Origin of the sequence: Collinsella sp. TM06-3 (assembly GCF_003436395.1) — a bacterium.
Lineage (GTDB): Bacteria > Actinomycetota > Coriobacteriia > Coriobacteriales > Coriobacteriaceae > Collinsella.
The window spans coordinates 1-57,671 of record NZ_QSPG01000011.1; the positions used below are offsets into that span (position 1 = coordinate 1).

The window sequence follows — 57,671 nt, forward strand, 5'->3', positions numbered from 1 at the left end:
CGCGCCCTCGAAATTGAACGTCAGATTGGCGTGAATGCGGCTCGCGCAGCGTCAAGTGGTCCGCCGTTCGGTAGAACGGCGGAACTATATAACGATGCCGTTGCAGTGGTCGATTTCGTGTTGGATGATCTCGGCGGTGTAGCCCGAGAAGTTTTTGATGCGGTGGACAAAGCTCCCGTCCAGATATTCCACCTTAATGCGGCGATAACGAGTGCAGGAACGCTCGCCGACGAGTGAAAGACATCCTTCGCTCGTCTGATAGGTGTTGACCTGCTCAAGAATTTGCGGGTTGTACATGAGCAGCGACTTGCTGCCGTCCTTTACGCAGATGATGCGTTTGCGCACGCCAATCATATTGGCGGCGAGGCCCACGCACTCGTGCTCATGCTCATGGAGCGTATCCAGGAGGTCCTGCCCGGTCACGGCGTCATCGGGGCCCGCGTCTTCGGAAGGCAGGCGCAAAAAGAACTCGGATTTCATGATGGGCTTAATCATGGAGGGCTCCTCATGTCTCATGCTTTCGTGGACTTTCAATAATAGCGCGGAAGGAAAGCTGCGCGTTCGCGTTACAATCTTTCGACGTTGGACCATGTTGCCAGACTCGTCGCGTGTGGCGTCTGGCGTAAGTCTAGGGCTCATCCTCGCCCTGGACTGTTCCTCTGGGGCGATACGACTGTCGTTCCAAGAGGAAGGAAATGCATGGGGAGCAAATCTCAGCAACAAGTTCAAGTAGCGCCATCGGCCACTTCGGCGTTTCTCGCCGTAATGTATATCGCGGCCTTTGTTGCCGCGTTTAACGAGAACATCATTAACGTGGCGTTGCACGACATCATGGCGGCCTTTTCGGTGAGTGCCATCACGGCGCAGTGGCTTGTTTCGGGCTACATGATCGTGACGTCGATCTTTACGGCCATCATGGCCTTTCTTTCCGGTCGCTTCTCGACGCGCAAGCTGCTGTTTTTCGCATGTGGATGGCTGGTCGCCGGAGAAGTCCTGTGCCTGGTCGCCCCAACGTTTACCGTCTTGCTGCCAAGTCGCATTTTGCAGGCTGCGGGATCGGGCATCTTGTTTCCGCTCATGATGAATGTGGTGCTATCTTGCGCTCCGCGCGAGAAGCTCGGTCTGTATCTGAGTCTGGGCGGTGCCTGCATTACGCTGGGGCCGGCGTTTGGACCTGTGGTCAGTGGTCTTATGTGCACGTTGTTTGGCTGGAGGGCGGTGTTCGTAGTGCCGCTGGTGGGCGGTGTCGTGGTCGCCGCGGCGGCAGCAAAGCTCGTTCGAAATGTTGGAGAGCGCTCGAACACTACGCTTGATATTCTGTCGGTTGCTTTGCTTGCGGCCGGCATTACGGCGTTTGTGTATTCCGTAGGCGAGTTCTCGACCAATGTGATGACCGGTATCGTGACGCTTTTCGCCGCTGTGGTGCTGCTTGGCCTGTTTGCGGTCCGCCAGCTCAAGCTCGAACATCCGGTGCTCAACGTGCGCCCCATGGCGAGCGTTCGTTTTTGGCCTGCGTGCCTGCTTGTGGTGGTGTCGATGATGACGACGTTCTCGATGAGCGTTTTGCTGCCGCTCTATTTTGAGGGCGCATACGGCATGACCGCTCTTGTTGCGGGCCTGCTCATTTTGCCGGCGATTGCCTGCAACGCCGTGACCTCGATTGTGGGCGGACGCGTGATGGACGCCCGTGGCGCATGGCCGCTGCTGCCGGTCGGCTTTGCCCTGATTGCCGTGGGGCAGACTGCCATTTCGATGACGGCGGCAAGCATGAACATCGGTGTCGTCGTGGCACTGACCATTGTGGTGTATGCTGGCGTCGGTTTAGTGCTGAGCCCCTCGCAGACGGCCGGCTTGGAGACGCTGCCTGCCGCTGAGCATCCTCACGGAACGGCATTGCTCAACACGTGGAACATGATTGCCGCGTCGTTTGGTCCATCGCTGTTTATCGGTCTGCTTTCGAGTTCTGCGGCGGTTGCCGGCGCCACTGGCGTTGCGGCAGACGTTGCCCAGGCGATCGGATTTGCGGCTGCCGTGCGCGTGGCGGCCGTGATTGCCGTGGCTGGGTTCGCGGTGTCGCTGGTGTACGCCCGCCGCGAGTCGCACATGTCGCATTAATGTGTGCACATAGATTCTGCAGCTAGATTGGATGGCGACACCATAAACTAATGGACGTTTTGCCGAGAGGCATGAATGTTTAAAGCGCAAAGAGTGCGCGACGGGCCCCGCGAATGGGGCGATGATGCCCGAGAGGGCCAAGAAGGAGTCTCATGTCTGAGAACGAAGAGATCATGAACGAGACCGAGAACGAGACCATGGCTGCCGAGGTTGAGGCAGTCGAGACCGTGGAGACCGAAGCTGCCGAGGTTGAGGCTGCTGACGAGGTTTCCGCCGAGGAGGAGGCCGAGGTTGTCGAGGCCGCCGTTGATTACGATGACGAAGAGCTGATGGACAAGATGCAGAAGGCCGCCCGTCTGCTGCGTAGCCGTCGCTTTGCTATTTCCAAGGAGGAGGAGGCCAAGGCCGAGCGCATGGCGAACATCGAGCGCGCCATCAAGCTTCTTGACCTCAAGCCCAAGATGGAGCAGAAGGAAATGTCCGACCTGCTCGGCATGCGCCTCCGCGAGCTCGATGGTCTGATGGCCGAGGCCGAGGCTGCCGATCTGGTCGGCCGCATCGACGACGCCGAGGGCGATATGCGCAAGATCGTCGTCTTCGCTGCCGAGGATGCCGCCGAGGGCCTGGTCGAGCTTGCCAACAAGAAGGAGAAGCTCCTGCCCGAGCTTTCTTACGAGGAGGCCACCGAGCTGATGGCCGCTCTCGATAAGGTTATTGCTCCGCTCGTCGCCATGGGCCTGGACGAGGACCGCGGTCCTCGCGGCGGTCGTGACGATCGCGGTGGCCGTGGCGGCGACCGTGGCGGTCGCGGCGGCTTTGGCGATCGCGGTGGTCGTGGCGGTGACCGCGGCGGTCGCGGTGGCGATCGCGGTGGCCGTGGCGGCTTTGGTGACCGTGGCGGCGACCGCGGCGGTCGCGGCGGCTTTGGCGGCAACCGTGGTGGCTATGGCGATCGCGGTGGCAACCGTGGCGGCTTCGGCGGCAACCGCGGTAACGACCGCGGCGGTCGCGGTGGCGATCGTGGCGGCCGCAACGGCGGCGGCTTCCGCGGCAACCGTTTCTAATTAGTTACGGCGTTTTACCAAACGCCGTAACCACTTGACGCTGCAAACCCGCCAGAGCGGCAATCTGCCTTTCAACTTCGGCGGCATGACCAGAAGGTCAATGCCGCCTTGTTTCAAGGCACCTTGCTCGCTCTGGCGGGTTTTCGCTGTCGGTACCAAGACATCGGCGTTGCCTTAATCCAAGCCTGCCAAAAAGTAGTCATTGGGGACGTTCTTAAACGACTACATAGCATGAGAGTGGATAATCTCCCGGTTTGGGCCTGTGTTCGAGCTCAAAGTGGGAGATTATCCACTCTCATTTGTTGTGTGTGCGAAAATCCACGCTCGTTTCTATTCCGCCTACATTTGTAGGAACAGTTCGTGGAGGCGGGTGTCTTTATCGAGTTCGGGGTGGAAGGTTACGCCGAGCTGGTTGCCCTCGCGGGCGGCGACGATGCGGCCATCGACCTCTGCCAAGGCCTTGGCGTCGCCGTGGACCTCGACGATGCGGGGCGCGCGGATAAACGTCAGCGGCACTTCACCGTCGATGCCGTCTACCTGGCCCTTGGTGCGAAAACTGCCGAGCTGTCTGCCATAAGCGTTGCGCTCAACGAGTACGTTCATGGTTGCTAGGCGCGGCGTTCCCTTATCGTCGTGTGCGGCAAGATCGCGCGCCAATAGAATCAAGCCGGCGCAGGTGCCAAGGACGGGCATGCCTTCAACAATGTGGGTGCGAAGCTCCTCGAGCATGCCAAGCTCATCAAGCAGCTTCCCTTGAACGGTAGACTCGCCGCCGGGAAGTACCAGACGGTCAAAGTCCTGCTTCAAATCAGCCGCCTGCCTTAGCTCAATACAGCGTGCGCCCAGCTCGGATAGCCTTGCCTCGTGCTCGGCAAAAGCGCCTTGGACCGCCAGCACGGCGACCGTCTGGTCTGCGTAATCGCTCATGTGCGATCCCTTCTGCTGGACTAGCGCCCGCGTTCCTCCATGATGATCTCGATTTCGTCGGCGTTGATGCCCACCATGGCCTCGCCCAGGTCTTCCGAAAGCTCGGCGATGAGTTTGGCATCGGTGAAGTTTGCCACGGCCTTGACGATGGCGGCTGCGCGCTTGGCGGGGTCGCCGCTTTTAAAGATGCCCGAGCCGACAAAGACGCCTTCGGCGCCCAGCTGCATCATCAGCGCGGCGTCGGCGGGGGTCGCTACGCCGCCGGCGGCAAAGTTCACGACGGGAAGCTTTCCCGTGGCATGGACCTCACGCACCAGCTCGACCGGAACCTGCAGTTGCTTGGCTGCCTCAAAGAGCTCGTCGTCGCGCAGGGCAACAACGTCACGGATCTGCTTTTGGATCTTGCGCATGTGACGCACGGCCTGAACGACGTCGCCCGTACCCGGCTCACCCTTGGTGCGAATCATCGTGGCGCCTTCGGCAACACGGCGCAGCGCCTCGCCCAGATCACGGGCGCCGCAGACAAACGGCACGTCAAACTGGGTCTTGTCGATATGATAGACGTCGTCGGCAGGGGAGAGAACCTCGGACTCATCGATGTAGTCGATCTCGACGGCCTGCAGGATCTGCGCCTCGACGATGTGACCGATGCGGCACTTGGCCATGACGGGGATGGAGACGGCCTCCTGGATGCCCTTGATCATCTTGGGGTCGCTCATGCGCGACACGCCGCCTGCGGCGCGGATGTCGGCCGGGATGCGCTCGAGCGCCATGACGGCGCAGGCGCCCGCCTCCTCGGCGATGCGTGCCTGCTCGGGCGTGGTGACGTCCATGATGACGCCGCCCTTGAGCATCTGCGCGAGCTCGCGATTGAGTTTGACGCGATCGGCCTTGTTGGTCTGTTCTGCCATGGTTGCTCCCTTGGTTGGCATGTGCATTGCTTGACGGAACATCCTATCGGGGAGCTGGGTATGGCGAAATACTCAGTTTTCGAGATAATTACAAAGTCAGACTAATACCAGAATGAATGACTTAATAAGGTCAGGTGACAAACTCATGCTTGACTACAATTTGGAAAAACGCGGCGAGGCATCGCTTTATGAGTATGTTTACCAGCAAATTCGCGATGATATTGTTGCTGGCCGTATTGCGGCGGGGGAGCATCTTCCGTCTAAGCGCGCCTTTGCCAGTCATCTGGGAATCAGTGTCATTACTATCGAGAATGCATATAGCCAGTTGCTTGCCGAGGGCTATATTTGCTCAATGCCGCGTCGTGGCTACTACGCTTGCGAACTTCCGGATGCACCGGTTTTGGCTTCGGCTGCGGAGGACATCGACCGAGATGCTGTCCCTGTTGGTCCCAGCGCGCATGATGCCATGGGGCAGGCAGAGCGATTCGACGCACTTTCTCCTTCCGCTTTGGAGGCGGCGCGGCTTTGGCAAAGTGCGCTACGGGCGACGCTGACGTCCGAAGACGAACGTGAAATCTTTTCGCCCGCACCGGCGCAGGGCACCGCTCGACTGCGACGTGCGATTGCGCACCATCTGCGCGGGACAAGGGGCATGAATGTCAATCCCGACAATATCGTTATCGGTGCGGGCGCCCAGCTGCTCGATACCATGTTGGTTCAGTTGCTTGGCGCGGACAAGGTGTATGCCGTCGAGGATCCAGGCTATTTGCGCTTGACGCGCATCTATCAGGCCATGGGTTGCGAAGTGCGGCATGTCCCGTTGGATGCTGAGGGCGTGGACTTGAGCGCGCTGCAGAAAACCGGGACCGATGTCCTTCACCTGATGCCGTCTCATCAGTATCCGACCGGTCTTGTGACGAGCATTGCACGTCGCTATGCGTTGCTGAGCTGGGCCGCCGAGCGGCCAGGTCGGTATCTCATCGAAGACGACTTTGATTGTGAGTTTCGCCTTGCCGGCAAGCCGATTCCCGCGCTCGCGTCGATCGATGCCGCCCAGTCGGTTATCTACACCAACACGTTTTCGAAGAGCCTTTCATCGGCGTTACGTTTGGCGTACATGGTGCTGCCCGATGAACTAATGGAGAGGTTTAAACGCAACCTTGGTTTCTACGCCTCGTCGGTAAGTTCTGTTGATCAGGTTGCCTTGGCGCGTTTGCTGGAATCGGGTGATTACGAGCGACATGTGAACCGCGTGCGCGTTCGTGCTCGTGGGGCGCGTGATGGCCTGGCGGCGCTTGTACGGAAAACGTTTCCGGCAGGGGAGGTTTCGATCGATCATGCAGACGCGGGCCTTTACTGTATCGTGGTTGCGGAGCGTGGAACGGGCGGAAGCACTTTTGCACGGGCCCTCACGCGCTCGAGCATCCCTTTTATCGATATCGGTGACTGTTTTTGGTGTGCCGATGGCGCATCTGTCCCTGAAAACTCAACTCAAATTCTTGTTCAGTATGACGATCTGAGTCCAAAAGTACTAACTACCTTGGAATTGCAGCTAATGGGGGGCACTCTGCAACCTAAGTGAGTAGACTTTTAGCACTTTGGCGACCAGGCAGTTTTGTAACAAGCTATCTACCTGCGGTTTTGAAAAGCAGGATGACCGGCCTGCTCGGGATGTTCAAAAAAGTCTACTCACTTGCCGCGCAAAGCTCCTGCATGAGAAAAAAATGGGGTTTTCAACAGGGCTTCGTCCAGCTCTCGGCAAGCTTTTGGCCAGTTGGGGAGGGCTGTTGAAAACTTGGCAGTCCGTTCGGCGCCATTTTTGGTGCGTTCGCGCCAATGCGTGACTGACTGGGTTGAAATTCGTGTTTTCCTGTGCCTATGAAGGATCTACTTTGTGACATATCAGCTTTTAGGTACTGGCGTTTGCCTCCTCAAGTCCGCGCTTTGTGTCCGCCGCTTCCACGACCGGAAGAAGACCGGCAGCGATATGATCTCGCCCGCAACCCGACGGCTGCGGTCGCGCTCGGTTATCCGTTGTATACATTGGTTCGGACGAGAAACAAACGGACTTGTCCTGCCAGCATTAGGCAGCGGCTGTTTCTTGGTGAGCTTCCCAGGGAATCCGTGCTGGAAACGGAGCATGGGTTTTTGATTACGTCTCCTCTACTGACGGCATTCATCATGTTGCGGCATCTGACGGATCTTCAGCTTCTTTTGTATTGGCGGAGATGTGCGGCTTGTTTGCGGTGTGTGCCCTGCCGGCGGCACTTGAGGCGGAGCTTTCGCGTGCAATTGATTCGGGCGCGATTTCGACAACGTTCGGTTGGGTGCGCTGCCCGTCCGAGGACGGCGCCGCCTCAAATTTATGGCGTCGAGACGCTTTGGTTTTGGGCGGAGACCTTGACCGTTTTTGTTCAGATGTTTGCGGGATGCGTTACGGCAATAGATTTATAGCGGTATCGCAACTCGTTCCATTGGGCGCCGCGTCGCCTTTTGAGGTCGAGGCGTATTTGCTACTTGCACTGCCGCGATCCCTGGGAGGCGAAGGTTTTTGCAGCATAGAGCTCAATGTCGAAGTGATGCTAAGCACAAGCGCTCGGGCGATTGTGGGAAAGTCCCGCGTATATATCGATCTGCTTCTGTCTTCGCCGGACGGGAGGCGACAGGTGGCCATTGAATGTCAGGGAAAGGCCTCGCACGGATGCGCAGGGGATGGCTTGCGTGACGCTGACCGCATGACGGCCCTTCAGGCCATGGGCTACGATGTACTTCTCCTGACACACAGACAGATATCCGATGAGGGTAGATTCCACGCGATCGTTAAGGCCGTATGCAGGATGCTCGATGCTGAATATCGTGATAAAAGCTCAGATGAGCAAAGGGCTGAGACATTACTCCGGTCTGAACTATTCGTTGACTGGACAAAATTGGGAGTAATTGACGGAAAGATGCCCGTTAGACACAAAACAGCTCGATCGTGGACGGCTGCGGTTCTAAGTGAGTAGGCTTTTGGCACTTTGGCGACCAGGCCGTTTTGAAACAAGTCATTTACCTGCGACTTTATAAAGCAATACGGATGGTCTGCTCGGCAAGTTTCGAAAAGTCTACTCACTTAGTTTTTGACGAGAGACCGATGCCGAAGATAGCTCTATTTCAGGGCGTTAACGAGTCCTCGAGACACAAAAAGGCCCGAACCAATACGGTCCGGGCCTTCTTCTTCGAGCTAGAGGTTATGTCTCAGGCGGTTGGCTTAGCCAAAGTAACGCTTGAGCAGGCCGGCGAAAGCCTTGCCGTGGCGAGCCTCGTCGCGGGCCATCTCGTGCACGGTGTCGTGGATAGCATCGAGACCGGCGGCCTTGGCGCGCTTGGCAAGATCGGTCTTGCCGGCGGTGGCGCCATTCTCGGCCTCAACGCGCATCTCGAGGTTCTTCTTGGTGGAATCGGTCACGACCTCGCCCAGGAGCTCGGCGAACTTGGCGGCATGCTCGGCCTCCTCGTGGGCAGCCTTCTCCCAGTACAGGCCGATCTCGGGATAACCCTCGCGATGAGCAACGCGAGCCATGGCCAGGTACATACCGACCTCGGAGCACTCGCCCTCAAAGTTGGCGCGCAGATCGGCAACGATGTCCTCGGAGACGCCCTCCATCTTGGCGACGCCCACGACGTGCTCGGCAGCCCACTCGAGCTGGCCCTCCTCCTGCTTCAGGAAGCGAGAGCCGGGAACGCCGCACTGGGGGCACTTGAAATCCTCGGGCAGCTGGTCGCCGTCGAACTCTTCCACATAACCGCAAACGGGGCAAACAAACTTCATGATTCGATCCTTTCGATCGATGGCGATGGTGCGCTCGTCCGGTCCCGTAAGGGCCCTCTCCGGACGTGCGTCTTGACGAGTTCTATTATCCATAAATGAGACCGAATGTGAAGCCTATTAGGAATGATTTTTAATAAAACAATTTAAGCATGTGTAGATGTTGATTGATTAACGATTGCTAGACCTCGTGCGACCTCCGATGAGTACAATCGGTCGAGCAAATGTTGACCAATCAACAAATGAAGGAGCTTCCTTTATGCATCTAGCCCGCCGCGCCTGGTGCCGAACGTATCAAACGGTTTTTCGCATCGCATTGCCGGTGCTGCCCTATACCGAGCCACGCATTTTAGAGCACGCTGAGGAAGTGCCCGCAGCGCTTCAAAAGCGTTCAATACACCATGTTCTTATCGTGACAGATCCCGGCATTGCCCGTCTGGGGCTCACGGCACCGCTCGAGACAGCGCTCGCGTCCAAGGGAATTAGCGCTGCGGTCTATGCCGAAACACGTGCGAACCCCACGGTCTCAAACGTGGAGGAAGCGGCGTCCCTGTATCGCGAGAGCGCCTGCCAGGCCATTATCGGCTTTGGCGGCGGTTCGGCCATGGACTGCGCCAAGGGCGTGGGCGCGCGCATCGCGCAGCCAAAGAAGCCCATCAACAAGATGCGCGGCCTGTTGCGTATCCATCGTCACCTGCCGCTGCTCATCGCCGTTCCCACCACGGCGGGCACGGGAAGCGAGGTCACGCTTGCAGCGGTAATTACCGACGACGAGACGCACTACAAGTATCCCATCAACGACTTTGTGCTGATCCCGCGCTTTGCGGTGCACGACCCCGAGTTTACGCGCGGCCTGCCCGCCTCCATTACGGGGCAAACGGGCATGGACGCCCTGACACATGCCGTCGAGGCCTTTATCGGGCGCAGCACCACGCCCTATACGCGCAGGATGGCGCGCCAGGCGGTGCAGCTCATCCACGACAATTTGCTCGAGGCCTATGAGTGCGGTGGCAACATGCGTGCGCGCCGCAATATGCTTTCGGCGGCGTATAAAGCGGGCGTTGCCTTTACGCGCTCTTATGTTGGATACGTCCATGCCATCGCGCACAGCCTGGGCGGGCGTTACGGGATTCCCCACGGCTTGGCCAACGCCATCATCCTGCCGCACATGCTTCGTGCCTATGGCGAAGCTGCTGCTCCCAAGCTCGCCGATCTCGCCCGCATGGCCGGCATTGCGCCGGCTAATGCGCTGGACAGCCTGGCGGCCGAGGCCTTTATCGATTGGGTCGACCGCATGAACGCCGCCTTGGGCATACCCAAATATGTGACGGGCATTCGCCGCTCCGACATTCCTGAGATGGCGGCGCATGCCGATGCCGAGGCCAATCCCCTGTACCCCGTTCCGCTTTTAATGGACCGTTTGGAGCTCGAGCATATGTACGAGGTCGTTGCGGGTGGTATGTTTGAAGACGAGAACTAGGAGGGCCCATGAACACCGAGGAAATCGCGCGCATCGTTGCCGATCAGCGCGCCTATTTTAAGACGCACGCCACGTTTGATGTCAACGCTCGCCGTCGCGCGCTCGTGAGCTTGCGCGACGCAGTGCGGGCGCACGAAGCCGATATTGCCCATGCGCTCAAGACCGATCTGGGTAAGTCACATGACGAAGCCTATATGTGCGAGATCGGCACCTCGCTTTCCGAGATCCGTCATCAGATTGCGCACGTGGCTCGATGGAGTCGTCCGCGCCTGCGCCCGTGCGACCTCGCCAACGCCGTGAGTGTGTGCAAGACGCAAGCCGTGCCCTATGGCGTCGCGCTCATCATGGCCCCCTGGAACTACCCGTTTTTGCTAACGCTCGAGCCGCTCGCTGGCGCTCTTGCCGCAGGCAACACCGTGGTCATCAAGCCGAGTGCCTATGCTCCGGCATCGAGTGCGGTGCTCAAGCAGATCTGTGAAGAGGCATTTGATCCGTGCCTGGTGACGGTTGTCGAGGGCGGGCGCGCCGAGAACGAAGCGCTGCTCGACGAGTGCTGGGACAAGATCTTCTTTACCGGTAGCGTTCCGGTCGGCAAGCTCGTCATGGAGCGCGCAAGTAAAAACCTGACGCCCGTGACGCTTGAGCTGGGCGGAAAGAGCCCCTGCATTGTGGATGCCACGGCAAACTTAAAAGTCGCGGCACGGCGCATCGCCTTTGGTAAATGGCTCAACGTGGGGCAGACCTGCGTGGCGCCCGACTACCTGCTGGTCGATACGCGCGTACACGATGAGCTGTTGGGCCTCATCAGGGAGGAGACCCGTCGCATGTTTGGCGAGCATCCGCTCGACAACGAGGATTACGGTCATATCGTCAATGCCAAGCATTTTGCGCGCGTGCGCGGGCTGATCGATCCCTATAAGGTTGTGCTTGGAGGTACCGCGCGCGAGTCGTCGCTCAAGATTGAGCCGACGATTCTAGACGGCGTGACCCCCGATGACGCCGTAATGCAGGAGGAGATTTTCGGCCCCATCTTGCCGGTGCTGACGTTTGAGAGCCTAGACGAGGTAGAGACGTTTATTGCGGATCGTCCGACGCCGCTAGCTCTGTATATCTTTAGCCAGGACCATGCGGCTCAGCAACGCTTTGTGCGTTACGTGCCCTTTGGCGGCGGCTGCGTCAACGACACGATCATGCATCTGGCTACGAGCCATATGGGCTTTGGCGGCATGGGCGCGAGCGGTATGGGGCAGTACCATGGCCGCGAGAGCTTCGATACGTTTAGCCACAAGAAGAGCATCGTGAACAAGGCAACATGGCTGGACGTGCCATTCCGCTACGCCCCTTATGCAAGCTGGAAGCACAGGTTCGTGCGCATGTTTGTGCATTAGAATCAGATAAGGATGAATTTATGTCCGCACGGGCCCGTAGACTTCTCGATAAGGTCAAACGCTGGTTTATCCGGCCGTTAGAGGAGTTGCCATGTACGAGCCTTCACGTGTTCTTCTGTCGTTTCATATCGCAGGATTTCAATATGCCGACGGCGCTTTGGTCCTAGGCGATCTTAAAGCGGGCGATAAACTGACGCTGTGTGCCGAGCGCGATAATCCTCATGACCCCGAGGCAGTTGCGATCTACTATGGCAAGACCAAACTTGGCTACGTTCCAGGAAACGAGGTCGGCCCACTGTCCTTGATGATGTATTACGGCCACGAGGACGTATTTGAGGCCCGTGTGCAACAGGTTGCCCCCGAGCGCAGCCCGTGGCATCAGGTGCGCGTTGGGCTCTATGTGGTGGATGCTCGCTAGTCGGCAATGGAGGCTGCCATGTTTGACGACGACCTGTTCGATTTGACGGACGATCCGTTTGAGTGGGATATGCTGCTCGATGACGATGAGCTGGAGCAGGATCGCAAAAAGCAAAAGGATAAGAACACCCAGGATAAAGGTTCGAATAAAAAGGACAAGCGCCGCCGAGGTCTGTTCGGCGGGCTCTTTGGGTAACTGTCGCATCGCTGCGTCTGTATACTAGGCACGTGTTAGACGCGTTGCGAAATGAGGGCATAGACGATGATGTGGTTTACCGCCGACCTGCACCTGGGCGATACGAATATCTTGCACGACATGGATCGACCTTTTGACTCGGTCGAGGAGATGAATCGCAAGGTCATCGATGTCATCAACGAGTGCGTGGCTGCGAACGACCTCCTCTATATCCTGGGGGACTTTACGTATCGATTGCCCATGGCGGAAGCGGTGCGCCTGCGTAAACGAATCGAATGCCAGAACATAACGCTCATCCGTGGTAACCATGACAGCGACTGGGAAGATCCCGACGTACCGCAGATTTGGGAAGACGTGCGCGATTACCTGGAGATTGCTCCTGGTTATGCCAAGGGCCATCGCCTGGTTTTGAGCCATTACCCCATGCTCAGCTGGAACGGCAAGGCGCGTGGCGCCATCATGCTACACGGGCATATCCACAGCAGGGGAGACCGCACCAACGTGCGCAACCGCGATCGCGAACGCCCTATCTTTCGCTACGATGTCGGTCTCGATGCCAACGAGTACAAGCCCGTAAGCCGCGATCAGATTCTTAGCTTCTTTGGGTTATAGGGCGCCAGAGCCACCACAAAGGGGACAGGCACCTTTGTGGTGGCTCTGGCGCCGTTGCCATTATGACAGCGGCGCCTTTTTTGTCCGCGCGGCGCGGTAGAGTGTAGACGGTTTAAATTTGCGTCCATCGAGGAGCTGCCATGAACGAGATCAAGTGCCCGCATTGCGGCGAAGTGTTTAAGGTCGATGCGTCCGGCTATGCAGATATCGTCAAACAGGTGCGCGATGCCGAGTTCTCGCGCGATCTTGATGAGCGTGTGAAGGCGGTCCAGCGCGAGGGCGAGCAGGCACTGGAGCTTGAGCGCTCGCGCTCGACGGCTGCTTTGCAAAAGGCAGAGTCTCAGCGCGACGCTCAGCTTGTCGAGCAGAAGAACGCTGCAGCTCAGCAGCTGGCACAAGAGGTTGCCAAGCGCGACGCTGAGCTTGCCGAGCTGCGCGCCAAGCTCGAAGGCGCTGCCGCAGAGCGCGAGAGTGCAAGTCAGCGCGCGGCGGTTGAGGCCCGTTCCGATGCTCAAAAGGAGAATGCCGAGCTTCAGCGCGAGATCGACAATTTACGTGCGCAGTTGGAGCGCAAAGATGATGAAGCCAGGCTTGCCGAGGCGGCGGCACGCAATGCTGCTCAAAACGACCTGTCCGCGCGCGACGCTCAGATTGCCGAGCTGCAGGCCAGGATCGCCGCGGCGGACAAGGCCCAGGAGATGGCGCTTGCCGCTGCCGCGGCAGAGTCGCAGCGTGAGCTCGATGCCGCTCGCAGCGAGGCCGAGCGCGCGCTTACTGACTATCGCGCGAAGGTGCAAGAGAAGTTTTCCGCCGCAAAGGCTCAGTCCGAGCAAGAGGCCGAGGGCCTGCGTGCCCAGCTGCGCGAGCAGGAACTGATGGCAAAAATGAACCTGTCAGAGGCGGTCGCCGCGGCGGAGCGAGAGCGCGATGAGGCACGTGCCAAACTGACGAGCGAGCTGGCGGTGCGCGATTCTCGCGAGGAGCAAGCCAAGGCGGCACACGAGCTCGAGCTTGCGCAGGCCAAGCGCGCGAGCGATGACCTGATTCGCTACAAGGATGAAGAGATTGAGCGCCTTAAGGACATGAAGGTTCGCCTGTCCACCAAGATGGTGGGCGAGTCGCTCGAGCAGCACTGCGAGACCGAGTTTAACCGTCTGCGCATGACGGCGTTTCCCAATGCGTACTTCGAGAAAGATAACGATGCATCCGAGGGCACCAAGGGAGACTTCATTTTCCGTGAGTGCGACGCGAGCGGCAACGAGGTCATTTCGATTATGTTCGAGATGAAAAACGAGAACGACGAGACCGCGACCAAGCATAAAAACGAGGACTTCTTTAAGAAACTCGATCACGATCGTCGCCAGAAAGGCTGTGAGTACGCGGTGCTCTGCACACTGCTCGAACCCGAGAGCGAGCTCTATAACGCAGGAATCGTGGACGTGAGCTACCGCTACGAGAAGATGTACGTGATCCGTCCGCAGTTTTTTATTCCCATGATTACGCTGCTGCGCAACGCCGCCATGGGTTCATTGCGCTATAAACAGGAGCTAGCGGAGTACAAGCAGCAGAACATTGACGTCACGAACTTCGAGGCCAAGATGGAGAAGTTCAAGAATGATTTCGGTCGCAACTACGAGATCGCGAGCCGCAAGTTCCAAACGGCGATTGATGAGATCGACAAGACGATTAGCCATCTGCAGAAAACCAAGGAGGCGTTGCTGTCCTCCGAGAACAATCTGCGCCTAGCCAACAAGAAAGCCGACGATCTTACCATTCGTAAGCTCACGTGGGGCAACAAGACCATGAAGGCGGCGTTTGACGAGGCGCGCGGGGCTGCGTCAGAGACAAACGATAAGCCGGCCGAGGCGGATTCGTATGAGGTCGAGGATGCCGAGTAAGGCATAGCGTATAGTGCAAAAGCGGGGCCGCTGGCGATATTGCCAACGGCCCCGCTTCGTTTCGTTCCAGTATGTTCGGCTAGTCCTCGAGCAGGTCCTCGATAAAGCCGACACGGTAGATCTTGAAGATGACCTCGCCGCCGTCCTGCGTGGCGTCCAGATCGACATCGCCCATGATGCCAAAGTCGTGGTCGCCATCCTCGTCGGCAAAGATCTGGTGCACGTGCCATACGTGCGTGGTCTTCTCGTCGGACTCGTCGATGGAAAACATCGCGGCGCTGCGGGCATCTCCGTCGGTGAGGATCTCCTCATGCTGCTCGTGGTAAGCGTCGAGCGCTTTTTGCCAGCGGATCTCGCTCATGCCCCAGTCGTCGTCGAGCTCGCCCAGGTCGCGAACGTGCTCGCGGGCGGCAAGGGTCACGCGGCGGAAGAGCGCGTTGCGCACCAGCAGCGTGCAGCCGCGGCGGTCCGCCACGACCTCGTCGATGCCCCGCGGCGGCGCAGCATCGAGGGCTGCCGGGTTGCCGGCGTTCTCCCACTCGTCCACCAGGCTCGAGTCCACCGAGCGCACCACAAAGCCCAGCCACGAGATAATGTCGCGCAGGCGCTCGTCGCGCTTCTCGATGGGCACGGTGCGGTCGAGTGAACGGTAAGCCTCTGCCAGGTAGCGCAGCAAAATGCCCTCGGAGCGGGCGATGCCGAGCTTTTGAATGTAGCCCTTAAAATCGCTCGCGCTTTCCAGCATATCGCGCAGAACGCTCTTGGGAGAGAGCTGATAGTCGTTTGCCCAGGGCACTTCCTGGCAGTACTTGTCGAAGGCGGCATCGAGCAAGTCCTCGAGCGGTTTTTCGTAGGTGACATCCTGGATGCGCTCCAGGCGTTCCTCATATTCGACGCCGTCAGCCTTCATTTCGGCCATCGCGCGGTCCCGCGCTGCGCGCTCCTGAGCGCGCAGCACCTGCTTGGGATCCTCGAGCGTTGCCTCGACCATCGAGATGAGGTCCATGGTATAGGTCTCGCTCTCGGGATCGAGCAACTCCAGCGCGGCAAGCAAAAACGGCGAGAGCGGCTGGTCGAGCGCGAAGTCCTCGGGCAGATCGACCGTCAGCGCATAGTCAATATCTGGTGCGGTGTCAGTCGGGGCATCGGGTGCGGGTGGCACCTCGGTGCGAACGACGACGCCGGAATCGATGAGCGTGGCGAAGATTTCGTCGGCGCGAACCTCGAGCTTGGCTTTTTCTTCGGGGGTCTGCAGGCTTGTCTCGATGAGGTCGTGCACGCGGGCGCGAGCGTCACCGCCCTGCTCGACCACGCTAATCACCATGGAGTGTGTGATGCGAAGGCGCGGCTTGAGCGTTTCGGGCTGCGTCTCGATCAGGCGCTCAAAGGTCTGCTTGTTCCAGGTGACAAAGCCCTCGGGGGCCTTCTTCTTTTTAATCTTGCGGAGTTTTTTGGGGTCGTCGCCCGCCTTGGCCATGAGCTTGGCGTTCTCGATCTCGTGCTCGGGTGCCTCGGCAATCACCATGCCCTCGGTATCGAAGCCCGAGCGGCCGGCGCGACCGGCAATCTGATGGAACTCGCGGGCGCGCAGGCGACGCATCTTGTAGCCGTCGAACTTTGTGAGCGCGGTGAGGACCACGGTGTGGATGGGCACGTTGATGCCGACGCCGAGTGTGTCGGTGCCGCAGATGACGGGCAGTAGGCCCTGCTGCGCCAGGCGCTCGACCAGCAGACGATAGCGCGGCAGCATACCGGCGTGGTGCACGCCGACGCCGCAGCCGAGCAAACGCTTGAGGATCTTGCCGAAGGCCGTCGAGAAGCTCGTTCCCTTTGCCGCTTCTTTGATGGCTTCGCGCTGCTCCTTGCTGGCGATGCCAAAATTGGCGAGCGACTGTGCCGTCGCAAGGGCGGCATCCTGGCTAAAGTGCACGATGTAGAGCGGGGCCTCGCCGCGGCGCATCGCGAGCTCGACGGTGCCCTCGAGGGAGGTCGTCACATAGTCGTAGCTCAGCGGCACAGGGCGTGGGGCATCGACGACCAAGTCGCAGGTAGCGCCGGTGTGTTCCTCGAGCGAGGCGGCAATCGCGGTGACATCGCCGAGCGTGGCGCTCATGAGCATGAATTGCGTGTGAGGCAGGGTGAGCAGCGGCACCTGCCAGGCCCAACCGCGATCAGGGTCGGCAAAGTAGTGGAACTCGTCCATGGCGACGCAGCCAACATCGGCATCTTCGCCCTCGCGCAGTGCGTCGTTGGCAAGGATCTCTGCCGTGCAGCAGATGACGGGCGCCTTGGTGTTGATATGCGTGTCGCCGGTGATCATACCGACGTTATCGCGGCCGAGCACCTGCACCAAGTCGAAAAACTTCTCGCTGACCAGAGCCTTGATAGGAGCTGTGTAGTAGCAGCGCTTGCCTTGCGCCATGCCCATAAAGAGCATACCTAGCGCGACAAGCGACTTGCCCGAGCCGGTCGGCGTGCCCAGAATGACGTGATCGCCGGCGGCTAGATCCATGAGGGCCTCTTCTTGGTGGTCCCACAGCTCAATACCGCGATTGCTCGTCCATTCAAAGAAGCGCTCGAAGGCCTGGTCGGGCGTGAGCCACGGTTCGGGCTCGCTGCCGTCCTCGGGCTCCCACCAGGTGGGGGAGAGCGCACCGAGTGAGCCGAATTCGGCTTCGGTTCCCGTGCCGCCCGAGAATGAGCTGGCGGCGCCGGCGCCAGAGACGGTGCTGGCGGCGGTATCTATCGTGGTCTGTGCCATGTGGGGGTACTTTCTCTCGCCGTTTGTCCGCCATCCATTATGGCGTAGCGGCGGTGCGGGGCGCCAGCGCGAAAGAAAATGCAGGAAATGGGCGTTCTGCTCAGCCGTTTGGTGCAGTTGTCAGCTAAGTGAGTAGACTTTTTGCAATATCGCGAGCACATGACTTTTGCGCAAGGGCTCTACCTGCGGTTTTATTTCTTCCTATGCGGGTTGTGCTTGGCTATTGCAAAAAAGTCTACTCACTTAGGTTTGAGGGTCGTTCATCGGTGCCTATTTGTGCTTGCTCGCTGGCGTAGCGACCGCCAAAAGCCCCTAGGACTCTTGCGGCAGGCGCTTCTTGCCTTTACGGGCGCGGTTTCTAAAGTTCTCGACGGCCTCTTCCATGCCGAGGGGCACGTAGGTGAGCTCATCGAGGTTATCGGGCAGGTAGCAAGCAAGACTTTGCTCCTGCATGCGACCCGCTGTGAGCTGTTCGTCGGTGGGCTGCGCGCCGGGTGTGGCGCAAATGCCATAGACGACGGCACCCATCTCGCGCGTGCGGCATTCGTATTCGGTCTCGGGATGCTCGGGATGGTCGCGGCGGACGTCGTCGCTTACCCAAAGCGTGTCGTAGCCGGCCGCGGCAATCTGCCCCAGGGCGTAGTCGCGCAGCGGTTTGCTGTCGGTGCGCAGCGTGACGGTGGCGCCGGCTGCAAAGAGCGGGCGGTAGAGCATCAGATGGTCGACATGGACGAGCCGTTTTTTGGCGTACTTGGCCTTGGGCTGCGGCGTGGGAAAGTTGATGGTTATGGCGTCGAGCTCGCCTGCGGCAAACAGCTGCGGCAACGTTGCGGCGCCTCGGGGCAGGACGAGTGCGTTGGATAGCTCCTGCTCGCAGATTTTCTGTGCGGCATAGGCGATGCAGATGGGCTCCTGGTCCATGCCGATAAAGAACGTGTTTGGCTCGCGGGCCGCGCGCTCTACAAGGTACGTTCCCTTGCCACAACCAAGATCCAGATGAAGGTATTCGAAAGGCTTGCTGCCTGCGGGCGCACAGGCCTCGCGCCAATCTCCGGCATAGGCCTCGGGGTTCGTCTCAATCGCATCGGCGTAGCGCTCCAAGCGCTCTTCGAGCACAAAGTTCTTAGGCGTGCGGACGTGGACGGCTCCCATGAGGCTCCTTGGTCATAAGTATGGAACGCATAGCTGCGCGTTCCGTCAATGGGTTGAAAAAAGGGTGGGCATGGTTTGCCCGAAAGACGCGGTGCGGCTCGACGGCGAGTCGCCGATGCCTACAGACGCTTGAGAATCACATAGCGGTTGAGCTCGCCGCTGCGACCGTCGGCATGGAAGCGCTCAAGCTCGCGCACGGGGACCTCGCCGCTCTTGTAGAACGTACGGACGCCGCGCACCAGGTCGGTGATCTGCTGATCGTCAAAGTGATGGCAATAGCGGTAGGCGTGGCGGTCGTTTTGCCAGCCAATGAGATGGTCGCCGGCTTCAAACTGCGCGGAATCGTAACCCTCAAACGGCGGGGTGAGCTCGGCGCGGGCCTCGGCACGAACGGCCTTGCACGCCATGCGCTCGTCGTTCATAAACTCCCAAAAGCTGATGGCGATGATGCCGCCTGGGCGCGTCTGGCGCACCAGGGCGTCGAGCACGCGTACGCGGTACTCGCACGACGGCACGTGGTGCATAAATCCAAAGCAGACCGAGATGTCGGCGAGCGGGGCGTCGAAAAGCACGTCGGGTGTCTTGGCGGGGTTGAGCTTCATGAGGGCGTCGAGCACATCGAGTTCCTGGAAGTGCAGGTTGGGAATGCGCAGGGCGTGGCCACGTGCATCGATGGCCAGGTCCTGGCATGAGTCGACGCCATAGAACTCAAACGGGCAGCTGGCGTCTGCCGAGGGGTTTGCGCCATCGACGCCCTTGGCGGCAAGTGCGCCGCCGGCGGCAAAGTTCTCGAATCGCATGTTTCCACAGGCAAGATCGAAGACGCGGACGGGATGCTCGATCGTGGCGACGTCGAGCTGCTCGAGCGCTATGTCCATAGTGCGCACCCAGCCGGGCCACGGTGCCTGGCGCGTATCGGAGAAGGAGGCGGAGTGCTCGCGATAGAACGTATTGTTGAGCTGAATGAGCGATGAGGCGAAATCGCGGTTCACGGCGCGGAACTCCCTCCGTTGGCGGTGCGGAATAAACAGTACGACCATACTACCGTTAACGCCGCAACGGGGACAACCGAGCTGCGGGTCATTGCTTTGTTTGGACACATTTCCGCAGCTCATATATGCCCGCAACCGCCGGTTGTCAAAAATCTCACTAGAATAGGTGGCATGCTTTTGGCGGTGGCGGATAGATTTTTAACTGTGCAAGGCGCCTTAAGAACAAAAACGGTCCGGCGGCACGGCTGGCATCGCATAGGAGGAACCATGAATGTAGAAACTGCGCAGCGGCTCGCCGACCTTCGTCGCAGCAAGGGTTTTAGCCAAGAAGGGCTGGCGCGAAAGCTGGGGCTGTCGCGCCAGGCGGTCAGTAAATGGGAGCGTGCGGAGAGCTCGCCCGATACCGAGAACCTGATCTCGCTCGCAAAACTCTATGGCGTGAGTTTGGACGAGCTCCTTAATCCGAGCGATGAGATCGAGGACGATATCGAGTTTGAGAACGAGGACCGCGCCCGTCAGCGCGAGGCCGAGGCAGCGGAGCGCGCCCGTACCCATGAGGCAGCGGCACGTGCTACCGAGGCGGCAACGCAGGCGAGTGATGCCGCCGCCAAGGCGGCGCAAGCGGCAAGCTGGAGCGCGCAGGCCGCCAATGCCGCTACGGCGCAGGTGACGAGTGGCGGCGCAGCTGGCTCGACTCCGGTGAAAGGTCCGTTCCAGTCGTTTCCGTATTGGGCCGTGTGCTGGCTGCTGTTCTTTTTGCTGATGTTCCTGTTTGGTGGCTCCTTTGCCGCGCTGATCTTCTTTACAATCCCCATCTATCACTGGGTGGCGCGTGCGCTCGATGGCGATTGGGCACGCGGGGATATTCAGGTTGGTCCGGCGCCGGAAGCGGCTAAGGCTCAGGATGTTTCCGCTGCGGTTGATACTGACGTGGCTTCCTCGACCGCCGCTGAGCCGAGCGCCAAAGAAGGTGATGAATGATGAAGCTCTCGCATGAGTCCAAGGTCCGCCTGGGCGTCGGTATCGGAGCGTTCGTGCTCATCATCGGGCTTATCTTTGGCACTTCGCGGATATTGTTTCATTTTGATGGCCCGTGGGATCTCGGCGATATTGCATCCGGTTTGTCCGGTATGGACGATGTGGTTGACGGGGACGATTCTTTGGATGGCGGTAACTATTCCGCTCAGTCTCGGCAGCTTTCGAGCGAAACGTTTGATGCCGACTCATTCCAGTCCCTTGACCTGGATGTGACATCGGGTGAGGTTGAGATCAAGTGCGTTTCCGGCGGGCAGGTGCGTGTCATCGAGAGCGGTCGTGTTGCAAAGGGGGTAGCTACCTACGATGCTGCCACTCAGAATCTGGCCGAGGTCAAGGGTTCTACACTCACGATTAGCCAGTTCGACTGCGATGACGAGCGCGCTATCGATCGTTCGGTCACCATCGAGCTGCCGCGGGATGTTGCGGATAACCTGGTCGGCATTACGGCGAGGGTGGGGTCGGGAGACCTGACGGTCGCGGACATTGCATGTCACGACTTCGAATTGACGTTGGACTCGGGAGACGTTGAGTTTGCGGGCACCGTAACCGACACCTTGGATGCCGAGGTCGGTTCGGGCGATGTGGCGTTCGAGCTCTACCAGGCCCCCGCGAAGTCGATGGACGTAAGCGTGGGCTCGGGCGATGTGGAGATATCGGTTCCGAACTCTACGGGCTTTAAGGCGAGCCTCACCGTGGGCAGCGGTGACTTTGAGAGCGATTTCCTTCCGCTTGGCTACGATGGCGAGACCATATTGAATGCTGAATTCGACAACGGTGACAAGTCTGCAACGTATCGTTTTAAGGTCGGTTCGGGCGACATGTCGTTCGAATCGGTGTGACATGCGGTTTTCGGAGATCGGTGCATATAGGCATGCTCTTTGATGGAGGCGCCGGGGCCGTGACTGGCTCCGGCGCCTTTGCCTTTACAATGGGGGCATGGAACAGATTATTTTGAACATACTCGAGGCTCTGCGTCGCGGTGAGACCGTGGACGACAAGGCGCTCGTCAAACTGATACATGCCGAGGCGCGCCGTGAGGGTGCCGACAAACGAGATCTGGCCAAGCGCCGTCTGCTGCCGTTCTACCAGCGGGTTAAACGTGAGAAGCCGGCTCGTTGGGCTGGATGGAATGTCGATGCCGAGCTGGAGCGTCAGCTGCTGCAGGTGCTGCGCATGAAGCCGCGCCGCACGGCTTCGGGCGTGGCGACCATTACCGTCATCACCAAGCCGTGGCCCTGTTCGGGCGATTGCCTGTTTTGCCCCAACGATCTGCGCATGCCCAAAAGCTATCTGCATGCCGAGCCGGCATGCGCCCGTGCGGAGCAAAACTGCTTTGACCCGTATTTGCAGGTGAGCGCTCGCCTGACCGCACTTTCGCAGATGGGGCATGCGACCGACAAGATCGAGCTTATCGTGCTCGGTGGCACCTGGAGCGACTATCCGCAAGGGTATCAGACGTGGTTTATGTCCGAGCTTTTCCGTGCGCTCAATGACGATGCCGTCGCCGGCGTGGCGGCAAACCCCATGTTGGCGCGTCCGGGCATCAGCCGTGCCGAGGCGGGGCGCCTGCTCGATGACGCTCCCGCCGATGCCCTGCCGCCGGTGGTAACAGAGCGCCGCGAGTGCTATCGGGCTGCCGGCATTGCGACAGACGAGGCCAAGCTCGCTGCCGGCGTTGCCGACGAGCAGGAGCGTGTGGATGCTGCCGTGGGCGGCTATAACCGCGCGGTGCGTCGTCTGTACGGCCCCGGTACGCCGTGGGGCGAGGTCACCGAGTGGCAGACGGCAACGATGGAGGAGCTCGAGCGCCAGCAGCGCATCAACGAGACGGCGAAGCATCGCGTGGTGGGGCTCGTTATCGAGACGCGCCCCGATGCTGTAACGCCGCAGGCCCTCATGCTCATCCGCCGCCTGGGCTGCACCAAGATACAGATGGGCATCCAAAGCCTTGACCAGCATCTACTCGATGTCAACGAGCGTCGCATTTCGGTGGCGCAGATTGAGCGGGCGTTTTCGCTTGCGCGCCTGTTTGGCTTTAAGATCCATGCGCATTTTATGCTCAACTTGCTGGGCGCCACACCCGAGGGGGACAAGCGCGACTACGAGCGCTTTATGACCGAGGGGGCCTTTATGCCCGACGAGGTCAAAGTCTACCCGTGTGCGCTCATCGAGGGCTCGCGTCTGGTGGGCTGTTACGAGCGTGGCGAGTGGCGCCCCTATACCGAGGACGAGCTGCTCGATGTGCTGGCCGACGACATCGTGGTGACGCCGGCGTTCTGCCGCATCAGTCGCATGATCCGCGACTTTAGTTCCGACGACATCATGGTGGGCAACAAGAAACCCAACCTGCGTCAGCTCGTCGAAAATCGCTTGGCCGCTCGGGGTGACGGTGCGACGGTGCGCGAGATTCGCTATCGCGAGATCAGCACGGCGGGTGCCGACTTGGATGAGCTATCTCTTGATGAGGAAGTAGCGTACGAGACGCCGGTGACTTACGAGCGCTTTTTGCAGTGGGTGACGCCGCGGGGCAAGATCGCGGGCTTTTTGCGGTTGTCGCTGCCCGATCGCGCTTTTGTTGCCGCACATGCGGACGAGCTGCCGACGATGCCGGACGAGGCGATGATTCGTGAGGTGCACGTGTATGGCATGGCGGCGCGCGTGGGCGATCAGGGCCAGGCAGCGCAGCACCATGGATTGGGACGTTTGCTCGTGGAGCGTGCGTGCCAGATAGCTCGGGACGCTGGCTATACGTACATCAACGTGATCAGCGCGATCGGTACGCGCGAGTACTATCGCCATCTTGGATTTTATGACCATGGCCTTTATCTGCAAAAGGAGCTCTAGATGAACAAGCCGAGTGTTTCTGCCGGCGTCGTTGCCGGCGTTGCTCTGGGAGCCGCGGCGCTTGGTGCGGCCGCTGTCGCTGTTCGTGCTGCCTGTCTGCAGGTCGCGAGGACCCGCAATGGGCTGGCACGTGTGAAGCGCGTGCACGATGAGGGCGGCGACGAAGTTCGCGTATTGGTTCAAGGAGGCGTCTACCAAAGCGCGAGTTACGTTGGCGAGCGCTGGGCGGAGCCCGTCTTTGCGTACTATCGCGCGTTTGACGACGTGTTTGAGGCCGAGGATGCGATGCGCGACGCTTATGGTCACGGTATCAGCCGTATGCTTATGCTGGGTGGCGGCGGGTTTGCCTATCCCAAATATGCGCTGGTGTCGCACGAGGGCTTGCGTATGGACGTTATCGAGTATGACGGAGAGATAACGCGCTTGGCGCGCCGTTGGTTCTACCTGGACGAGCTGGAGCGCGCGGTGGGTGACCGCCTGCGGGTGATTACCGCCGAGGCTCGCTCGTATCTGGGTGTGACGAGCGTGGGCCATCGTCGCTACGACGTGGTCGTGAGCGATTGCTTTGGCGGTGCCGAGCCCGTGCGCGAGCTGGCGACCGTTGAGGCGCTGCGCCTGGTGCGGGGCAGCCTGAACCCCGGGGGTATCTACGTTGCCAATATCGTGAGCGCAAACGAGGGGAGCGATGTGACGTTCCTGCGCGATTGCGTTGCCACGGCACTTGAGGTGTTCAACCGCGCTTGGGTGGCGCCTTGTGGCGATACGGAGTTCGGCGGCGAGGAGAACTGCCTGCTCATCGCCAGCGACGGCGACTACGCCTTTGCCGAAGCCGTGCCCTTCGACACCGACTTCCTCGGCACCGTCCTTCACGACAAGTAAGTCTCCCCGTCCCAAAAAAGACTGGTCTTAGGCGTGGTCGCGCCAGCCGAGAACGCGCTGCTTCATACCCTCGATGTCGAGCACGCCTTCGGCGAAGCCTTTGCGCACGAGCTCCTCGGGAACGTACTCGTCGTAGCGATCAAAATAAGGCACCTCGCCGGGATAGACGAGCTCGATGGGATCAAAGTCCTTCTCGGCCTCGGCGGCGAGCACCTCAAAGAACGTCTCCTCATCGGCCTTCATCTTAAACTGCATAAAGTATGGACGCGACGGATCGAGCCCGTGAAGGCCCAGCTCCGCGGCGCATTTAATCTTGAGCATGCGCTCGAGCGCCAAAAAGGCGTAGCTTCCCAACCAGGGGAAGAGCACCCAGGTGTCGCCGCCCAGGTTAATGAGCGGTTTAGTTCCCGCGCCCGAAATCTCGGCGGTATGACGAGCCTGTGCAAGGCGTGCCCGTGCGTTGCCCATGAGGTACGGATATGCCGCGTGCTCGTTGAGCGCCTTGCGCATGCGCTCGAGTACGTGTGTATTGATGTCGCCGGGGCAGTCGCCAAAGTAGGCCGGCACACGGCCCTTGACCTGCGTGGCAAAGACGGTATGACGCTTCCAGTCCACTTCCTCGACAATCCAGCAGTGTCCGGCGATGGCGATGCGCTCACCGGGCGGTGGGGGATTGACGATCGTGCCCAGCTCGGCCGATTCGCTGCGAACGGTAAACTCCTCGTTTTCCTGGAACACGGCGTAGAACTTAAAGTTGTTGATGATGCGCTCGCCCGCGAGGCCCACGATGAGCCCACCGCCCTCGGTGACCTGGATGTGGTCGATCTTGATGAGGTGGCGCAGCAGTACGCGATAGTCATCGGCCGAGACGCGGTGGAAATAGCTGAGCGTGAGCACACGCTGAGCAAGCTCGGCCGGTGTGAGCTCGCCGGTGCTGGCGAGCGTCGACATGGTCTGGTGATAGAGCAGGCTGTAGGGGAGTCGATCAAGCTCGGGCGGCTCGACCCACTTTTCCTCTCGATAGAGTTGTACGAGCGCGATGCCCTGCAGGAGCTTCCACGGAATGGTCTCGGGCATCATCGTGCGCGGCTCGGGCTCTTCCTCGCGCATGACAAACCACATCTCGGGTGGAAGATCGCGGCGTCCTGTGCGGCCCATTCGCTGCAAAAAGGAGCTAACGGTAAACGGCGCATCGATCTGGAACGCGCGCTCCAGACGACCGATATCGATGCCGAGCTCCAGTGTGGAGGTGGTGATGGTTGTCTGCGCCTGTTCCTCGTCGCGCATCAGCTCCTCGGCGGTCTCGCGTAGCGATGCCGAAAGATTGCCGTGGTGGATGAGAAAGCGGTCGGGCTCGTGTCGGCTCTCGCAGTAACTGCGCAGCATGGAGCACACGGCCTCTGCCTCCTCGCGCGAGTTGGCAAAGACCAGGCACTTGCGTCCGCGCGTATGTTCAAAGATGTAGCCCATTCCGGGATCGGCGTTGTCGGGCGCGGTGTCGGTGGAGTTGAGAAGTGCCTGCTCGGTTGCCCGCGGGATATCGACTTCGCCCTCGGGGGCCGAGGAAGCGCGACTGTCCTTGGGGGCAGCCTTGCCCCGTGCCCGTTCACGACGTTGACGGCGCTCCTCTTGTGTGAGCTGTCCGCCATGGCGCATGTCTTGGGTGCTGACGGGCAGTGCCGCGGGTGGTGCCGCCTCAATGCGCTCGCATGCGAGCACCTCAGCTTCCTGCGGGCCTGTGCTCGTGAATCTTCGCTGCTGCGCCTGGGGACCCGAGTTATAGAAGTGCTCCATGGAGATGCGCCACACGCGGCGCGGTTCCTCAAAACGGGGGATAACGCAGTCGCGGCCCGTTCCCTGTGAGAGAAAGGCACCCGTGCGCTCGGGGTCGCCGATGGTGGCCGAAAGGCCAATACGGCGGGGCTGCACGCCCGCCATGCGCGAAAGGCGCTCAATAAGGCAGAGCGTCTGCCCGCCGCGGTCACCGCGCATGAGTGAGTGGACCTCGTCGATGACCACATAGCGCAGGTCGCAGAACATACGCGGGATTGCCGTGTGCTTGTGGATCAGGAGTGCCTCGAGTGATTCGGGCGTAATCTGTAGGATACCGCTCGGTTTTTTGATGAGCTTAGCCTTGTGCGATTGCGAGACGTCGCCATGCCAGTGCCAGACGGGGATGTCGGCTTCTTCGCAGAGGTCATTGAGGCGGACGAACTGATCATTGATGAGTGCCTTGAGGGGGCCGATGTAGAGGGCGCCCGCGCTTGCGGGCGGTTTTTCCCAAAACTCGGTCAGGATGGGAAAGAAGGCCGCCTCAGTTTTGCCAGATGCCGTGGATGCCGTCAGGAGCACATTGTCTTGCGTGTTAAAGATGGCGTCTGCCGCCGCAACCTGGATAGAGCGCAGACTCTCCCAATCGTGGGAGTAGATGAAGTCTTGGATAAACGGGGCGTAGCGGTCAAAGGCGTTCACGGGGCCTCCTCTCAAATACGAATCTCTTAACGCGGTGAGCAGTGGCTCGCTACATTACTGTCTCGACGTTTGCCCAGATAAAACCTGCCAAAATAAACCTGTCCCTTTTTGGCAGGTTAGATGGTGAACTCGGCGAAGTTGCGCGCGTCGGATGACGCGGGCGATTCGCCGGCTGGTGCGAGAGTATCGCCGCCGACGCTTTGCAGTAACTCTGCCACGTTAGCATCGGGGTTTTGACACAGGATATCGAGCAACTCGATAAAGTCGCGAATGACCTCGCGCGGTGTCAGATGCGTATCGGCCCCCACGCGGCCGAACTCAATCTTGAGGAAGTCCACCAAGTCGTTCTCGGTAAGCGTGGGCGTCCAGCCAAAGTAGCCGGCGTGAATTTGCATGAGTTTTTCGATGAGCACCAGTAGCTCCTCGTAGGTGAGCGGCTGCAGGCGGATGATGGGTGCGAGCATGTCCTTAAGGTCCTCACGCGCAAAGCGACCCTGAGCGAGTCGGCTGCGCAGAGCCTCGTAGGAGAACACGCCGCGGCGGCGGTCTTCGATGGAGGTTGGCGTGCCGCCCATGATCATGCCCAGGTACTGCGCCTTGCCCTGAAGTGTGTCGTTGTACATGGTCAGGATCTTCTCGTAGTTGTACTGGCGCGTGATGGCATTGGGAATCTTATACAGATTCACGAGTTCGTCGATGAGCACCAGCATGCCCTTGTAGCCGCTGCAAACCAAAAAACGCGCGATGAGTTTGACGTAGTCGTACCAATCGTCGTCGCTGATGATGGTCGAGGAGCCCAGCTCGGCGCGCGCCTCGCTCTTGGTGCGGTATTCGCCGCGGATCCATTTGGTCACGCGGCTCATGGCCTCTTCGTCGCCCTCGGATACGGCCATGCGGTAGCGGCGGAGCATACGGGTGAAGTCGAAGCCGTGGACCATCTCCTCGAGCGGGGCCAGTTGGGCATTGACGACCGACTCGTCGACGTCGGCACATGAGGCGACCCAGCGATCCAGAATAAGGTTGAGCGCACCGCCCTCGGGGCGCGTCTTGGTCGATATATTGCGGATGAGCTCGCGGTAGGTGGCAAGGCCCTGTCCCTGACCGCCCTGCAGGCGGCGCTCGGGCGACAGGTCGGCATCAGCGACGACGAATCCCTCGCCCATGGCGTGCGTGCGGATGGTCTGGAGCAAAAAGCTCTTGCCGGCGCCGTAACGACCGACCAGAAAGCGGAAGCTCGCGCCACCGTCGGCGATGAGGCTCAGATCGGTGAGCAGGGCGCGGATCTCGACCTCGCGGCCTACGGTGATGTAAGGAAGGCCGATGCGCGGGACCACGCCGCCCTTGAGCGAGTTGAGAATGACGGCAGCGACGCGCTTGGGCACGCGAGGTGCTGCGGATGCGGTATCACTCATGGTCTAGGTATCCTCTCACGTCTGCTTCGTAGTCCTCGATAATCTGCGGTCCTGCCGCGCTAAATTCAATTACGGTGTCGCCCACCAGGTCAAAGAGCGCCTCGTTGATGGTATCGACGAGCATGTCCTCGCTCTGCTCCGATTGCACTACCGCCGATTCCGCCTGTACTGCGTTGTGCTCGAGCAGCGCGCGGAGATAGGCGTCTGCGGCGGGCACGAGTTCGTTTGTGGCGTCAGCGGGCGTAGCAGCTGCGAACGCGGGCGTCGGCGCGAGAAGCGGTGCCACGACACCAAACTGTTCGGTGGATATGGTCGGCTCGTCGGACTCGTCCTGCCCTGCAGCCGCCGCGACCGCCTCGACCATCGCGTCGGCTACGGGCTCGGCTTCCGGTTGCCCTGAGTCCGCTGCCTCGGCTTCTGCGGACGCGCCGTCCTCGCGTTCCTCGTCAATCAAAAGCGCCTCGCGCGTTTGTGCGGCGGCGCTCCGAATATGCCCCAGCTGACTCAGATCGATATCGATTTTGACGGGCTGGTGTGCGGCGTCCCACGAAAGCCATGCCACAATCTCGTCATCGATAATCTTGGCCAGATATTTGGGGACCTTTTCTTCCTTAAGGGGGTGGGCAGGGTCCAGCGCCAGGCGCAGGCGTTGGTCGCAGGCGCGCATCATTTCACCGAGCTTGCTGCTCTTTTGCCTACTACCGTGGATACGCATGCATTCCCAAAAGCCGTTTTGGCAACGGTAGATATGGATGGGGTCCAGACGGTATTCGCAGTCCTCGTGGCGCTCGGGCGCAAAGAATACGGCCGAGGCAAACATGGTGTAGGGCATGGCCGTCTCCTCCCCAAATAAACTTGCCACGATGCCGGTCTTTCGGTGCGTGTCATAGTAGCGCACCATGCGGACATACACGGCGCACGCCACGTGGCGCAGATCGCGGTGGTGGCTGCGGTCGAGCCGCGAGCTACTTAGGTTGTACGTGGAGAGGGCGTTGATGGCGGCCATGAGTCGCTCCTCGCGCACCTCATCGGGCGGAAGGGGGAGCGTGGGCTCGGAGGTTTTGCGACGCTTAGGGGTCTGGCTGGACGGTGCCGGTACAAGGTCTCGTGCCGCGCGCCGCAGTTCGATAAGGGCGTTATCGAACATGACGGTTTTAGAGTCGCGAAGCAGCTTGGGGTCGAGCCCGTGGAACACGGCGTAATCTTGCAGCCACACGCGCGCAAACCGGTCGATGCCGGGCTCGAAGGCGCGATAGACATCCCAAAAAGCCTTGATCTTGTTAAAACCATCGAGTGGATTATCTACGCCAATGCCGCAGATCAGCTCATAGAGATACAGAAAGGCAAAGGACGTAGACGTTTCCTCGACGGTTCCGCGGCGCACTTGGGCACGCCAGGTAAAGTAGCCGCGCAGTTGCCGGTCGCTCATGGCGTTGTAGGTGGGAAAGTACGACTTAAAGGTGCCGTTGTAGGGACAGTCGTCCTCAAAGTCGGCCATCAGCAGGCCCTGGCGGTAAAAAAGCTCGGCTTCCGAAAGCCAGCGGCCCGCACCGCCCTTGGGGTCATCCTGCCAGCGCGATATCTCGCGCATTTTACGGTACTGGTCGGGGAGGAAATTCTGCATCTGTCGGCCGGTTTTGAGAATCGGCTCGTCTGCGTAGGTTTCGTTTGAGAAGCGGGCGGACTGATGGGTCCGGGCCTCGGCCATAATGCGCTCGATGAGCATCTTGATGTCCTGGTCGGCCACCGCTCCTCCTCTCGAACGCAGCTACGGTGACCTCATATCATAGCACAGCATCAAACAGATGTTCGAGATACCGATGCGTTGATAGATTTAGAACAGGAGGGCGTAGATGACGGCGATGACGACGGAGGGAAGCATATTGGCCGTGCGGAAGGTCTGAGGACGGATGAGGTTGACGCCGACACAGAAGATGAGCATGGAACCTACGAGCGAAAGGCTGTTGAGGGCAGCTGTGGTCATGATGGGGGAGAGCGCGCCGGCAAACAACGTGATCGTCCCCTGGAACACGGCGACGGGCAGGGCGGAGAAGATGCAGCCGCGGCCAAGCGAGGCCGTCATGGTGCAGACGATGATGCAGTCCAGTGCGCCCTTGAGGGCAAGCGTTGACCAGTCGCCGAGCAGGCCGTCCTGGATCGATCCCACAATGGCCATGGCGCCGATGCACACGGTGAGTGAAGTCGAGACGAAAGCGTTGGTGAACTTGTTATCGCCCTCACTGCCAGTCTTGCGCTTGAGCCATTCGCCAAGGTTCTCGATGGCGGCCTCCAAGTTGATGGCCTCGCCGATGAGCGAACCGAGCGCAAATGAGACGATGAGCATGGTGGTACCGGTGGTCGCTAGCGCCTTTCCATCGATGATGAGCATCTTTTGCATGGTGCCGCCCAGGCCGATAAACAGGACGCACAGCCCCGATGCTTTCATGAGCGTGTCTTGGATGTGCGGTGTAATGAAGCGGCCGCCCGCTAATCCCAAAAGACCGCCCGCAACTAAAAGCGCAACGTTGATGATTGTTCCCAAGCCCGGCATGAGCCCTCCTGTATTGATGCCAACGTGGCAATCGTAGCAGAACGAAATGCGAGGCACATCGCGACTCATCTAATACGTTATATAAGTGGTATTAGGAATGATGCGCAGCATTTAAGCCTCAGGTGGTTGTCGGGACATAGGGGTAGTAGTCAAAGCGCAGTGTCATAAGCCGCTGCGAGGATTCAATAGCCGCGGCGATGATATTGGCATCGCGGGCACGATCAAACCCTTCGAGTTCGATCTGATACGAGACGTCTTGCATAATGTCCAGACGTCGCCAGGCTAGAAGTGTGTCGCCATCGAATTCCAAGGTCTTGCCTCCGTCTGGGGCAACGGCGTATAGACGCAGTTTAGCGGTGGTTGCAGGGTCGACAACCGTGACCTTTTTAATTTCGTTTCGAGTATTCTTGGCGCCCAACAAGGTGAGCAGCGTTGGGGCCACGACCTCGCCCGATGGCAAATAGACGACTTCGATGGATTCGGGAAATGCGATGATGGCCGACTTGCGGACGGGCTGATTGGCGGCGGCAACTTCGATGTTTGCAGCATCGATGACCTCTGTGTGGTCGAGGGCGGCAAGCACGCAGCAGTTACCTTCATCGATCTCCTGAGGATCAGCAAGCCCCAGACTGTCCGCGAGCTCGGGATCGTTTGGACCGGTAGCGGGCTCATTTGGTGCTTCGAAAGAAGCTGGGACGCTGTTTGTCGGCGACGGCGTGTCGCCCGCACCTGCTTCTTTGTCCGTGCTCTCTTCTTGTATGGTTGCGTTGATGGGTTCGTCGTTTGAGGGGAGCGTCTTGGCGTCAAGCGCGGAGGGGACAATCCCGACGGCTCCGGATCCGTTCCACTCCATCTCGAGAAGCGCCGGGTCGGCAAGAATGCGTTGCCTGCCTAGCGTGTGGGTATCGATCGCAATAGGGCCTGCCTCCGTCCCGCGCGTAAGGCTGAGCGATCCGGCCGGCTTCTCGAAATGAATGTCTGTGTCTTCGGTACTGGCGGCGTAGAACAGCAGGGATGCTTCTCCCGCCGCGATGGCATCGGTGCCCGCCTTGGTCAGCCGCAGCGATGCCGTGAATGAGAGGGTGGGCTGCACATCGTCTGCATTCGCGGCGGCGCAGCCCAGACATATACCGCCTCCTTTCTCGAAAAACGCACCGTCGAAGGCGACCTTCGCTCCGTTCGCCGAGTCATCGACCGAAGCGATATCGATGCGCAACCCCAAATCGCACGGATCGCCATCTGCATCGAGCACAATCGAGCGCCACGTGCAGACGGCGCACCCCGCCTGGGAGCTGTTTGCCTCGTTCGAACGATTGATATCCACGACTATCGAGCCGTCCGTATTACGACGAAGGCATCCCGAGGTTGAGATTGCGGCCTGTGCGAACGAAAAACGCTTGCACGCAATGGCGCTCGACGGATTTGGTGCGGAGCTTAGGGCTGCTGGTAAGGAGTCTGCCATGACGGGAGTCGCCCAAGCGGCGACAGGCGTTCCGGTTGCGAGCGCGCCGCAGAGTGCGACGACGGGCAAAAGGTTCTTCGATGCCATGGGGTCTCCTTAGCTAATTTAGTGCGGCCTGTCCGTGTTTCGTTTCTGGCTGCGTTTGATGTGCAGACCGAGGCCGGCAGTTCCCGCGCCTGCTGCCGTGGCGCCTGCTGCCAAGAGCCATCGTCTGTCGTCTGTCTGTGCCAACGGTTCCTTGCAGTTGCCGCGGTCGAGCTCCGAGAGGTCGACCGTCACCTGCGTGGCGGCCTGCGCCTGTTCTTGCTGGGCAAAGGCCATGGCTGGCCCAAACGCTAGGATACTGACGGCGGCGGCCAGGGCGACGGCCTTATGCCGTGTGCGCACCGGGCTCGACCGTCCAGGTGATCGTTGCAACCTGATCGCCTTCGCCGGTTACGTGGAAGATGTCGCGCGTGACGCGGGCGACGTTTCCGCTTGTCTTGAGCTTAATTTTGTCCGTGCCGCCGGCAATGCCCTGGTAGCCCATGTCGAAGGCTGCATTCTTGGAAAGATCGAGGCCCGTCTCCTGCATTGCGGCGCTGGCGTTCTGGAGTGCGCCGTCGGGGCCGACCTTAAAGTCGATGGAATTCTGCGCGGTTCCGGCCTTGGCGTCGGCGGCAATGGTCCAGGTGTTCATGGCGTCGATCTTCATGTTGGTGACATGGATGCCGTAGGCCGAATGATTGTCGATGGTGGTCGCGTCTTCTGAGGGGCCCTGAAGCGTGCCGTCGGCCTTGGCGACGAAGGGAATAACCGTCGGAACTTTGAACTCTACGTTGTCGATCTCGGTCCTGACCATTACTTTCGTGGTTCCAACGCGCCCGGCTGCCAGAGCTGGCGTCGGGGCGGCGCCCATTGCGAGCGCGAGCGCGAGCCCTGCGCCCACGACGAGCGCTCTGGCTCCGTTCATGTTCCTGGTGATGTCCATGGTCGTTCCTTTCTATTCGCCGCGGGCCGTCCCCGCGATGATTGGACGAATGCTGGTGAATTGCGTGCGGTGCCGCGTCGGCCGAAAAAGCTAGTTCTCGGCTTGCTCAACCCGTACCTTGACACGTGTCGGATTGCCGTGGCTGTCGAGGGTCTTGGCATCGAGTGCCTGGATCTCGATGTATGCCTCGCCTTCTTTGATGTCGCCGGCGGGGCACGTCTCGATTGTCTTGCCGGTCTCGACCACACCGGATTCGTACATGGTCTCGTCGTTTTGGATGACGCGGAATCGCTGGGGAAATTTATTGTCTTGGACGTTTTGCACGTTGACGCGCAGCTTGCCGTCCTCCTGTAGCTGAGCGACCGGCGCGACCGAAATCGTCATCATGTTGTCGCGGACGATGGCATCGAGCTCATCTTGGATTTCTTGTCGCGATTTACCCTCTGCCGTCGTGACTGAGGCACCCGCTTCGGGCACGGGCTGCGACTGCCAGGCGTATAGCCCTACGGCGATGAGGGCGCAGACGATAGCCAGACAGACAACGACGAGTTTCTTGCGACGCCCCAGTCCTGCGAGGCGGGGCGGCTTCTTCGCACTCATGCGGCGTCCTTGGTGGTGTAGACACGTGCGAACGTGGACGGGTCCGCTCCAAAGAGCATGTGAAGCATCAGGCGGCGCGAGTAGATGAGCTCGTCAAAGTCGTGAGGGAGCTCGATGTCGTGGATACGCGCGATGTGGTGGGCGAGCGCCGAGAACGACTCGGGGTCGCAGATAACATCGGTGGTGACGTGGTAGACCGCCGTATCGGGGAACGCCTCTTCGTCGAAAGGCAGGAGATAGGGATCGTCGTCGACCTCGATGGCGACGCCGTACTGGGGCCAGTAATATGCCATGGGAACCTCCCTGCTTCTGGGGCCAAACTTCTATCGGTTTTGGCTGTCGATGCCGACCGTATCAGCCGCTACTTGACCAATTTCTGACCAAATGCTTGACGGATTGACATCTCCGCAGGTAAAAGGTGGAAAAAATTACTTCAACTTTTTTCGAGCGACAATCGAGCGGTCGGCGACGGCGGGGCGATATGTGTCAAAAGCATCGTCTGCCGAGGAAGCCTTGCCGTTCGCCGAATTGCACGAACGTAAAAACGCCAATTATGGAGACGGTCTCGAACACGTCGACGAAACGATGCGGTAACATCTCCCTGAAAACACTGTAGTTAGCTAAAGGGGGAGTTCGCGTGTCTGCAACCATTAAACCCTTCACCGACGAGTTCGAGGAGTATGGCCGCGATGAATCTCGCGCATCGGGCGAAGCATCGAGCATCTCGTTTCCGACAACGGAAGACGAGGTCCGTGCCATTTTGGAAACGCTCCATGCCGAGCGTGTCCCGGTAACGGTTCAGGGCGCCCGAACCGGCCTTGCCGCCGGTGCCGTGCCCCACGGTGGGCATATCCTCAATACTTCCCGTATGAATCGCTACTTGGGCCTTCGCCGCGATGAACAAGGCCAATTTCTGCTGCGCGTGGAGCCGGGCGTTGTGCTCTCGGAGCTGCGTAAGCAGCTGAGCAAGAAGGTACTGCCGACCGCTGGTTGGGACCAGGCATCGCTTGAGGCCTACGAGGAGTTCCAAGAGTCCCCCGAGCAGTTCTTTCCCACCGATCCCACCGAGGCATCTGCCTGTCTGGGCGGCATGGCGGCATGCAATGCCTCCGGCGCCCGCAGCTACGCTTACGGTCCCATGCGCCCGCATATCACGGGACTCCACGTCGCGCTGGCTGATGGCGATTTGCTTGAGCTTCAGCGCGGCGAGGCTTTTGCCCAGGGCCGCCACCTGTCGCTCGTGACGGCAGAGGGCCGTACGCTCGAGCTCGATCTTCCCAGCTATACCATGCCCGAGACAAAAAATGCCTCAGGCTATTTCGTTGCGGACGATATGGACGCCATCGATCTTTTTATCGGTGCGTGCGGCACGCTCGGCGTCATTACCGAGCTCGAGATCGCCCTGCAGGCGGCACCTTCGGTCGTATGGGGTGTGAGTTGCTTTTTCGATAGCGAAGACAAGGCCGTGTCCTTTACCGATTCCGTGCGTCCCGTGCTGTCCCATGCCGCCGCTATTGAGTATTTCGATGCTGGCGCCCTGGATATCCTGCGTCGCCAGCGCGAGCAGTCGACAGCGTTTGCCTCGCTGCCGGCGCTCGACGACGAGGCAAAGGTCTGTGTCTACGTGGAGCTCGACTGCGATGACGAGGCGCAGGCGACCGAGGGGCTGTGCCACCTGGGATGGGTGCTGGAGCTTGCGGGCGGCCGCGACGATGCGACATGGGTCGCCCGCACCGAAGTCGATCGCGAGTGCCAGCGGTTCTTCCGCCACGCGGTCCCCGAGAGCGTCAATATGCTCATTGACGAGCGTCGCCGCATCGACCCCACCATTACCAAGCTGGGATCGGATATGTCGGTGCCCAATGCACGCCTTGCCGATGTCATGGCCCTCTATCGCCGCACGCTGGCCGAAAGCGGGCTTGAGTCTGCTGCCTGGGGACACATCGGGAATAACCATCTGCATGTGAACATCCTGCCGCGCGATGCGCAAGACTACCGTCGCGGTGGCGAGCTGTTTGCCCAGTGGGCTGCGGAGGTAACGGCTATGGGCGGTGCCGTTTCTGCCGAGCACGGCGTCGGCAAGATCAAGGCGGGCTTCTTAGAGACGATGTACGGTCACGAGGCCATGGTCGAGTCGGCGCGGCTCAAGCTCCAGCTCGATCCCGACGGGCAGCTGGGTCGCGGCAACCTGTTTTCGGAGAAGCTCTTGGATGAGCTCGTCCAGAAAGGGGGCGCGTGAAGATGAGCGATTTCCATATGGTGGTGTGCGTCAAGGCCGTGCCGGGCAGCACCGAGGTCAAGATGGACCCCAAGACCAATACCATCGTGCGCGATGGCAAGCAGGCGGTCATTAATCCCTTTGATGCGAGCGCTTTGGAATGCGCGCTGGCGCTGAAGGACGACTTTATCGGCTTTGGCATGGATGTGCGCGTGACGGTGGTGTCGATGGGCATCCCCGCGACCGAGTCGCTGCTGCGCGACTGCATCGCTCGAGGCGCCGACGACGCGCTGCTGCTGACCGATCGCGCCTTTGCAGGTGCCGATACCCTGGCGACCACCTATGCTCTCAAATGCGGCATCGAGGCACTCGACGAGGACTTCGACCTGCTCATCTGCGGCAAGATGGCGGTGGATGGCGATACGGCCCAGATTGGTCCCGAGCTTGCCGGTGCCTTTGAGATTCCCTGCGTGACCGACGTGAGTTGCGTGCAAAGCGCGGGCTTTACGACGTGTGGCTCGCTGGCGCTCGTTCACGGATGCGATGCCGGCGAGGAGACGGTGTGTCTTGAGATGCCGTGCGCGATGACGACTGCCAAGGAGATTGGCCAGTTGCGTATGCCGAGTATTGCCGGTATTCGCGCGGCGGAGGAGGCGGACGTGCGCGTGGTCAGTACCGCCGACGTGAACGCCGACCCCGCGCGTTGCGGTCTTGCCGGATCACCGACGCAGGTCGTGCGCTCGTTTGTGCCCGACCGTGACCAAACGTGCGAGGCCGTTGAGGGAACGGCGTCCGAGCAGGCGGTAAAACTTGCCAAGATTATTGAGGGGATGGCATAGATGAGCGGGCTGATTATCGATAGCGAAGCCTGTATCGGCTGCGGTCGCTGCGTTCGCGCCTGCGCCTCGGGCGGCATTGTGGTGGAGGGTGAGCGCCCCAATCGCTGTGCCCGCGTAACCGACGGCTGTATCCTGTGCGGTGGGTGCGTCGACGCCTGCCCCGTCAACGCCATCTCGATTGAGCGCGACGAGGCCGCCGGCGCGGCAGACCTTGACGCATATCGAGACATCTGGATCTTCGTGCAGACTGACGAGCACGATGCCGTTGCATCCGTGGCCTTCGAGCTCATGGGCAAGGGGCGCGAGCTTGCCGATGCCCGCGGCTGCCGTCTGGTGGCACTGGTCGGCATGAGCCCCGAGGGCTCACTCGGGGACCTGGAGCATCTGATTTGCGCCGGTGCGGACGAAGTTCTGGTCTGTCGTGACGAGCGCCTGCGTCAGAACGACGCAGAGGTCTACGCCCGCTTGATCTGCGATTTGGTAGCCGAGCGCAAGCCCGAGGCCATTCTGTACGGTGCGACCGCCTTTGGTCGCGAGCTGGCGCCTGGTGTGGCCGTGCGCTTGCAGACGGGCCTTACGGCCGATTGCACGGTGCTTTCGATGGATACGGAGACGGGTCTGCTGCAGCAGACGCGCCCGGCGTTTGGCGGCAACCTGATGGCCACCATTATCTGCCCCAACCACCGTCCTCAGATGGCAACGGTGCGCCCCGGCATCTTTAAGGCGCCCGAGTTTGACTATAGCCGCTCCGGCACGATTGCCCAGGTAGTGCTTGCGGATGACGTTAAGGCCCGCGTCGAGATCTCGATTCCCGCCGAGGAGTGGGGACAGCAGGCCTCAATTGCCGATGCCGAGCGTCTGGTCGTGGTGGGCCGCGGCATCGGCTCCAAGAAGAATCTGCCCCTGATGCGAAAGCTCGCCGATGCCCTGGGTGCCGAGCTTGGTTGCACGCGTCCCATTGTGGAGGCAGGCTGGTTGGAGTATCGCCACCAAATTGGCCAGACGGGTGTATCGGTCTCGCCCAAGCTCCTCGTGAGCATCGGTGTCTCGGGCGCTATCCAGCATCTCGCCGGCATCGGTGGGGCGGAGTGCATTGTCGCCATCAATGAGGACCCGGATGCCCCCATCTTTGGTGCCGCCCAGTACAAGGTCGTCGGCGATGCCGTTGAGATCGTTGAGGAGCTGCTGGCTCAGCTTGAGCGCTAAGCGCGCGTCAGCCAGTCGCGCATCTCGTCCTTTAGGCGGCTCCAGGTTGCCTGCGTGGCGGGGTCGGTAAAGGGCCGCGTAATGCCAAAGGGCGCGTCGAGCAGGCGGTGGATATCGCCCTGTTTGCGCGCCAGCGCGCGGCTCGCTGGATAGACGAGCTCAAACATAAAGCAGATGAGTCCCACCAGGTAGTCTGCGGGCTCATCGCGCTCATCGCGTGCGACGCAGCGGTGCTCGTCAAAGGCGGTAAGCGCCGGTGTCGAGAAGTGGCTGGCGAGAAACGTGTCCTCATCCACCTTGAGGATGGTGTCGACGGTGCTGTCGGCGATGGTGCGCATAATGTCGATCTTGTCGCCATCGCGCACGATCTCGCAGAAGCTCCGTGTACGGGTGTCGAGTTCCGTGGGCAGGCGAAAATCACTGTGGTGGGCGATGCTCGCGCGGATCAGTTCGTCCTCTGCCGGGTCATCGATAAAGTCGCGGATGCTCGTTACGGCGGGTGCATCGGCGGGATTCTCGCCAAAGAGGACCTCGATGCCCAGCGCTGCATGGCTCATGCTCTCGGCGTCCTTAAAGGTGTCCCAGCGCCGCAACTGCTCAAAGCGGCCCATATCGTGTAGCAGGCCGCAAAGCCATGCCAGGTCAATATCTTCTGACGACCAGCCCTGCTCGCGCGCTACGGCATCGCATGCCTCGGCCACGTGGTACGTATGCTCGATTTTGAGCGCGATGCGTGGGTTGGTGGCGTCGTAGGCATCGGTGTAGCTTTTGAAGGCCGCGCGCGCCCGGTCTCGATCGATAGCTGTCATAATGACTTCCTAAAAAGTTGTGTCTTTCGATCCGGTGGCAATTGTAGGTGAACTTTATTGCCACCGGTTGATATTTCTGCTGCGTTGCAAGGCGCGCTGCAGACGACTTACCAGAATGGGAGTGGCATGGTCCTTAGGATCTTTAAAATCGTCTGGCCAGTGATGCTTACCTATATTGCAATAGGCGCGCCGTGCGGAATGATCATGGGGCAGACGGGAATGGAGCCCTGGATGGTCTTTGCTCTGAGCAGCACGTTTGTGACGGGCAGCGGCCAGTTTATGATCTGCAATCTTTGGCTGGCGGGCGTGCCTGCAGCATCGATCGTCGCGAGCGTTGCTGCCATCTCCTCGCGCTTTGCGCTTTACTCGGCATCGATCGCGCCGCATCTGACGGGTGCCTCGAAGCGTCAGACGCTGGCTGTTGCCGCGACACTTACCGAGGAGGCATATGGCATCTCGCTTGCCAAGTTGGTTGAAGGGGAGGATTGGGGCCCGCGCGAGTCCTTCGTGCTCAACGTGATTCTCATCGCAACATGGGGCGTTTCGTGTACGATGGGCGCCATCGTCGGCGCCGTTGTCGATGTTCCCACCGCCATTGCAGCCTTTGTCTGCACCTCGCTCTTTATCTGCCTGCTCTTTTCGCAGCGACTGTCGCACGGCAATGTCGTTGCCGCGGTGGCTTGCTCCACCATCGCCGGCACGGCTATGACCACGCCGGTTGCTCTTGCCGAGGTCGCGCCGCGCTATGCCGAGCTTGCGCCCACCGCGTACGCCCAGATCGCCACCGCCGTTATCATCATGGCAATCATGGCTCCGATTCTGACTGGCTGGGTCGACAAGAAGTTTTGCCAGGGCAAGGAAGATCTGTCGCCCGCCGGTGTCGAGGCCATCGAGGAAGCCGTCGCGATCGACATCGATGGCGAGTAACAATCGACACCCATCAATAGTGCCGGCGCGCAATTCGCGCCGTTTGAGCGCCCGAACGAAAGCTGTCTTGCAGTGACGTTCGGGCGCTCTGCTATGATTCCCTTTACCCCTGCGGAGTAGGGGTGTTTATTGCCCAGACACGAATCGGGCGATTCTGACCACTTGGATATTGAAGGGATGGCGTCTAGTGGTTAAGGCACTCAAGATTGAGATATTCCTGCTATGCATGATTGTTCTTATCGGGCTTGCCGCGCGAAGTCGCCACTCCTTGTTCTCGAGCACCCAGCAGCTCTTGTTTAGCATGCTTGGCTACACCTCTGCCGCGTACATATTATTCGATATGATCTGGACGCTTTCGGACGGTGTGGACGGCACGTTGGGCATTGCTGTCAACTGGATTTCCAACGCGGTTTCGTTTTCGCTCTTTGCTATCGCGTGTCTCATTTGGTTTATCTATTCCGAGACGGTGCAGGGCTCTCGCCTTTTGACCGCGCGCTATAGGATGGCGTTTGTAATGCTACCTACGGCTCTGGTGGTCGTGCTGGTGTTTACCAGTTACTGGACGCACGCCCTGTTCTATATCGATTCGCAGGGTGTGTATCGTCGCGGCTTTGCCTATATGATCCAGCCCATCGTCAGCTACTGTTACGTTATACATACGTCCCTGCATGCGTTTGTGCAATCTCGCAGGGTCGAAAGCCTGCAGACGAAGGCCATCTATCGAACCTTGGCATTTTTCGCCATTCCGGCCCTGGTGGGCGGTACCTTTCAGGTCGTATACTCGGTGCCCGGCCTTTGTGTCGGCATAATGATTAGCATGTTGCTGCTCTATATCATCTACCAGGAGCAGCTCATCTCGACCGACCCGTTGACTGGCCTCAACAATCGCAACCGTTTTGAGACCTATATGCTGTCGCTCTTCTCAAATGTGGATCAGGCCGAAGACGTGTATCTGCTTATGATGGACGCCGACGGCTTTAAGCAGATTAACGATCGCTATGGACATGTGGAGGGCGACCATGCTCTTCAGGTCATATCCGCTGCGCTCAAAGAGGTCTGCTCGGCGTCAGGTGGCTTTATCGCGCGTTATGGCGGCGATGAGTTCGTGGCGCTTCAAAAGGCGACGGCGGAGCAGGATATCGTGCGTCTGTGCGTGACAATCAACGACGAGCTCGCGCGCGCCGAGGTTCCGTATCTGTTGCGGATGTCCATCGGCTACGCACGGGTTGGTGATGGCGTTGATACCTGGCAAGACTTGCTTCGCGCTGCCGACGCGGAGCTCTACCGCGTCAAGGCCGAGAAAAAGAAAGCCGGCGTCCAGATACGCTAGAAAAGGGGCGTACGACCGTTGCGATGGTCGTGCGCCCCTATTGCGTTTGTGGGGGCCAACGGCCATAATGCCCAGGCGCGGTGCGGCAAGACGGGCGTCTGCCGCCGCGACTCGGTACGAAATCAACGAGAACCAGTGTGCTCCATTAAGCTAAAGTGTGCGAACGCCCTCCCTAAAAAGGTGAGCTCGCTAGGCTTTTTTGGGTTTGTTGACGATGATGATGCCGCCGCAGACCAAGAGCAGGGCAACAAGTACGGTAACGGGGCTCGTGCCAGCGCCCTCGCCGAGCAGCAGTGCGCTCAACAGCACGCCAAAGACCGGGTTCATAAAGCCAAAGACCGACACGCGGCTGACGGGGTTGACGGTGAGCAGGCGGGACCACAGCGAGTACGCGACGGCGGAAATGAGTGCCATATAAATGATGAGCGCGATGGCGGGGGCGATTTCGGCGGGGGACAACGTACCGCCCATCAAAAAGCCGATGGCGGTGAGGACCAGGCCGCCGACCAAGAACTGCCACCCGGCAAGCAAGACGCCGTCGTGCTCGCGCGAGAAGATGCCGATCAGGCAGGTCGAAAGGGCACCCGCAACGGTGGAGGCCAGGATAAAGCCCTCGCCGTCGAGCGCAAAGCCAAAGGTGCCGCCCGCGCCCGAAAGGTTGACGAGCGCGACACCGGCAAAGCCCAGTACGCAGCCGAGCACCTTGGGCGTATTGAGCCTCTCGGTGTGAAATGCCAGGGCGGCAAAGAGGATTGCGAGAAAGTTGGCGCTGGCCTCGATGATGGAGCTCGACATGGCGCTGGCGCGCGAAAGTCCCAGGTAGAAAAAGAAGTACTGCCCGATAGTCTGGAAGAGCGACAGGATGCAGATGGACTTAATGTCGCGTACCTGTGGGACGAGCGGGCGATGCTGGGCTGCACTCATACCGGCGATAACCAGGATACCGGCAAGCGTGAAGCGCAAACCTGCAAAGAGTAGCTGCGAGGCGCTATCGTGCGCCGGGATACCAAAGAGTGCGTAACCGATCTTGATGCAGGGAAAGGCCGACCCCCAGAGTGCACAGCAAACAAGACAGCCCAGGATGAGTCCGGGCAGGGTGGCGAGATACGGCCTGCGGCTTTCCATGATGTCCTTCTCCTATACGCGCAAAGCAAAAAAGAACCCGCCACCGGGCGTGCCGGTGGCGGGTGTTGTTACCCGAGGGGATTGTACCCGATGGGACGCATTAAGCGAAGTAGGCTACGCCGCTCTCAAAGATCGGCATGAACTTATCGCCGGGGACATGCTCGGGCACGTTGCGGTACAGGTTGTCGCCGCGGCGCTCGGCATGGCCCATCTTGCCCAGGACGCGGCCGTCGGGGCTTGTGATGCCCTCGATGGCGAGTGCGGAGCCATTGGGGTTGACGGAGAGATCCATGCTGGGCTTGCCGTCCTCGCCCACGTACTGCGTGGCGACCTGGCCGTTGGCGATCAGCTGGGCGAGTACCTCGTCGTTGGCGACAAAGCGGCCCTCGCCGTGGCTGATAGCGACGGTGTAGGGGTCATCCAGACTGCATTGCGACAGCCACGGGGACAGGTTGGACGAGATACGGGTGCGCACCAGGCGGCTCTGGTGGCGACCGATGGTGTTGAACGTCAGCGTGGGCGCATCGGGCGTGGCATCGACGATGTCGCCGTAGGGCACTAGACCAAGCTTGATCAGGGCCTGGAAGCCGTTGCAAATGCCCAGCATCAGGCCGTCGCGGGCCTTGAGCAGGTCGCGGACTGCCTCGGTAACCTCGGGAGCGCGGAAGAACGCCGTGATGAACTTGGCGGAGCCATCGGGCTCGTCGCCGCCCGAGAAGCCGCCAGGGATCATGACAATCTGGCTTGCACGGATGCGGCGGGCAAGTTCGTGGGTGCTCTCGGCGACGGCCTCGGGCGTGAGGTTGTTGATCACGAAGGTGTCGGCCTCGGCGCCGGCGGCGCGGAAGGCACGGGCACTATCGTACTCGCAGTTGTTGCCGGGGAACACGGGGATGATCACGCGCGGGCGGGCGATCTTGGCGCCGCCGTACACGTGGATATCCTTGGCACGGAAGTCGATGGCCTCGACCTCGGGGGTCTCGCCGGCGCTGCGGTAGGCAAAGACGCCCTCGATGCCGCTCTCCCAGGCCTCCTGGAGCTTGGAGAGCTCGATGACCTCGGAGCCGGTGTCGATGACATAGCCCTCAACGGTGGTGCCCAGAGGCTCGACGACAACGCCGTCGGCGACCTCGGGGAGCTCGGCATCCTCGGCGAGCTCGACGATAAAGCTGCCATAGAGCGGGGTGAAGAGGCTCTCCACGTCCACATCCTCGGCAAGCTCGATACCGATCTGGTTGCCGACGCACATCTTAAAGAGGCTCTCGGCGCCGCAGCCGTAGCCGGGCGTGGAGACGGCCAGGGCGTCGCCGGCGGCGGTGAGCGCTTCGACAGCGTCAAATGCGGCGAGCAGCTGCTGGGCATCGGGACGGTAGTCTTCGCCATAGGTGGCGGGGGCGATACGGACGACGCGGTGCGTCAGGCCCTTGAACTCGGGCGAGACGGCACGGGCGGCGCGGCCCACGGCCACGGCGAAGCTGATGAGGGTCGGCGGAACGTTGAGCTCACCGGCCTCGTCCTCAAACGAGCCGCTCATGGAATCCTTACCGCCGATGGCGCCGGCACCCAGGTCGACCTGGGCCATAAGGGCGCCCAGGACGGCTGCCATGGGCTTGCCCCAACGCTCGGCCTCGGTGCGCAGGCGCTCGAAGTACTCCTGGAAGGAGAGGTAGGCGCGCTTGTGCTCAAAGCCGGCAGCCACGAGCTTGGCGATGGACTCGACCACAGACAGGTAGGCGCCCGCAAACTGGTCGGCCTCCATCAGGTAGGGGTTGAAGCCCCATGCCATGGCGCTTGCCGTGGTGGTCTCGCCGTCCACGGGGAACTTGGCGACCATGGCCGAGCTCGGGGTGAGTTGCGTCTTGCCACCAAAGGGCATGAGCACGGTCGCGGCACCGATGGTGGAGTCGAAGCGCTCGGAAAGGCCCTTGTTGGAGGCGACGTTAAGATCGGTGGCGAGCGAGGTCATGCGCTCGGCAAGCGTGGTGCCGGCCCAGCTGGGCTGCCACACGCTGCGGGCGCACACGTGGGCGACCTGGTGCTTGGGCGCGCCATTGGAGTTGAGGAACTCGCGGGATAGGTCGACGATGGCGACGCCGTTCCAGGCCATGCGCATGCGCGGCTCGGCGGTAACCTCGGCGATGACGGTTGCTTCCAGGTTCTCCTCGGCGGCGTAGCCCATGAACTCCTCGATATCACCGTCGGCGACGGCGCAGGCCATGCGCTCCTGGGACTCGGAAATGGCGAGCTCGGTGCCGTCCAGGCCGTCGTACTTCTTGGTCACGGTATCAAGGTCGACATACAGGCCGTCGGCAAGCTCGCCCACGGCGACCGAGACGCCGCCGGCGCCAAAGTCGTTGCAGCGCTTGATCAGACGGCAGGCATCGCCGCGGCGGAACAGACGCTGCAGCTTGCGCTCGACCGGGGCGTTGCCCTTCTGGACCTCGGCGCCCGAGGTCTCGATGGACTCGGTGTTCTGGGTCTTGGAGGAGCCGGTGGCGCCACCGATGCCGTCACGGCCGGTGCGGCCGCCCAGCAGGATGATCTTGTCGGTGGGAGCGGGACACTCGCGACGAACGTGGTTTGCCGGGGTGGCGCCCACGACGGCGCCAACCTCCATGCGCTTGGCCACGTAACCGGGGTGATAGAGTTCATTGACCTGACCGGTGGCAAGGCCGATCTGGTTGCCGTAGCTGGAGTAGCCGGCGGCGGCAGTGGTCACGAGCTTGCGCTGCGGCAGCTTGCCTTCGAGCGTCTCGGAAACCGGGACGGTGGGGTCGCCGGCGCCGGTGACGCGCATGGCCTGGTACACGTAGCTGCGGCCCGAGAGCGGGTCGCGGATGGCGCCGCCCACGCAGGTGGCGGCACCGCCGAAGGGCTCGATCTCGGTCGGGTGGTTGTGGGTCTCGTTCTTAAACAGGAACAGCCAGTCCTGGTCCTCGCCGTCGACATCGACCTTCACCTTGACGGTGCAGGCGTTGATCTCCTCGGACTCGTCGACATCGGTCATGACGCCGGTCTTCTTAAGGTACTTGGCGCCGATGGTGCCCATGTCCATGAGGCAGACGGGCTTGGCGTCGCGACCGAGCTCGTGGCGCATCTCCATGTAGCGGTCGAAGGCCTGCTGCACCACGGCGTCATCGATCGTCACATCATCCAGGACGGTGCCGAAGGTGGTGTGGCGGCAGTGGTCGGACCAATAGGTGTCGATTACGCGGATCTCGGTGATGGTGGGGTCGCGATCTTCATCGCGGAAGTACTGCTGGCAGAAGGCGATGTCCGCCTCGTCCATGGCAAGACCGCGATCGGAGATAAAGGCGGCAAGGCCGGCCTCGTCGAGCTCGCGGAAGCCGTCAAGCACCTCGACAGGCGCAGGCTCGGGGGTCTCCATGTGCAGCGTCTCGGGTAGGTCGAGCGAGGCGATGCGGGCCTCGACGGGGTTCACCACGTAGTGCTTGATGGCCTCGATGGCGGCCTCGTCCAGGGCGCCCGAGATCATATAGACCTTGGCGGAGCGTACGGCGGGGCGCTCGCCCTGGCTGATGAGCTGCACGCACTCGCTGGCGGAGTCGGCGCGCTGGTCAAACTGGCCAGGCAGGAATTCGACGGCAAAGACGGCGCCATCGCTTGCGGGGAGCTCGTCGTAGGTCACATCGACCTGGGGCTCGCTAAAGACGGTCGGCACGCAGGAGCGGAACAGCTCCTCATCGATGCCCTCGACGTCGTAGCGGTTGATGATCCTCAGGGCCTCGATGCCCTTGATGCCGAGAATCTCGGTCAGCTCGCCCTTGAGCTGCTGAGCCTCGACGTCGAACCCGGGTTTCTTCTCCACGTAGATACGAGAGACCATTGGTTCCTGCCTTCCTGATCGGTTGGGCGTACGGTGCGGTATGCGGCAGCGGTCGGTTTGCGGGGCAAGCCTCGCGGTCGCCTTGAGCCGCATACTTTTAAACCTCACTATGATACGACAGCTCGTGGCGCGTTGAGGACGGCGAGGGTGCTACAGTGGAGCGCAAACAAGAGAAAGGCATCACATGGCATTTGTTTCGCTCGCCATCATCGCACTCGTGGCCTTTGCAAGCCCCTTCATCGCCTCGGCGATTCCCGGAAAACCCGTTCCCGAGACGGTCTTTTTGCTCGTGTTTGGCGCGGTGCTGGGACCTCATATGCTCGGCATTATCCATGTGGATGCCGAGGTCTCGCTCGTGTCCGAGCTCGGCCTGGCCTTTTTGTTCCTGCTTGCCGGCTTTGAGATCGATCCCAAGAACATCACGGGCATCGAGGGGCGTTACGGCATGGCGACGTGGGTCGTCACGTTTGGCATCGCCTGGCTTGCCGTGCGCTTTACCCCGTGGTTTTCGGTCAGTCATTTTGATGGCATCGCCGTGACGCTGGCGTTGACCTCGACGGCGCTTGGGGCGCTCATGCCCATCTTGCGCGAGCGGTCGCTTGCCGGGACGCGCGTCGGCGATTCGATTCTTGCCTACGGTACGTGGGGTGAGCTTGGCCCCGTGCTCGCCATGTCGGTACTGCTGTCTGCCCGTACGGGTATCGAGACGTTGCTGATCTTGGGCCTGTTCGCCGTGGTGTGCGTGCTGCTTGCCGTGGTCCCCAGCCGCTCCAAGCGTATCGGCAGCCGCTTCTTTGCCTTTATTCAGGAGCGCGCCGATACGACTTCTCAGACGTTCGTGCGCCTTACGGTGCTCATCCTGGTCACGCTCGTGGCGTTTTCCGCCATTTTTAGCCTCGATATCGTGTTGGGCGCTTTTGCCGCGGGCTTTGTCCTGCGCTATATCATCCCCGAGGGCAACCATACGCTCGAGCTTAAACTCGATGGCCTTGCCTATGGCTTTTTAATCCCGGTGTTCTTTACCGTGTCGGGTGCCAAGATCGACCTGACGGCTGTAGCATCGCGCCCTGGCCTGCTCGTGGGCTTTATCGTGGCGTTGCTGGTTATCCGCGCCGTGCCCATTGTCGTCTCCATGAGCATCTGCCCTAAGACGCGCGATGTTTCTGCCCACGGCCGCATTACCGTAGCGCTCTACTGCACCACGGCGCTGCCGATTATCGTCGCCGTGACGAGCGTCGCTGTCAACGCCGGCGCATTATCGCAGGGCGTCGCTTCGGTTATGGTGGCAGCCGGCGCCATCACGGTGTTCCTGATGCCACTGCTCGCGCAGCTCTTCTACCGCGTGGTCGATGCCGCGCCGGTCGCCGCCGTGGCGGAGGTTGCCGAGCATCCTTCCGATGCGCTCAATATCCTGCGCGCCCATCACGACCTGGCAAGTCTTCTCGCCCGCGAGCACGAGCTGTTGACGTCGCATGGACATGGTCGCTCGCTCGACGGTATGCCCACGATTGATTCCATTGCTGACCGCCTTTCGGCCGAAGCGGCGAGCGAACGCATCGATGCCCGTATTGTCGATGCCGCCCATTTGCTGGCCGAGAAAACCTATGGCGATGAGATCGACCCGTCCAAGCTGACTGCGCGCGAGCGTCGCCGCCTAGAGCGCGCCAAGCTCGCCGTGCATGAGTACCGCCGTCGCATGCTGGAGCTCTACGCCCGCGATGAAGCCCAGGACGACGACGGCAAGTAGCCAACGTCGCCGCGGAAAATGCATCCCGGAATTGGCGCCCAGAGTGGGATGCGGTTTCCGTGAGGGGACCGTTTCGGAAAGCGTGTCCCAGAATCCGCGCCCAGAATGGGACGTAGTTTCCGAAAGATGGGCCTGAGGGAAACTGCGCCCCGTTCTGAGCTGAAATACCGGGACGCAGTTTCCCCTATAAACAGAGCAAGGCGCGCTGCCTGCGGTTGATGCAGGCAGTGCGCCTTTTGCGTTGAGCAATGTTGAGGCTAGGAGTCGTGACTTGCGACCTTTAGGAGCGGGCGGCTCCGTCGACGGGGAGCACGGCGCCCGTGACGTAGGCGGACATGTCGCTCGCCAGGAAGACGAAGGCGTTGGCGACATCCTCGGGCTCGCCCATGCGGCCCAGCGGAATGGTGGCGATGATGGGTTTGATGACCTCTTCGGGCAGGTTGGCGACCATATCGGTCTTGGTTACGCCTGGGGCGACGGCGTTGACGCGAATACCCATGGGGGCGAGCTCGCGCGAGAGCGACTGGACCATGCCGTTGACGGCAAACTTGGACGTGGGGTAGCCGACGCCGGAGGGCTGACCGTACTTGGCGACCATCGAGCTCGTAGTGGTGATGGTGCCGCCGTGGCCGGCCTCGGTCATGATCTTGGCGGCAGCCTGGTGGCCATTAAAGACGGCGATGACGTTGAGGTCCATGACCTTTGCAAACTCTTTGGCCGTGTAGTCCAAAAGGGGAGAACGCTGGGAGATGCCGGCATTGTTGACGACCGTGTCCAGGCCGCCCATATCGGCGGCAGCCTGGGTAAAGGCCTCGGTTACGGCCTCGAGCGAGGTGAGGTCACAGGAGCGGCCCCAAACCTTGGCCTCGGGATAGGCGGTCGTCAGTTTCTCAACGGCAGCGTCGGCAGTCTCCTGGCGCGAGCCAAAGACGGTGACGGCAGCACCTTCCTCGATAAAACGGCAGGCGATGGCATAGCCGATACCGCGCGTGCCGCCGGTGATGATTGCTTTCTTGCCCTCGAGCAACATGGTGCTTCCTCTCTTTGCGGGCGGATATACGCAGCACAGCATAACGGCAGCCAAAATCGGCTCCGGCTGCATGTCGGCGAACGGTACCCTCGGCTGTCAGGAGCGGCCAAGTCGTTCAAATCCGGATTGCGCCAATACGCCCCATGCGCGCAAGCAAAGGGGCTCCCGTCCACTGCTGAACGGGAGCCCCTCACACATATAGGTTGTAGAGCGAAAATCGAATTAGTTGGCCATAACGCCTTCGGACCAGGCCTCGACGTCCTCGATGCGCAGGACGTTGGCGACCTCGGCCACGCAGTCGATGCCGGCGAGTTCGGCGGCGGCAGCCTGGATGTCCTTCTCGAGCGCGCGATGCGTCAAGAAGATGACCGAGCAGGCATCGCTGACGCCCGACTTGCCGTCCTCGACCTGGTTAATGAGCGAGATCGAGATGTTGTGCTTGGCAAAGATATCGACCGTCTCGGACAGGGCGCCCACGCGGTCGGCGACCTTCAGGCGCACATAGTACTTGGTCTGGAGCTCGTCCATGGGCTTAAAGGCGAGGTTGTGGCCATAGGGCTCAATCTCGGGCAGCGGAGACACGCCGCGGCTGATCTGCTCGGAGAGCGACAGGATATCGCCCACGACGGCGCTCGCGGTGGGGAAGGAGCCTGCGCCGGCACCGTAGAACATGGTCTCGCCCACGGCGTCGCCTACCACGTAGACAGCGTTCATGGCGCCGTTGACCTTGGCAAGCATGTGGTCGGCGGGGATCAGCGTGGGATGCACACGGACGTCGACGCCGGCGTCGGTGTTGCGGGCGATGCCGAGCAGCTTAATGGTGTAGCCGAGCTCGCGGGCCTGGGCGATGTCCTCGGCGCCGATGGTACGGATACCCTGCTGGTACACATCGTCGGTGGTAACGCGGGTGCCAAAGCCGATGGAGGCGAGGATGGCCGTCTTGCTGGCGGCATCGAAGCCGTCGACGTCGGCGGACGGGTTGGCCTCGGCATAGCCCTTGGCCTGTGCATCGGCGAGCACGTCGGCGTAATCGGCGCCCTCGGCGTCCATGCGCGACAGGATGTAGTTGGTGGTGCCGTTGAGGATGCCGGCGATGGTCAGGATCTTGTTGCCCACCAGGTCGTGCTCGAGCGTGCTGACGATGGGGATGCCGCCGCCGCAGCTGGCCTCGCACTTAATCTGCACGCCGCACGCGCGCGCCTTCTCGGCAAGCGTCTCGACGTGACGGCCCAGCAGAGCCTTGTTGGCAGAGACGACATGCTTGCCGTGCTCAAAGGCGGTGGTGAAGATCTCGGTTGCGGGATGCTCGCCGCCGATCAGCTCGACGACGATGTCGATGGCGGGGTCGGTGACGACATCGTGCCAGTCGCTTGTAAAGGCCTCGCGCTCAATGCCGGCTGCCTCGGCCTGCTCCCAAGCAAGCGCGCAGGCGCGGGTCAGCTTAAGGTCGATGCCGTAGGCTGCCAGGTACTCATCGTGGTGGCTCTTGATCAGACGGGCCACGCCGCCGCCGACGGTTCCCAGGCCGATCAGACCGACGTTCACGGTGCGCAGGGGTTCGCTCATAGATAGCTCCTTCGTGCATCTTATGGATGGATTAACCGCTTAAAGGTTGAGTGCATTCTAGCGTGAACCGAGGGCGCATGCTCGCCAGGCAACAGGAGTCGCACAAAACGGCACCCCCGAAACGCTGCGGAAACATTGGAAACATGCTCGCTACAAATGAACTTCCGTAACAAACTGTCAACGTTTGCGCCATAAGGTTTGCCCCGTACCGCAAAACAGCCGCACCGCGGCCAGCGAAAAGGGGGACACCATGTTTAGTATCAACAACGCACTGAGCCGTAGGAGTTTCTTGGCAGGAGCCGCGGCGCTCGGCAGCACCGCCGCGCTCGCTGGCTGCTCTTCGAGTGGCTCTGACGGCGGCTCCGCCGATGACGGCAAGACCTTCAAGATCGGTGTTATCGGCCCTCTGACCGGCGCCGCGGCAACCTATGGCGTTTCGGCCGAGAAGGGTGCCAAGCTCGCCGCCGAGGATTTCTCGACCAAGGACCTCAAACTCTCGCTTAAGTCCGAGGACGACGTCGCCGACGGCGAGAAGGCCATCAACGCCTTCAATACCTTGTGCGACTGGGGCATGCAGGCGCTTGTCGGCCCCGTTACCACCGGCGCCGCCGTCGCCGTCTCGGGCGAGATCGCCGACGATATGCTCATGGTCACGCCTTCGGCCTCGTCGCTCGATGTCACCAAGGGAAAGACCACGGTCTTTCAGGTTTGCTTCACCGACCCCACCATGGGCGCCAGCGCCGCGAAGTTCTTGGCCGAGAAGTACGCGGACGCCAAGATCGCCCTGTTCTACAACTCCGGCGATACGTACAGCTCGGGCGTTGCCGACGCCTTTGCCGAGCAGGCCAAGGCATCCAAGCTCGATGTCGTCGATACCGAGACCTTTAAGGACGACTCTTCCACGAGCTTTACCAACCAGCTCACCAAGGCCAAGGAGGCCGGCGCCACGCTTATCTTTGCTCCGATCTATTACACGCCGGCGTCCGTCCTGCTCAAGAACGCCAAGGACATGGGATACGACATGACGCTTATGGGCACCGACGGCATGGACGGCCTGCTCTCCGTTGAGGGCTTCGATACCTCTCTTGCCGAGGGCGTGCTGCTCATGACCCCGTTCTCTGCTGACGATGAGAAGAACGCCGACTTCGTCAAGGCCTATAAGGACGCCTACGACGAGACGCCCAATCAGTTTGCCGCCGATGCCTATGACTGCGTCCATGCGATTGCCGAGGCTATCGATAAAGCGGGCATCGACATTACGGCTGACGGTGCCGACATTGCCGACGACCTTGCCCGCGCCATGCGCAAGATCAAGATCGAGGGCCTGACGGGCGAGCTGACGTGGAATGACGAGGGCCAGGTCGAAAAGCCCGCTACGGCCTATGTGATCCAGGACGGCAAGTACATCGCCGCCTAAGTGCGCATAAAACGCTACCGGTGAGGCTGTTTTATTCAGGGCGGGGACGCCTGTAACAGAATGGAAACATTACTTTTACACAATAAAGTGGCATTACTGCATAAAATAATAGAAATACGCAGAAATATGGATAAATGAACAAATCCAAAGAAAAGTTGAAATAATCGCCACTTTTCCTAACTAAAGCGTCTACTATTTTGCGAACGCCGAACATGGCGAAGGATGGCCTGTCGGGCAACCAAAACCCGACGAGATTTGAGAGGAGAGCCGCATGTCGAGCCTCACCGGTAAGTCATTGAACCCTGTTATGAATCGCAGGAGCGTTATCGCGAGCGCAGCAGGTCTGGGGGCGATGTCCATTCTAGCTGGCTGCTCCTCCAACGGCGGCGACAGCGGTTCCGCGTCGGGCGACGCTTCGTTTAAGATCGGCACCATCGGCCCGCTGACCGGCGCCAACGCGTCCTACGGCAAGTCCGTTACACAGGCTGTCGAGCTTGGCTGCAAGGATTTCTCGACCAAGGAGCTGCCGCTTGTCAGCAAGGCCGAGGACGACCAGGCTGACGGCGAGAAGGCCGTCAACGCCTTCAACACCCTGCTCGACTGGGGCATGCAGGCCCTCGTCGGTCCGACCACCACGGGTGCGTCGGTCGCCGTTGCCGCCGAGTGCGGCAACGACCCCGAGACGTTCATGATCACCCCGTCCGCGTCCTCCGAGGACGTTACCAAGGGCAAGGATTGCGTCTTCCAGGTTTGCTTTACCGACCCCAACCAAGGTGTCAACGCTGCCAAGTTCCTGGCAGAGAAGTATGCGAACGAGAAGTTCGTGCTGTTCTATAACTCCGGCGATGCCTATTCTTCGGGCATCGCAGATTCCTTTAAGGCCCAGGCCGCTAAGTCTAAGCTTGAGATTGTCGACGAGGAGACCTTTAAGGACGACTCCGCCACGAGCTTTACCAACCAGCTGACCAAGGCCAAGCAGGCAGGCGCCACCATGATCTTTGCGCCGATCTACTACACGCCGGCGTCCGTCCTGCTCAAGAACGCCAAGGACATGGGCTACGACGTCAAGATGATGGGCTGCGACGGCATGGACGGCATCCTGGGCGTTGAGGGCTTCGACACCTCTCTTGCCGAGGGTCTGCTGCTCATGACCCCGTTCTCCGCCGACGACGAGAAGAACGCCGACTTCGTCAACGCTTACAAGGATAAGTACGGCGATACCCCCGACCAGTTTGCCGCCGACGCCTACGACGGCGTGCATGCTGTGGTCGAGGCTCTCAAGGAGGCCGGCCTGGGCGTCGACGCCGACCCCACCGAGGTTGCCGAGAAGCTTCCCGAGGCTATGCTCAAGATTACTGTTGACGGCCTGACTGGCAAGCTCTCCTGGAACGACAAGGGTCAGGTCCAGAAGGACCCGACGGCGTACGTCATTACCGACGGCAAGTACGTACAGGCCTAATAGGCCGCCTTACATAGAGCGGTTTTGATCCCAAGCAGGGGAGGTTTTGGCCTTCCCTGCTTGCTTGGTATCTAGGGACAACGTAACGTCCCTGTTTCATACATCAACTGGAAACCTATTCGAAAGGGGGATGTGGAACATGACGGTCTTTATCCAATACCTGGTCAACGGCCTGTCCATGGGCAGCGTCTACGCCATCATCGCGTTGGGCTACACCATGGTCTACGGTATCGCCAAGATGCTCAACTTCGCTCACGGCGACGTCATCATGGTCGGTGCCTATGTCTCGTTCTGCGCCACATCGTATCTCGGCCTCCCGGGCTGGGCATCTGTAGTTCTCTCTTGTGTGGTCTGCACGGTTCTCGGTGTTCTCATCGAGGGTCTGGCATACAAGCCGCTGCGCCAGGCGGGCCCTCTGGCCGTTCTGATCACGGCCATCGGCGTGTCTTACTTCCTGCAGAACGCCGCGCAGCTTCTGTGGGGCGCCACGCCCAAGAACTTCACTTCGCTCGTCACCTTCCAGGTGCCGGAGTTCTTGGCCAAGTTCAACGTAAGCGCCGTCTCGCTCGTCACCATCGTCGCCTGCCTGGTTATCATGGCCGGTCTGATGTTCTTTACAGGTAAGACCAAGATGGGCAAAGCCATGCGCGCCGTGTCCGAGGACAAGGCCGCCGCTCAGCTCATGGGCATCAACGTCAACCGCACCATCTCGATGACGTTTGCCATCGGCTCTGCGCTTGCCGCCATCGCCGGCGTGCTCCTGTGCTCCTACTCGCCGGTGCTGCAGCCCACGACGGGTGCCATGCCTGGCATCAAGGCCTTCGATGCAGCCGTCTTCGGTGGCATCGGCTCCATCCCCGGCGCCTTTGTCGGTGGCATTCTCATCGGCATCATCGAGGCGATGGCACAGGCTTATATTTCCACGAGCCTTGCCAACTCCATCGTCTTTGGTGTTTTGATCATCGTCCTGCTCGTCAAGCCTGCCGGCCTCTTGGGCAAGTACGTCCCCGAGAAGGTGTAGGTGAGCGTTATGAAGTTCCTTAAAGACAAGCAGACGCGTCACGACTTTGTCACGTACGCCATGTGCATCGTGGCATTCGCCATCGTGTTCTTTATGCAGTCCAACCATATGATCCCGCGCATGATCGCCGGTCAGCTGGTTCCCATCACGGCCTACATCGTTATGGCCATCTCGCTCAACCTCGTTGTCGGCATCGCGGGCGACTTGTCGCTGGGCCACGCGGGCTTTATGAGTGTCGGCGCCTATACGGGCATCGTTACCGCCGTCGCGCTGGAGAGCGCCGTTCCGTCCGATCCGATGCGCCTGATCATCAGCATTGTGGTCGGCGCTATCGCCGCTGCCATCCTGGGCTTCTTGATTGGCATCCCGGTTCTGCGCCTGAGCGGTGACTACCTGGCCATCGTGACCCTGGCTTTTGGCGAGATCATCAAAGAGATCGTCACCTGTCTTATCGTGGGCGTCGACTCCCGCGGCCTGCATGTTATCTTTAACATCACGGGTAACTCCACGATCGACGACCTGCACCTGCTCGAGGACGGCACCGCCATCATCAAGGGCGCGCAGGGCGCATCGGGCGTGTCGACCTATTCGACTTTCCTTGCCGGCGCCATCCTGGTCATGGTCGCGCTCGTGATTGTACTCAACCTGGTTCGCAGCCGTACCGGCCGTGCCATTATGGCCGTGCGCGACAACAAGATCGCTGCCGAGTCCGTGGGCATCTCCGTCACCGAGTACCGCATGATCGCCTTCGTGGTTTCCGCCGCTCTCGCCGGCGCTGCCGGAGCCCTCTTCGGCGGTAACTTCTCGCAGCTTTCCGCCACCAAGTTCGACTTCAACACGTCCATCCTCATCCTGGTATTCGTGGTCCTGGGCGGTCTGGGCAATATGCGCGGCTCCGTCATCGCGGCGGCGTTGCTCACGGTGCTTCCCGAGCTGCTCCGTCAGTTCTCGGACTACCGCATGCTCATCTACGCCATCGTGCTGATCCTGGTCATGATCTTTACCAACAACCCGCAGCTCAAGGCGTTCTTCGCACGCATTAAGGACCGCTTTGCTTCCAAGAAGGAGGTAGCAGCCGATGCCCAGTAAGTTTGAGTTCAACAAGGGCAAGATGGTCCCGTATCCTTCTGGCGCCATCGTTCCCGACCGCGACCTGGGCCAGCGCCCGGCGCTCGAGTGCATCCACTTGGGCATTGAATTTGGCGGCCTTAAGGCAGTCGACGACTTTAGCCTGACCATCGGTAAGACCGAGATCGCCGGTCTGATCGGTCCCAACGGTGCCGGTAAGACCACGGTCTTCAACCTGCTCACCAAGGTGTACCAGCCCACGCACGGTACTATCCTGCTCGACGGCGAGGACACCTCGGGCAAGTCCGTCTACCAGGTCAACCGTATGGGTATCGCCCGTACGTTCCAGAACATTCGCCTGTTCAACACCATGACGGTGGAGGACAACGTTAAGGTCGGCCTGCACAACCAGGAGCGCTACTCCGGCTTTGAGGGCGTGCTGCGTCTGCCGACGTACTGGAAGCACGAGAAGGCCGCCCACGAGCGCGCCATGGAGCTGCTGTCCATCTTTGATATGGAGCACCTGGCAAACGAGCAGGCCGGCTCGCTGCCTTACGGCGCCCAGCGTCGTCTGGAGATCGTCCGCGCGCTTGCCACCAACCCCAAGCTGCTGCTGCTCGACGAGCCTGCTGCCGGCATGAACCCGTCCGAGACCGCGGAGCTCATGGAGAACATCGTCAAGATCCGCGACACCTTTGGCATCGCCATCATGCTTATCGAGCACGACATGTCGCTCGTCATGAATATTTGCGAGGGCATTTGCGTGCTTAATTTTGGCAAGGTCATCGCCAAGGGCACGGCCGAGGAAATTCAGAACAACGACGCCGTTATCGAGGCATATCTGGGCAAGCAGGATAAGGGGGAGAACTAAATGGCAGAGCCGATGCTTTCCGTCTACAACATCAACGTCTGGTACGGCGCTATCCACGCCATCAAGGACATCTCCTTTAACGTCAACGAGGGTGAGATCGTGGCCTTGATCGGTGCTAACGGCGCCGGCAAGTCTACAACGCTTAAGACTGTCTCGGGCCTGCTGCGTTCCAAGACCGGCTCCATCAAGTTTATGGGCGAGGACATTACCCATACGCCTGCCGACAAGCTGGTGGGCAAGGGCCTGGCCCAGGTGCCCGAGGGCCGTCGTGCCTTTTTGCAGATGACGGTCGAGGAGAACCTGGAGATGGGCGCTTACACGCAGCCCAAGTCCACGGTGGCTCCGGGCCTTGAGCGCGTCTACGAGCAGTTCCCTCGCCTTAAGGAGCGCCGTCGCCAAGTCGCCGGCACCCTTTCGGGCGGCGAGCAGCAGATGCTCGTTATGGGCCGCGCCCTTATGAGTAACCCCAAACTGCTTATGCTCGACGAACCCTCCATGGGTCTGGCCCCGATTCTGATCGAGCAGATCTTCCAGATTGTCGAGGATTTGCACAAGGCCGGCACCACGGTGCTTCTGGTCGAGCAAAACGCGCAGATGGCGCTTTCCATCGCCACACGCGGTTACGTGCTCGAGACCGGCAAGATCACCATGACCGGCACGGGCCAAGAGCTCCTGCACGACGACAACGTCCGCAAGGCTTACCTTGGTGGTTAATCCATTCAGCAAAGGGGGCGCTGACCAACCCGGTCAGCGCCCCTTTTTAAGTTGCGGTGAAATAGGGACTAAATAGGGATTCTGGACGCCAAAACAGTCCCTATTCCACCGCAACTTCATGGGGATGTGTGACAATGCCCGTCGGAAAACATCTGCTGTCTTTGGGGGCCTATCTATGCTGTACGAGTTTTGTGCCGAGAACTTTGAGCGAGTGTCGGCGGCCATCGAGGCCGGTGCGGGGCGCATTGAGCTGTGTGACAACCTCGCCGTCGGTGGCACCACGCCTTCCGCCGGCGTTATTAGTGCTACAGTCAGCTACGCTCACGAGCATGACGCGCGAGTGATGTGCATGATTCGTCCGCGTGGTGGCGACTTTCATTACAACCAGGACGAGCTGCGCATGATGGAGATGGACCTGGGCCTTGCTGTGAGCGCCGGCGTCGACGGTCTGGTCTTTGGCTGCTGCAAGCCCTTTGCCGGCGGCTGGGCGCTCGACGAACTCACCCTCGGCGCCCTCGTTATGGCTAC

At 60.5% G+C, this 57,671-nt stretch carries 47 protein-coding genes (1 of these 47 running past the window's edge); 26 read left to right on the forward strand and 21 right to left on the reverse strand.

The genetic code is table 11. From position 1 onward, the window contains the following. Positions 1-84 precede the first annotated feature (84 nt). On the reverse strand, positions 85-495 hold the full coding sequence (locus tag DXD56_RS05860) for a peptide deformylase (RefSeq protein ID WP_117640530.1): 411 nt from the start codon (positions 493-495) through the stop codon (positions 85-87). 204 nt (positions 496-699) lie between these two features. Between DXD56_RS05860 and DXD56_RS05865 the strand changes: the two genes are divergently transcribed. Together DXD56_RS05865 and DXD56_RS05870 are read left to right on the forward strand one after the other, a co-directional pair. Next, positions 700-2,115, forward strand: a complete 1,416-nt coding sequence (locus DXD56_RS05865) for an MFS transporter (protein ID WP_117640531.1) — start codon at positions 700-702, stop codon at positions 2,113-2,115. 152 nt (positions 2,116-2,267) lie between these two features. Then, positions 2,268-3,179, forward strand: a complete 912-nt coding sequence (locus DXD56_RS05870) for a hypothetical protein (RefSeq protein WP_035137032.1) — start codon at positions 2,268-2,270, stop codon at positions 3,177-3,179. Positions 3,180-3,518: 339 nt separating this feature from the next. On the opposite strand, the gene pdxT is transcribed toward DXD56_RS05870, so the two are convergent. Beyond that, positions 3,519-4,106, reverse strand: a complete 588-nt coding sequence (gene pdxT, locus DXD56_RS05875; protein WP_117640532.1) for a pyridoxal 5'-phosphate synthase glutaminase subunit PdxT — start codon at positions 4,104-4,106, stop codon at positions 3,519-3,521. A gap of 20 nt (positions 4,107-4,126) precedes the next feature. Beyond that, complete coding sequence (pdxS, locus tag DXD56_RS05880; protein WP_117640533.1) at positions 4,127-5,017, reverse strand: pyridoxal 5'-phosphate synthase lyase subunit PdxS; 891 nt, start codon at positions 5,015-5,017, stop codon at positions 4,127-4,129. A gap of 145 nt (positions 5,018-5,162) precedes the next feature. On the opposite strand from pdxS, the gene DXD56_RS05885 reads away from it, so the two are divergent. After that, positions 5,163-6,599 (forward strand): PLP-dependent aminotransferase family protein, encoded by a 1,437-nt coding sequence (locus DXD56_RS05885; RefSeq protein ID WP_158549355.1) that lies wholly within the window; start codon positions 5,163-5,165, stop codon positions 6,597-6,599. A 1,668-nt stretch (positions 6,600-8,267) separates the two neighbouring features. Here DXD56_RS05885 and DXD56_RS05895 read toward each other — a convergent pair. Next, positions 8,268-8,831, reverse strand: a complete 564-nt coding sequence (locus DXD56_RS05895; RefSeq protein WP_070097113.1) for a ferritin family protein — start codon at positions 8,829-8,831, stop codon at positions 8,268-8,270. A gap of 253 nt (positions 8,832-9,084) precedes the next feature. Here DXD56_RS05895 and DXD56_RS05900 point away from each other — a divergent pair, with 253 nt between their 5' ends. The 6 genes from DXD56_RS05900 (at position 9,085) to DXD56_RS05920 (ending at position 14,816) form a co-directional block, all read left to right on the forward strand. After that, entirely contained in the window at positions 9,085-10,305 is a 1,221-nt protein-coding gene (locus DXD56_RS05900; protein WP_117640536.1) for an iron-containing alcohol dehydrogenase, read from the forward strand. A gap of 8 nt (positions 10,306-10,313) precedes the next feature. After that, on the forward strand, positions 10,314-11,693 hold the full coding sequence (locus tag DXD56_RS05905; protein WP_117640537.1) for an aldehyde dehydrogenase: 1,380 nt from the start codon (positions 10,314-10,316) through the stop codon (positions 11,691-11,693). Between the two features lie 91 nt (positions 11,694-11,784). Further along, on the forward strand, positions 11,785-12,111 hold the full coding sequence (locus tag DXD56_RS05910; protein WP_035137041.1) for an HIRAN domain-containing protein: 327 nt from the start codon (positions 11,785-11,787) through the stop codon (positions 12,109-12,111). Positions 12,112-12,129: 18 nt separating this feature from the next. Continuing rightward, positions 12,130-12,306, forward strand: coding sequence for a hypothetical protein (locus DXD56_RS10050; RefSeq protein ID WP_158549357.1), 177 nt, complete (start codon positions 12,130-12,132; stop codon positions 12,304-12,306). Between the two features lie 66 nt (positions 12,307-12,372). Continuing rightward, positions 12,373-12,918 carry a metallophosphoesterase gene (locus DXD56_RS05915; RefSeq protein WP_117640538.1) on the forward strand — a complete coding sequence of 182 codons (546 nt, stop codon included), beginning with the start codon at positions 12,373-12,375 and terminating at the stop codon, positions 12,916-12,918. A gap of 140 nt (positions 12,919-13,058) precedes the next feature. Beyond that, on the forward strand, positions 13,059-14,816 hold the full coding sequence (locus DXD56_RS05920; protein ID WP_117640539.1) for a DUF2130 domain-containing protein: 1,758 nt from the start codon (positions 13,059-13,061) through the stop codon (positions 14,814-14,816). Positions 14,817-14,895: 79 nt separating this feature from the next. Here DXD56_RS05920 and DXD56_RS05925 read toward each other — a convergent pair whose 3' ends face one another. From DXD56_RS05925 to DXD56_RS05935, 3 genes are all read right to left on the reverse strand, one after another. Continuing rightward, entirely contained in the window at positions 14,896-17,577 is a 2,682-nt protein-coding gene (locus DXD56_RS05925; RefSeq protein WP_117640540.1) for an RNA helicase, read from the reverse strand. Positions 17,578-17,889: 312 nt separating this feature from the next. Continuing rightward, complete coding sequence (locus DXD56_RS05930) at positions 17,890-18,729, reverse strand: tRNA (guanosine(46)-N(7))-methyltransferase TrmB (protein ID WP_117640541.1); 840 nt, start codon at positions 18,727-18,729, stop codon at positions 17,890-17,892. 119 nt (positions 18,730-18,848) lie between these two features. Then, positions 18,849-19,721 carry a hypothetical protein gene (locus DXD56_RS05935; RefSeq protein WP_117640542.1) on the reverse strand — a complete coding sequence of 291 codons (873 nt, stop codon included), beginning with the start codon at positions 19,719-19,721 and terminating at the stop codon, positions 18,849-18,851. Positions 19,722-19,988: 267 nt separating this feature from the next. On the opposite strand from DXD56_RS05935, the gene DXD56_RS05940 reads away from it, so the two are divergent. The 4 genes from DXD56_RS05940 to DXD56_RS05955 all read left to right on the forward strand — a co-directional run bounded on the left by DXD56_RS05940 (position 19,989) and on the right by DXD56_RS05955 (position 24,482). Then, positions 19,989-20,702, forward strand: coding sequence for a helix-turn-helix domain-containing protein (locus tag DXD56_RS05940; RefSeq protein WP_117640543.1), 714 nt, complete (start codon positions 19,989-19,991; stop codon positions 20,700-20,702). Continuing rightward, complete coding sequence (locus tag DXD56_RS05945; RefSeq protein WP_158549359.1) at positions 20,702-21,598, forward strand: DUF4097 family beta strand repeat-containing protein; 897 nt, start codon at positions 20,702-20,704, stop codon at positions 21,596-21,598. The genes DXD56_RS05940 and DXD56_RS05945 overlap by 1 nt, the downstream gene beginning before the upstream one ends. Positions 21,599-21,695: 97 nt before the next feature. Beyond that, the gene (locus tag DXD56_RS05950) at positions 21,696-23,603 is read left to right on the forward strand and encodes an elongator complex protein 3 (RefSeq protein WP_117640545.1); all 1,908 of its coding nucleotides are present in this window, start codon (positions 21,696-21,698) and stop codon (positions 23,601-23,603) included. Beyond that, positions 23,604-24,482 (forward strand): spermidine synthase, encoded by an 879-nt coding sequence (locus DXD56_RS05955; RefSeq protein WP_117640546.1) that lies wholly within the window; start codon positions 23,604-23,606, stop codon positions 24,480-24,482. Between the two features lie 27 nt (positions 24,483-24,509). Here the strand turns inward: DXD56_RS05955 and DXD56_RS05960 are convergent, their stop codons facing one another. The 9 genes from DXD56_RS05960 to DXD56_RS06000 form a co-directional block, all read right to left on the reverse strand. After that, positions 24,510-26,954: a DEAD/DEAH box helicase gene (locus tag DXD56_RS05960; protein WP_117640547.1), complete on the reverse strand. Its 2,445-nt coding sequence runs from the start codon at positions 26,952-26,954 to the stop codon at positions 24,510-24,512. Between the two features lie 116 nt (positions 26,955-27,070). Then, a complete protein-coding gene (locus tag DXD56_RS05965; RefSeq protein ID WP_117640548.1) occupies positions 27,071-28,366 on the reverse strand; it encodes an ATP-binding protein in 1,296 nt (431 codons plus the stop codon). After that, positions 28,359-30,113 (reverse strand): TerB N-terminal domain-containing protein, encoded by a 1,755-nt coding sequence (locus DXD56_RS05970; RefSeq protein WP_233524947.1) that lies wholly within the window; start codon positions 30,111-30,113, stop codon positions 28,359-28,361. Before DXD56_RS05970 ends, DXD56_RS05965 begins: the two co-directional genes overlap by 8 nt. Before the next feature lie 87 nt (positions 30,114-30,200). Beyond that, entirely contained in the window at positions 30,201-30,974 is a 774-nt protein-coding gene (locus tag DXD56_RS05975; protein ID WP_233524948.1) for a DUF554 domain-containing protein, read from the reverse strand. A 61-nt stretch (positions 30,975-31,035) separates the two neighbouring features. Continuing rightward, positions 31,036-32,466: a hypothetical protein gene (locus tag DXD56_RS05980; RefSeq protein WP_147325187.1), complete on the reverse strand. Its 1,431-nt coding sequence runs from the start codon at positions 32,464-32,466 to the stop codon at positions 31,036-31,038. 18 nt (positions 32,467-32,484) lie between these two features. After that, complete coding sequence (locus DXD56_RS05985) at positions 32,485-32,700, reverse strand: hypothetical protein (RefSeq protein ID WP_147325188.1); 216 nt, start codon at positions 32,698-32,700, stop codon at positions 32,485-32,487. A 49-nt stretch (positions 32,701-32,749) separates the two neighbouring features. Beyond that, entirely contained in the window at positions 32,750-33,349 is a 600-nt protein-coding gene (locus DXD56_RS05990; RefSeq protein ID WP_117640551.1) for a hypothetical protein, read from the reverse strand. A gap of 90 nt (positions 33,350-33,439) precedes the next feature. Next, the gene (locus DXD56_RS05995) at positions 33,440-33,949 is read right to left on the reverse strand and encodes a hypothetical protein (RefSeq protein ID WP_099431401.1); all 510 of its coding nucleotides are present in this window, start codon (positions 33,947-33,949) and stop codon (positions 33,440-33,442) included. Further along, complete coding sequence (locus DXD56_RS06000) at positions 33,946-34,242, reverse strand: hypothetical protein (RefSeq protein ID WP_089573322.1); 297 nt, start codon at positions 34,240-34,242, stop codon at positions 33,946-33,948. Before DXD56_RS06000 ends, DXD56_RS05995 begins: the two co-directional genes overlap by 4 nt. Before the next feature lie 344 nt (positions 34,243-34,586). Here DXD56_RS06000 and DXD56_RS06005 point away from each other — a divergent pair, with 344 nt between their 5' ends. Genes DXD56_RS06005 through DXD56_RS06015 form a run of 3 tightly spaced genes read left to right on the forward strand, consistent with a single transcriptional unit; the run spans position 34,587 to position 38,212 of the window. Then, the gene (locus DXD56_RS06005; RefSeq protein WP_117640552.1) at positions 34,587-36,188 is read left to right on the forward strand and encodes an FAD-binding oxidoreductase; all 1,602 of its coding nucleotides are present in this window, start codon (positions 34,587-34,589) and stop codon (positions 36,186-36,188) included. A gap of 2 nt (positions 36,189-36,190) precedes the next feature. Next, complete coding sequence (locus tag DXD56_RS06010) at positions 36,191-37,006, forward strand: electron transfer flavoprotein subunit beta/FixA family protein (protein ID WP_117640570.1); 816 nt, start codon at positions 36,191-36,193, stop codon at positions 37,004-37,006. Further along, entirely contained in the window at positions 37,007-38,212 is a 1,206-nt protein-coding gene (locus DXD56_RS06015; protein ID WP_117640553.1) for an electron transfer flavoprotein subunit alpha, read from the forward strand. Here the strand turns inward: DXD56_RS06015 and DXD56_RS06020 are convergent. Further along, positions 38,209-39,021 carry an HD domain-containing protein gene (locus DXD56_RS06020; protein ID WP_117640554.1) on the reverse strand — a complete coding sequence of 271 codons (813 nt, stop codon included), beginning with the start codon at positions 39,019-39,021 and terminating at the stop codon, positions 38,209-38,211. The two genes, DXD56_RS06015 and DXD56_RS06020, sit on opposite strands and share 4 nt — an antisense overlap. A gap of 162 nt (positions 39,022-39,183) precedes the next feature. Between DXD56_RS06020 and DXD56_RS06025 the strand changes: the two genes are divergently transcribed. Further along, on the forward strand, positions 39,184-39,948 hold the full coding sequence (locus DXD56_RS06025) for an AzlC family ABC transporter permease (protein ID WP_255413185.1): 765 nt from the start codon (positions 39,184-39,186) through the stop codon (positions 39,946-39,948). 187 nt (positions 39,949-40,135) lie between these two features. Beyond that, entirely contained in the window at positions 40,136-41,278 is a 1,143-nt protein-coding gene (locus DXD56_RS06030; RefSeq protein ID WP_117640556.1) for a diguanylate cyclase, read from the forward strand. A gap of 189 nt (positions 41,279-41,467) precedes the next feature. Here DXD56_RS06030 and DXD56_RS06035 read toward each other — a convergent pair whose 3' ends face one another. Both DXD56_RS06035 and DXD56_RS06040 read right to left on the reverse strand, forming a co-directional pair. Next, positions 41,468-42,403, reverse strand: coding sequence for a DMT family transporter (locus tag DXD56_RS06035; protein ID WP_117640557.1), 936 nt, complete (start codon positions 42,401-42,403; stop codon positions 41,468-41,470). Between the two features lie 100 nt (positions 42,404-42,503). Then, positions 42,504-46,250: a phosphoribosylformylglycinamidine synthase gene (locus DXD56_RS06040; RefSeq protein WP_117640558.1), complete on the reverse strand. Its 3,747-nt coding sequence runs from the start codon at positions 46,248-46,250 to the stop codon at positions 42,504-42,506. Between the two features lie 184 nt (positions 46,251-46,434). Here DXD56_RS06040 and DXD56_RS06045 point away from each other — a divergent pair, with 184 nt between their 5' ends. Further along, complete coding sequence (locus tag DXD56_RS06045; protein WP_117640559.1) at positions 46,435-47,997, forward strand: cation:proton antiporter; 1,563 nt, start codon at positions 46,435-46,437, stop codon at positions 47,995-47,997. Between the two features lie 280 nt (positions 47,998-48,277). On the opposite strand, the gene DXD56_RS06050 is transcribed toward DXD56_RS06045, so the two are convergent. Both DXD56_RS06050 and DXD56_RS06055 read right to left on the reverse strand, forming a co-directional pair. Beyond that, the gene (locus DXD56_RS06050; protein ID WP_117640560.1) at positions 48,278-49,027 is read right to left on the reverse strand and encodes an SDR family NAD(P)-dependent oxidoreductase; all 750 of its coding nucleotides are present in this window, start codon (positions 49,025-49,027) and stop codon (positions 48,278-48,280) included. A 222-nt stretch (positions 49,028-49,249) separates the two neighbouring features. After that, on the reverse strand, positions 49,250-50,593 hold the full coding sequence (locus DXD56_RS06055) for a homoserine dehydrogenase (RefSeq protein WP_117640561.1): 1,344 nt from the start codon (positions 50,591-50,593) through the stop codon (positions 49,250-49,252). Positions 50,594-50,843: 250 nt separating this feature from the next. Between DXD56_RS06055 and DXD56_RS06060 the strand changes: the two genes are divergently transcribed. From DXD56_RS06060 to DXD56_RS06090, 7 genes are all read left to right on the forward strand, one after another. Continuing rightward, positions 50,844-52,010: an ABC transporter substrate-binding protein gene (locus DXD56_RS06060; protein ID WP_117637820.1), complete on the forward strand. Its 1,167-nt coding sequence runs from the start codon at positions 50,844-50,846 to the stop codon at positions 52,008-52,010. Positions 52,011-52,281: 271 nt separating this feature from the next. Beyond that, positions 52,282-53,469: an ABC transporter substrate-binding protein gene (locus DXD56_RS06065; RefSeq protein WP_117637819.1), complete on the forward strand. Its 1,188-nt coding sequence runs from the start codon at positions 52,282-52,284 to the stop codon at positions 53,467-53,469. Positions 53,470-53,608: 139 nt separating this feature from the next. Next, the gene (locus tag DXD56_RS06070; protein ID WP_099432746.1) at positions 53,609-54,490 is read left to right on the forward strand and encodes a branched-chain amino acid ABC transporter permease; all 882 of its coding nucleotides are present in this window, start codon (positions 53,609-53,611) and stop codon (positions 54,488-54,490) included. A 9-nt stretch (positions 54,491-54,499) separates the two neighbouring features. Further along, positions 54,500-55,579, forward strand: coding sequence for a branched-chain amino acid ABC transporter permease (locus tag DXD56_RS06075; protein WP_117640571.1), 1,080 nt, complete (start codon positions 54,500-54,502; stop codon positions 55,577-55,579). Next, positions 55,569-56,429: an ABC transporter ATP-binding protein gene (locus tag DXD56_RS06080; protein WP_089573307.1), complete on the forward strand. Its 861-nt coding sequence runs from the start codon at positions 55,569-55,571 to the stop codon at positions 56,427-56,429. Before DXD56_RS06075 ends, DXD56_RS06080 begins: the two co-directional genes overlap by 11 nt. A gap of 12 nt (positions 56,430-56,441) precedes the next feature. Next, the gene (locus tag DXD56_RS06085) at positions 56,442-57,143 is read left to right on the forward strand and encodes an ABC transporter ATP-binding protein (protein ID WP_035137222.1); all 702 of its coding nucleotides are present in this window, start codon (positions 56,442-56,444) and stop codon (positions 57,141-57,143) included. Positions 57,144-57,318: 175 nt separating this feature from the next. Next, positions 57,319-57,671: the 5' portion of a copper homeostasis protein CutC gene (locus tag DXD56_RS06090; protein WP_117640562.1), read on the forward strand. 325 nt of this gene lie beyond the right edge of the window; 353 of the gene's 678 nt are visible here — the first part of the coding sequence; its start codon is at positions 57,319-57,321; its stop codon lies beyond the right edge, outside the window.

Excerpts from the sequence above, each read along its gene's own strand:
- DXD56_RS05860 (WP_117640530.1), bottom strand. The coding sequence starts at position 495 with ATGATTAAGCCCATCATGAAATCCGAGTTCTTTTTGCGCCTGCCTTCC.
- DXD56_RS05865 (WP_117640531.1), top strand. The coding sequence starts at position 700 with ATGGGGAGCAAATCTCAGCAACAAGTTCAAGTAGCGCCATCGGCCACT.
- DXD56_RS05870 (WP_035137032.1), top strand. The coding sequence starts at position 2,268 with ATGTCTGAGAACGAAGAGATCATGAACGAGACCGAGAACGAGACCATG.
- pdxT (WP_117640532.1), bottom strand. The coding sequence starts at position 4,106 with ATGAGCGATTACGCAGACCAGACGGTCGCCGTGCTGGCGGTCCAAGGC.
- pdxS (WP_117640533.1), bottom strand. The coding sequence starts at position 5,017 with ATGGCAGAACAGACCAACAAGGCCGATCGCGTCAAACTCAATCGCGAG.
- DXD56_RS05885 (WP_158549355.1), top strand. The coding sequence starts at position 5,163 with ATGCTTGACTACAATTTGGAAAAACGCGGCGAGGCATCGCTTTATGAG.
- DXD56_RS05900 (WP_117640536.1), top strand. The coding sequence starts at position 9,085 with ATGCATCTAGCCCGCCGCGCCTGGTGCCGAACGTATCAAACGGTTTTT.
- DXD56_RS05905 (WP_117640537.1), top strand. The coding sequence starts at position 10,314 with ATGAACACCGAGGAAATCGCGCGCATCGTTGCCGATCAGCGCGCCTAT.
- DXD56_RS05910 (WP_035137041.1), top strand. The coding sequence starts at position 11,785 with ATGTACGAGCCTTCACGTGTTCTTCTGTCGTTTCATATCGCAGGATTT.
- DXD56_RS10050 (WP_158549357.1), top strand. The coding sequence starts at position 12,130 with ATGTTTGACGACGACCTGTTCGATTTGACGGACGATCCGTTTGAGTGG.
- DXD56_RS05915 (WP_117640538.1), top strand. The coding sequence starts at position 12,373 with ATGATGTGGTTTACCGCCGACCTGCACCTGGGCGATACGAATATCTTG.
- DXD56_RS05920 (WP_117640539.1), top strand. The coding sequence starts at position 13,059 with ATGAACGAGATCAAGTGCCCGCATTGCGGCGAAGTGTTTAAGGTCGAT.
- DXD56_RS05925 (WP_117640540.1), bottom strand. The coding sequence starts at position 17,577 with ATGGCACAGACCACGATAGATACCGCCGCCAGCACCGTCTCTGGCGCC.
- DXD56_RS05930 (WP_117640541.1), bottom strand. The coding sequence starts at position 18,729 with ATGGGAGCCGTCCACGTCCGCACGCCTAAGAACTTTGTGCTCGAAGAG.
- DXD56_RS05940 (WP_117640543.1), top strand. The coding sequence starts at position 19,989 with ATGAATGTAGAAACTGCGCAGCGGCTCGCCGACCTTCGTCGCAGCAAG.
- DXD56_RS05945 (WP_158549359.1), top strand. The coding sequence starts at position 20,702 with ATGAAGCTCTCGCATGAGTCCAAGGTCCGCCTGGGCGTCGGTATCGGA.
- DXD56_RS05950 (WP_117640545.1), top strand. The coding sequence starts at position 21,696 with ATGGAACAGATTATTTTGAACATACTCGAGGCTCTGCGTCGCGGTGAG.
- DXD56_RS05955 (WP_117640546.1), top strand. The coding sequence starts at position 23,604 with ATGAACAAGCCGAGTGTTTCTGCCGGCGTCGTTGCCGGCGTTGCTCTG.
- DXD56_RS05965 (WP_117640548.1), bottom strand. The coding sequence starts at position 28,366 with ATGAGTGATACCGCATCCGCAGCACCTCGCGTGCCCAAGCGCGTCGCT.
- DXD56_RS05980 (WP_147325187.1), bottom strand. The coding sequence starts at position 32,466 with ATGGCATCGAAGAACCTTTTGCCCGTCGTCGCACTCTGCGGCGCGCTC.
- DXD56_RS05985 (WP_147325188.1), bottom strand. The coding sequence starts at position 32,700 with ATGGCCTTTGCCCAGCAAGAACAGGCGCAGGCCGCCACGCAGGTGACG.
- DXD56_RS05990 (WP_117640551.1), bottom strand. The coding sequence starts at position 33,349 with ATGGACATCACCAGGAACATGAACGGAGCCAGAGCGCTCGTCGTGGGC.
- DXD56_RS05995 (WP_099431401.1), bottom strand. The coding sequence starts at position 33,949 with ATGAGTGCGAAGAAGCCGCCCCGCCTCGCAGGACTGGGGCGTCGCAAG.
- DXD56_RS06000 (WP_089573322.1), bottom strand. The coding sequence starts at position 34,242 with ATGGCATATTACTGGCCCCAGTACGGCGTCGCCATCGAGGTCGACGAC.
- DXD56_RS06010 (WP_117640570.1), top strand. The coding sequence starts at position 36,191 with ATGAGCGATTTCCATATGGTGGTGTGCGTCAAGGCCGTGCCGGGCAGC.
- DXD56_RS06015 (WP_117640553.1), top strand. The coding sequence starts at position 37,007 with ATGAGCGGGCTGATTATCGATAGCGAAGCCTGTATCGGCTGCGGTCGC.
- DXD56_RS06020 (WP_117640554.1), bottom strand. The coding sequence starts at position 39,021 with ATGACAGCTATCGATCGAGACCGGGCGCGCGCGGCCTTCAAAAGCTAC.
- DXD56_RS06025 (WP_255413185.1), top strand. The coding sequence starts at position 39,184 with ATGCTTACCTATATTGCAATAGGCGCGCCGTGCGGAATGATCATGGGG.
- DXD56_RS06035 (WP_117640557.1), bottom strand. The coding sequence starts at position 42,403 with ATGGAAAGCCGCAGGCCGTATCTCGCCACCCTGCCCGGACTCATCCTG.
- DXD56_RS06040 (WP_117640558.1), bottom strand. The coding sequence starts at position 46,250 with ATGGTCTCTCGTATCTACGTGGAGAAGAAACCCGGGTTCGACGTCGAG.
- DXD56_RS06045 (WP_117640559.1), top strand. The coding sequence starts at position 46,435 with ATGGCATTTGTTTCGCTCGCCATCATCGCACTCGTGGCCTTTGCAAGC.
- DXD56_RS06050 (WP_117640560.1), bottom strand. The coding sequence starts at position 49,027 with ATGTTGCTCGAGGGCAAGAAAGCAATCATCACCGGCGGCACGCGCGGT.
- DXD56_RS06055 (WP_117640561.1), bottom strand. The coding sequence starts at position 50,593 with ATGAGCGAACCCCTGCGCACCGTGAACGTCGGTCTGATCGGCCTGGGA.
- DXD56_RS06060 (WP_117637820.1), top strand. The coding sequence starts at position 50,844 with ATGTTTAGTATCAACAACGCACTGAGCCGTAGGAGTTTCTTGGCAGGA.
- DXD56_RS06065 (WP_117637819.1), top strand. The coding sequence starts at position 52,282 with ATGTCGAGCCTCACCGGTAAGTCATTGAACCCTGTTATGAATCGCAGG.
- DXD56_RS06070 (WP_099432746.1), top strand. The coding sequence starts at position 53,609 with ATGACGGTCTTTATCCAATACCTGGTCAACGGCCTGTCCATGGGCAGC.
- DXD56_RS06075 (WP_117640571.1), top strand. The coding sequence starts at position 54,500 with ATGAAGTTCCTTAAAGACAAGCAGACGCGTCACGACTTTGTCACGTAC.
- DXD56_RS06080 (WP_089573307.1), top strand. The coding sequence starts at position 55,569 with ATGCCCAGTAAGTTTGAGTTCAACAAGGGCAAGATGGTCCCGTATCCT.
- DXD56_RS06085 (WP_035137222.1), top strand. The coding sequence starts at position 56,442 with ATGCTTTCCGTCTACAACATCAACGTCTGGTACGGCGCTATCCACGCC.